49 protein-coding genes and 1 tRNA gene (2 of these 50 only partly in view) are annotated in these 57671 nt (G+C 64.6%); 25 read left to right on the top strand and 25 right to left on the bottom strand.

What is annotated here, in order from left to right:
* The 3 genes from LC062_RS01510 to LC062_RS01500 all read right to left on the bottom strand — a co-directional run.
* On the bottom strand, positions 1-252 hold the 5' end (the start) of the coding sequence (locus LC062_RS01510) for a PleD family two-component system response regulator (RefSeq protein WP_224909258.1). 975 nt of this gene lie to the left of the window's left edge; only the first 252 of its 1227 coding nucleotides appear in the window; its start codon is at positions 250-252; the stop codon falls past the left edge of the window.
* A 65-nt stretch (positions 253-317) separates the two neighbouring features.
* Positions 318-1961 carry an AMP-binding protein gene (locus LC062_RS01505; protein ID WP_224909257.1) on the bottom strand — a complete coding sequence of 548 codons (1644 nt, stop codon included), beginning with the start codon at positions 1959-1961 and terminating at the stop codon, positions 318-320.
* Between the two features lie 17 nt (positions 1962-1978).
* Positions 1979-3835 (bottom strand): extracellular solute-binding protein, encoded by a 1857-nt coding sequence (locus LC062_RS01500; RefSeq protein WP_224909256.1) that lies wholly within the window; start codon positions 3833-3835, stop codon positions 1979-1981.
* 410 nt (positions 3836-4245) lie between these two features.
* Between LC062_RS01500 and LC062_RS01495 the strand changes: the two genes are divergently transcribed.
* Positions 4246-4863, top strand: a complete 618-nt coding sequence (locus LC062_RS01495) for an invasion associated locus B family protein (RefSeq protein ID WP_224909255.1) — start codon at positions 4246-4248, stop codon at positions 4861-4863.
* Positions 4864-4964: 101 nt separating this feature from the next.
* Here the strand turns inward: LC062_RS01495 and LC062_RS01490 are convergent, their stop codons facing one another.
* On the bottom strand, positions 4965-6425 hold the full coding sequence (locus tag LC062_RS01490) for an FAD-binding oxidoreductase (protein WP_224909772.1): 1461 nt from the start codon (positions 6423-6425) through the stop codon (positions 4965-4967).
* A 189-nt stretch (positions 6426-6614) separates the two neighbouring features.
* On the opposite strand from LC062_RS01490, the gene LC062_RS01485 reads away from it, so the two are divergent.
* Both LC062_RS01485 and LC062_RS01480 read left to right on the top strand, forming a co-directional pair.
* On the top strand, positions 6615-7307 hold the full coding sequence (locus tag LC062_RS01485; RefSeq protein WP_224909254.1) for a winged helix-turn-helix transcriptional regulator: 693 nt from the start codon (positions 6615-6617) through the stop codon (positions 7305-7307).
* Positions 7308-7562: 255 nt separating this feature from the next.
* A complete protein-coding gene (locus tag LC062_RS01480; protein WP_224909253.1) occupies positions 7563-8036 on the top strand; it encodes a hypothetical protein in 474 nt (157 codons plus the stop codon).
* 126 nt (positions 8037-8162) lie between these two features.
* Here LC062_RS01480 and hspQ read toward each other — a convergent pair whose 3' ends face one another.
* The 3 genes from hspQ to LC062_RS01465 form a co-directional block, all read right to left on the bottom strand.
* Positions 8163-8486: a heat shock protein HspQ gene (gene hspQ, locus LC062_RS01475; protein WP_224909252.1), complete on the bottom strand. Its 324-nt coding sequence runs from the start codon at positions 8484-8486 to the stop codon at positions 8163-8165.
* A 130-nt stretch (positions 8487-8616) separates the two neighbouring features.
* The gene (locus tag LC062_RS01470) at positions 8617-9663 is read right to left on the bottom strand and encodes an HpcH/HpaI aldolase/citrate lyase family protein (RefSeq protein ID WP_224909251.1); all 1047 of its coding nucleotides are present in this window, start codon (positions 9661-9663) and stop codon (positions 8617-8619) included.
* Positions 9664-9831: 168 nt separating this feature from the next.
* On the bottom strand, positions 9832-10743 hold the full coding sequence (locus LC062_RS01465; protein WP_224909250.1) for a lysophospholipid acyltransferase family protein: 912 nt from the start codon (positions 10741-10743) through the stop codon (positions 9832-9834).
* 166 nt (positions 10744-10909) lie between these two features.
* Here LC062_RS01465 and LC062_RS01460 point away from each other — a divergent pair, with 166 nt between their 5' ends.
* Positions 10910-11863 carry an AEC family transporter gene (locus LC062_RS01460; RefSeq protein ID WP_224909249.1) on the top strand — a complete coding sequence of 318 codons (954 nt, stop codon included), beginning with the start codon at positions 10910-10912 and terminating at the stop codon, positions 11861-11863.
* 21 nt (positions 11864-11884) lie between these two features.
* Positions 11885-13030: a CaiB/BaiF CoA transferase family protein gene (locus tag LC062_RS01455; RefSeq protein WP_224909248.1), complete on the top strand. Its 1146-nt coding sequence runs from the start codon at positions 11885-11887 to the stop codon at positions 13028-13030.
* 34 nt (positions 13031-13064) lie between these two features.
* Here LC062_RS01455 and LC062_RS01450 read toward each other — a convergent pair whose 3' ends face one another.
* The gene (locus LC062_RS01450) at positions 13065-14309 is read right to left on the bottom strand and encodes a UbiH/UbiF family hydroxylase (RefSeq protein ID WP_224909247.1); all 1245 of its coding nucleotides are present in this window, start codon (positions 14307-14309) and stop codon (positions 13065-13067) included.
* 226 nt (positions 14310-14535) lie between these two features.
* On the opposite strand from LC062_RS01450, the gene LC062_RS01445 reads away from it, so the two are divergent.
* The 17 genes from LC062_RS01445 to LC062_RS01365 all read left to right on the top strand — a co-directional run bounded on the left by LC062_RS01445 (position 14536) and on the right by LC062_RS01365 (position 33754).
* A complete protein-coding gene (locus LC062_RS01445; protein ID WP_224909246.1) occupies positions 14536-15474 on the top strand; it encodes a DUF2182 domain-containing protein in 939 nt (312 codons plus the stop codon).
* A gap of 165 nt (positions 15475-15639) precedes the next feature.
* The gene (locus LC062_RS01440; RefSeq protein WP_224909245.1) at positions 15640-16368 is read left to right on the top strand and encodes a CDP-alcohol phosphatidyltransferase family protein; all 729 of its coding nucleotides are present in this window, start codon (positions 15640-15642) and stop codon (positions 16366-16368) included.
* A gap of 54 nt (positions 16369-16422) precedes the next feature.
* Entirely contained in the window at positions 16423-17139 is a 717-nt protein-coding gene (locus tag LC062_RS01435) for a TerC family protein (protein ID WP_224909244.1), read from the top strand.
* A gap of 76 nt (positions 17140-17215) precedes the next feature.
* Complete coding sequence (locus LC062_RS01430) at positions 17216-18193, top strand: quinone oxidoreductase family protein (protein WP_224909243.1); 978 nt, start codon at positions 17216-17218, stop codon at positions 18191-18193.
* A gap of 80 nt (positions 18194-18273) precedes the next feature.
* The gene (locus LC062_RS01425; RefSeq protein ID WP_224909242.1) at positions 18274-19215 is read left to right on the top strand and encodes a LysR family transcriptional regulator; all 942 of its coding nucleotides are present in this window, start codon (positions 18274-18276) and stop codon (positions 19213-19215) included.
* A 309-nt stretch (positions 19216-19524) separates the two neighbouring features.
* Positions 19525-19899: a hydroxyisourate hydrolase gene (gene uraH, locus LC062_RS01420; protein ID WP_224909241.1), complete on the top strand. Its 375-nt coding sequence runs from the start codon at positions 19525-19527 to the stop codon at positions 19897-19899.
* A 5-nt stretch (positions 19900-19904) separates the two neighbouring features.
* Positions 19905-21386 carry a xanthine dehydrogenase small subunit gene (xdhA, locus tag LC062_RS01415; protein ID WP_224909240.1) on the top strand — a complete coding sequence of 494 codons (1482 nt, stop codon included), beginning with the start codon at positions 19905-19907 and terminating at the stop codon, positions 21384-21386.
* Complete coding sequence (xdhB, locus tag LC062_RS01410) at positions 21376-23703, top strand: xanthine dehydrogenase molybdopterin binding subunit (protein ID WP_224909239.1); 2328 nt, start codon at positions 21376-21378, stop codon at positions 23701-23703. Before xdhA ends, xdhB begins: the two co-directional genes overlap by 11 nt.
* The gene (xdhC, locus tag LC062_RS01405) at positions 23700-24704 is read left to right on the top strand and encodes a xanthine dehydrogenase accessory protein XdhC (RefSeq protein ID WP_224909238.1); all 1005 of its coding nucleotides are present in this window, start codon (positions 23700-23702) and stop codon (positions 24702-24704) included. The genes xdhB and xdhC overlap by 4 nt, the downstream gene beginning before the upstream one ends.
* Positions 24705-24726: 22 nt before the next feature.
* Positions 24727-26310 (top strand): ABC transporter ATP-binding protein, encoded by a 1584-nt coding sequence (locus LC062_RS01400; RefSeq protein ID WP_224909771.1) that lies wholly within the window; start codon positions 24727-24729, stop codon positions 26308-26310.
* Positions 26300-27382, top strand: a complete 1083-nt coding sequence (locus LC062_RS01395) for an ABC transporter permease (RefSeq protein WP_224909237.1) — start codon at positions 26300-26302, stop codon at positions 27380-27382. Before LC062_RS01400 ends, LC062_RS01395 begins: the two co-directional genes overlap by 11 nt.
* A 1-nt stretch (position 27383) precedes the next feature.
* Complete coding sequence (locus tag LC062_RS01390) at positions 27384-28304, top strand: ABC transporter permease (protein WP_224909236.1); 921 nt, start codon at positions 27384-27386, stop codon at positions 28302-28304.
* Between the two features lie 97 nt (positions 28305-28401).
* Positions 28402-29469, top strand: coding sequence for a BMP family ABC transporter substrate-binding protein (locus tag LC062_RS01385; RefSeq protein ID WP_224909235.1), 1068 nt, complete (start codon positions 28402-28404; stop codon positions 29467-29469).
* Positions 29470-29852: 383 nt separating this feature from the next.
* Complete coding sequence (locus LC062_RS01380) at positions 29853-31190, top strand: M20/M25/M40 family metallo-hydrolase (RefSeq protein ID WP_224909234.1); 1338 nt, start codon at positions 29853-29855, stop codon at positions 31188-31190.
* 205 nt (positions 31191-31395) lie between these two features.
* On the top strand, positions 31396-32610 hold the full coding sequence (locus LC062_RS01375) for a GGDEF domain-containing protein (RefSeq protein ID WP_224909233.1): 1215 nt from the start codon (positions 31396-31398) through the stop codon (positions 32608-32610).
* Positions 32611-32666: 56 nt separating this feature from the next.
* Entirely contained in the window at positions 32667-33083 is a 417-nt protein-coding gene (locus tag LC062_RS01370; protein ID WP_224909232.1) for a VOC family protein, read from the top strand.
* 56 nt (positions 33084-33139) lie between these two features.
* Positions 33140-33754, top strand: a complete 615-nt coding sequence (locus LC062_RS01365; RefSeq protein WP_224909231.1) for a hypothetical protein — start codon at positions 33140-33142, stop codon at positions 33752-33754.
* A gap of 251 nt (positions 33755-34005) precedes the next feature.
* On the opposite strand, the gene LC062_RS01360 is transcribed toward LC062_RS01365, so the two are convergent.
* The 8 genes from LC062_RS01360 to LC062_RS01325 form a co-directional block, all read right to left on the bottom strand.
* On the bottom strand, positions 34006-34617 hold the full coding sequence (locus LC062_RS01360) for a regulatory protein RecX (protein ID WP_224909230.1): 612 nt from the start codon (positions 34615-34617) through the stop codon (positions 34006-34008).
* Complete coding sequence (locus tag LC062_RS01355) at positions 34617-35462, bottom strand: MBL fold metallo-hydrolase (protein WP_224909229.1); 846 nt, start codon at positions 35460-35462, stop codon at positions 34617-34619. Before LC062_RS01355 ends, LC062_RS01360 begins: the two co-directional genes overlap by 1 nt.
* On the bottom strand, positions 35459-36247 hold the full coding sequence (locus LC062_RS01350; protein ID WP_224909228.1) for a TatD family hydrolase: 789 nt from the start codon (positions 36245-36247) through the stop codon (positions 35459-35461). Before LC062_RS01350 ends, LC062_RS01355 begins: the two co-directional genes overlap by 4 nt.
* Positions 36247-37815 carry a methionine--tRNA ligase gene (gene metG, locus LC062_RS01345; protein ID WP_224909227.1) on the bottom strand — a complete coding sequence of 523 codons (1569 nt, stop codon included), beginning with the start codon at positions 37813-37815 and terminating at the stop codon, positions 36247-36249. The genes LC062_RS01350 and metG overlap by 1 nt, the downstream gene beginning before the upstream one ends.
* 196 nt (positions 37816-38011) lie before the next feature.
* Entirely contained in the window at positions 38012-39085 is a 1074-nt protein-coding gene (locus tag LC062_RS01340) for a DNA polymerase III subunit delta' (protein ID WP_224909226.1), read from the bottom strand.
* A gap of 4 nt (positions 39086-39089) precedes the next feature.
* The gene (gene tmk, locus LC062_RS01335; RefSeq protein ID WP_224909225.1) at positions 39090-39806 is read right to left on the bottom strand and encodes a dTMP kinase; all 717 of its coding nucleotides are present in this window, start codon (positions 39804-39806) and stop codon (positions 39090-39092) included.
* A gap of 4 nt (positions 39807-39810) precedes the next feature.
* A complete protein-coding gene (locus LC062_RS01330) occupies positions 39811-40995 on the bottom strand; it encodes a D-alanyl-D-alanine carboxypeptidase family protein (RefSeq protein WP_224909224.1) in 1185 nt (394 codons plus the stop codon).
* Positions 40996-41213: 218 nt separating this feature from the next.
* The gene (locus LC062_RS01325; protein ID WP_318246087.1) at positions 41214-42296 is read right to left on the bottom strand and encodes a septal ring lytic transglycosylase RlpA family protein; all 1083 of its coding nucleotides are present in this window, start codon (positions 42294-42296) and stop codon (positions 41214-41216) included.
* A 610-nt stretch (positions 42297-42906) separates the two neighbouring features.
* On the opposite strand from LC062_RS01325, the gene LC062_RS01320 reads away from it, so the two are divergent.
* A tRNA-Ser gene (locus tag LC062_RS01320) sits at positions 42907-42996 on the top strand.
* Between the two features lie 159 nt (positions 42997-43155).
* The gene (locus tag LC062_RS01315; RefSeq protein WP_224909223.1) at positions 43156-45039 is read left to right on the top strand and encodes a carbamoyltransferase C-terminal domain-containing protein; all 1884 of its coding nucleotides are present in this window, start codon (positions 43156-43158) and stop codon (positions 45037-45039) included.
* On the opposite strand, the gene LC062_RS01310 is transcribed toward LC062_RS01315, so the two are convergent.
* The 3 genes from LC062_RS01310 to LC062_RS01300 form a co-directional block, all read right to left on the bottom strand.
* Complete coding sequence (locus LC062_RS01310; protein WP_224909222.1) at positions 45029-46183, bottom strand: cytochrome P450; 1155 nt, start codon at positions 46181-46183, stop codon at positions 45029-45031. The two genes, LC062_RS01315 and LC062_RS01310, sit on opposite strands and share 11 nt — an antisense overlap.
* A gap of 149 nt (positions 46184-46332) precedes the next feature.
* Positions 46333-47211 (bottom strand): hypothetical protein, encoded by an 879-nt coding sequence (locus tag LC062_RS01305; protein WP_224909221.1) that lies wholly within the window; start codon positions 47209-47211, stop codon positions 46333-46335.
* Between the two features lie 544 nt (positions 47212-47755).
* Positions 47756-50755 carry a tetratricopeptide repeat protein gene (locus LC062_RS01300; RefSeq protein WP_224909220.1) on the bottom strand — a complete coding sequence of 1000 codons (3000 nt, stop codon included), beginning with the start codon at positions 50753-50755 and terminating at the stop codon, positions 47756-47758.
* Between the two features lie 196 nt (positions 50756-50951).
* Between LC062_RS01300 and LC062_RS01295 the strand changes: the two genes are divergently transcribed.
* Positions 50952-51404, top strand: coding sequence for a hypothetical protein (locus LC062_RS01295; protein ID WP_224909219.1), 453 nt, complete (start codon positions 50952-50954; stop codon positions 51402-51404).
* Positions 51405-51515: 111 nt separating this feature from the next.
* Here LC062_RS01295 and LC062_RS01290 read toward each other — a convergent pair whose 3' ends face one another.
* From LC062_RS01290 to LC062_RS01265, 6 genes are all read right to left on the bottom strand, one after another.
* The gene (locus LC062_RS01290) at positions 51516-51989 is read right to left on the bottom strand and encodes a DUF411 domain-containing protein (protein ID WP_224909218.1); all 474 of its coding nucleotides are present in this window, start codon (positions 51987-51989) and stop codon (positions 51516-51518) included.
* A 183-nt stretch (positions 51990-52172) separates the two neighbouring features.
* Positions 52173-52532 (bottom strand): hypothetical protein, encoded by a 360-nt coding sequence (locus LC062_RS01285; protein WP_224909217.1) that lies wholly within the window; start codon positions 52530-52532, stop codon positions 52173-52175.
* A 31-nt stretch (positions 52533-52563) separates the two neighbouring features.
* Positions 52564-53964 (bottom strand): multicopper oxidase family protein, encoded by a 1401-nt coding sequence (locus tag LC062_RS01280; RefSeq protein WP_224909216.1) that lies wholly within the window; start codon positions 53962-53964, stop codon positions 52564-52566.
* A 116-nt stretch (positions 53965-54080) separates the two neighbouring features.
* Positions 54081-54260, bottom strand: a complete 180-nt coding sequence (locus tag LC062_RS01275; RefSeq protein WP_224909215.1) for an SHOCT domain-containing protein — start codon at positions 54258-54260, stop codon at positions 54081-54083.
* A gap of 187 nt (positions 54261-54447) precedes the next feature.
* Entirely contained in the window at positions 54448-56793 is a 2346-nt protein-coding gene (locus LC062_RS01270) for a heavy metal translocating P-type ATPase (RefSeq protein ID WP_224909214.1), read from the bottom strand.
* A 544-nt stretch (positions 56794-57337) separates the two neighbouring features.
* Positions 57338-57671, bottom strand: the 3' portion of a protein-coding gene (locus tag LC062_RS01265) for a hypothetical protein (RefSeq protein ID WP_224909213.1). Its footprint extends 296 nt past the window's final position; 334 of the gene's 630 nt are visible here — the last part of the coding sequence; its start codon lies off the right edge, out of view — the gene reads right to left on this strand; its stop codon occupies positions 57338-57340.

The following is a 57671-nucleotide window of genomic DNA, read 5'->3' as shown; positions in this document are numbered from 1 at the left end:
CAGCTCCGTGAGTGCGGAATCCTCGGTGGACGGGCGGTGCTGTCCGCGAAAGTGGGCGATAGCATCGGGAAACCGGTTGTGGGTCTTTGCCAGCTGCAGGGCGTCTTTCGTGGTGACCTCGAACCAGCCGACGAGCCCGTCGGTCAACCACGGGCCGGCCCGGGGCATTTCCGCATCGACGTCGATTTCGATGGCAACCGATGGCGCAACGCCGGCGCCGCTGCGCGGCAACGGCCCCAGTTTAGCGGGCACTGCATCGCCTCCCGCAGCGCTGGGGAGAGGCTTCAGTCCGCTCGGCCACCGCAGTCACCCTCGCTTCACGCAACCGCGGCATGGCGCAAGCTCACCCGCTCCGACAGGGCCGCCCGGTCGACCGCACCGTTCTCCTTGCGCGGCAGCGCCGTCAGCGACAGGATCCGATGCGGAATTTCCGCCAGACCGGCCCGCTCCGCATCGAGATAGGCGAAGAACCCCTCGATATCGAGATGAAAGCCTTGTTGCGGCACCAGCGCGGCATAGACCCGGGCGCCGAGAATGCCGTCATCAACGAGAAAGGCCGCTGCTTCCCTCATGCCGGGGAAGGCCCCATAGAGTGCATCCAGTGCGGGCAGGGAGAACACGCCCGGCGCGGAGGTGCCGGGAATACCAACGCCCGAAACCCCATGTTCGGACATTCTGACGGGCAAAAGCGTATCGACGAACCCCGCCTTGTCGGTGGGGATGCGCACCCGCGAGGATGGCCAGGCCGAGTCCGCGACCATGGCACCGCGCACTTTCAAGGTGTTCGGTCCACCGGAGCCTTCCATCTCGGTATCGACCTCGATTTCCAGGAGCGCGGGGCCATTGGCGGCACTTGATGGCGAACCGATCCGGCCGCTGCGGAACGGGCGGGGCAGGGCGCTGCCCTCCCGGCGGCGGGCGATCATGGCGAATTCGTCGAGCACATGCAGATCGACGAGATCCCGATTGGTGGCGCGCGGAACGGGAGCCGCCGAATGCGCACTCCACACCGCGACAACCCTGCATTCCATGTTGTCCAGACGCTTCTCCAGACTGCCGACGAGGCTGCCGGGGCAAAGGACGCAATCGGCACCGACGGAATCCACATGCGCGGCCAGCCGGCGCAGGGACCGGGGCTGATGCAGATGCAAGGTGCCGCCGGAAAGCAGCCAGGGCATCAGCCCGGCGCCGATCCCGGCCATTCCGGTCACCGCATAGGGCAGCACGAATTTCGGCGCACTCGGCAGGGAAAGCTCCAGATAGGGCATCAAGCCGGCGGCAATCCACTGATTGTGGCTGCGGGCGATCGGCAGCGGCTCGCCGCTGGTGCTCTGGGTCCAGGTCAGCGTCGCCACATGATCGGCGGCATCGGTGCCCCGGCGCGGCAGGTTGCCCGACAGATCGCCCATGCTTTCCGCCCCGGCGCCGAGCACTTCGCCAAGCTCCATCACCCCATCGGGAACATCCCGGCCCAGGCCGAAAACGAACCGCAGGGAGAACATTTCCGCCGCCGCGTCCCGCGCTTCCAGCCCGAGGCTGCGCCCGCCGAAGCTCTCGCCGGCGATCAGCGCCTTGGCTCCGGCGCGTGACAGGGCTTCCAGCACGTTCTTCTGGCGCCAGTAGAGCGGCAACGGGGCCACCACCAGTCCGGCGCGCAAGGCGGCGAGCAGGGCGATGACGCCATCCACCGTGTTCGGCGTCTGCAGGCCAATCACGTGATCCGGCTGAAGCCCCACCGCGCCGAAGAAGCTGGCAAGCTGGGTGATTTCCTCATCCGCCTGACCATAGGTCAGCTGGCGTGCGGTGCCGGGAATCCAGCCTGCGCGATCCGCCGGGTCGCACAGAGCCAGCCGGTCCGGATGGGCCATCGCGGTCTTGCGGAACAGCGCGTCGAGGGTGACGCGGCCCCAGATGCCGCTCTTCTGATGCGCTTCAATGGTCTTCAGCGGTGTCAGGATCATCGCAGGTCTTCCAGCGCCTATTGCCCGGCCTCAGTGGCCCACCAGGTTTCGAAACGAGGCCCGGAAACGGCATGTTTCCCGGGCCGGCTGATCTTGTCCCAACGGGCCACCCACTTTTCCGGCAGGTGGAACAGCGGAACCACATAGTGTCCCGAAATCAGCGCCCGGTCGAACGCCCGCACCGCCGAAACGAAATCGCCGGCGCTGCGCGCGGCCAGCATCGCGGTGATCATGGCATCCACGGCGGCGCTCTGCACCCCGGCATAGTTGAAGGAGCCCTGCTGCCCGGCGGCGGCACTGCCCCAGCGGTAGCGCTGTTCGTTGCCGGGCGACAGCGACGAAAGCCAGGTGTTCAGCACCATGTCGTAATCGAAGCTCTGACGGCGACGCTGATACTGGGCGCTGTCGGCGCTGCGCACCGTTGCCTGGATCCCGACCAGCGCCAGCACCCGCTGATAGGCGAGCGCAAGCCGTTCCTGATCCTTCGCCGCAACCAGCATCTCGAAGGTGAGGGGGACACCGTCCGGCCCCTTCATCTCACGCCCATTGATGGTGTAGCCGGCCTCTCGCAGCAGGCCGACCGCCGCGCGCAGAACCTTGCGATCGCGCCCGGAGCCATCGGCCTCGGTCGGCGTCCAACGTCCCTCCAGCACATCCGGCGCGATCTCCTCCATGTAGGGCGCGAGCAGCGCCCGCTCGCGCGCATCGGCCGGACGGCCGCGCGAGGACAGGATGGAGTTGTCGAAATAGCCGCCGGTACGCTGATAAAGCCCGTGATAGAGGTTGCGATTGACCCATTCAAAGTCGAACAGCATGGCCAGCGCCTGACGCACCCGGGGATCGGCGAACACCGGCCGGCGGGTGTTGAAGACAAAGCCGTACATGCCCGCCGGGGTGCCCAGCGAGAAACTGTCCTTGATGACCTTGCCCTCGGTGACCGCCGGGAAGTCGAAGCCGGTCATCCAGCGCGCCGGGTCGGCAACGGGCAGGAGCGAGACGAGCCCCTTCTTGAAGGATTCCAGCAGGGTGTTCTCGTCGCGGTAATACTCGATGCGCACCGTGTCGTAATTGTAGAGCCCGCGCCGGATCGGCAGATCCTTCGCCCAGTAGTCCGGATTGCGCCGGTAGGTGATGTGATTGCCTGGCTCGACCTCGTCGATGATGTACGGTCCGGAGCCGAGCGGCGGCACCAGCGTGCTCTTGTCGAAGGTCTGCGGATCGATCACATGGCGGGCGAAGATCGGCGACAAGCCGACCAGCAGCGGCAATTCCCGGTCGGACCCGTCCTCGAAGGTGAAGCGCACACTGCGCGGGCCGGTCTTTTCCATCGCCGTGATGCGGTTATAGCGGGCGCGGAAATGCGGACGTCCCTTGTCCCGCAGGATCTCGAAGGAGAAGATCACATCCTCGACGGTGACGGGCGTACCATCGGAAAACCGCGCCTTTTCGTTCAGCGTGAACTCGATCCAGTCGCGCGCTTCCGGCATCCGCACCGCCTCGGCGAGCAGACCATAGAGCGAGAAGGGTTCATCCATGTTGCGGTCAAGCAGGCTTTCGATCACCAGCGCGCCGTAGTCGGAATCGCGGATGCCGCGCGCGGTGGTCGTGCCCCCTTGCACGATGAACTGATTGAGACTGTCGAAGCTTCCCTGCACCCCATAGGTGACCGCGCCCCCCTTGGGAGCATCCGGATTCGCATAAGGAAGATGCGAAAAATCTGCTGGCAGGGCGGGCGTCCCATGCATGGCGATGCCATGGGCCGGTGCCGGCATCTCGTCGGCGGCAAGTACGGCGCTCGATACGCACACACCCAGCGCACCGGCCACCAGGACCCGCGCCGAGGACAGAATCAGAGAGCGAAAGCATGTCATCATGGTCAGACCGTAGCGGCTCAATCACTTTGTTATGGTTAACACAATGTCAAAATCCCAATCCGGTGTGGAGCCCTTGTGCCAGGCAAGGGATTGAGGCCCCGCCACGGACAGTCGATCCGGGGCGCAGGTGATGCAAATTCGCACGGGTGCCGAGTTTTTTATCGTCGCGCGGGACGTGGTGCGGCAGATTTCGCCGGTCATTCTGGATATTTGAGTAGCAAGGCTGTAAAGATGCGCGCGGAGCAGACAGGTCAATGTCTCGCCGCAATCGCCACGCACATGAAGGGCGAGCGCGAGTTTTCACGGCGCGACGGATCTAGAAGCCACTTCGGTTTCAGTGCGAGGCAACGGCGCGTCGCATCCAACCGCGCCGCAGCGACACCACGGACGTAGGGACGCATTTGATGGTTATGAGTTTCAAGACGCAACTGGCGGGGCTGTCGATTGCCGCTGCCGTTTTCGCCGCGGCGCCGGGCGCCCTTGCCCAGACCGTTGAGCCGGCCGCGGACTCGCCGTGGGTCAAGGTCTGCAACACCGACCCGCAGTCCAAGAAGGAAGTCTGCGTCGTCACGCAGGAACTGCGCACCGACACCGGTCAGTTCCTCGCCTCCGTCGCCGTGCGCGAAATTGGCGGCGAGGCCCGCAAGACGCTGCTGATCGCCGTGCCGCCGGGAATGCTGATCCAGCCGGGCCTGCGCGTTCAGGTCGACGCCGGCAAGCAGAACGAAGCCAAATACGGCATCTGCTATCCGAACGCCTGCTATTCCGAGCTGGTCATCAACGACGAGTTCATCGGCTCGATGAAGAAGGGCAACGCGCTGATCCTGACCACGCTGAACCAGCAGGCCAAGCAGGTTCCGTTCCAGCTCACGCTCTCCGGCTTCACCAAGGTCTATGACGGCGCGCCGATCGACGCCGCCGCACTTCAGCAGAAGCAGCAGCAGCTGCAGTCGGAGCTGCAGAAGCGGGCCGAGGAAGCCCGTCAGAAGCTGATCGACAAGCAGAACGAGGCTTCCGGCGCCAACTGACCGGCCAGCCAGGTTGAAGATCCGAAAGCGCCGCAGGTTCGACTGCGGCGCTTTTTTTGTTGGCTGTTCCACGACAACAACCGGCAAGGAGACCGGATGCGTCAGAGGGCCGGGCGGCCCTGCCGCGATGCCGACACAGCTTCCGCTGCGGCCTGAATGTTGTGGTTCAGGCGGAAGAAGTTGCCCGGATCGTATTTCGCTTTCGCTTTCCGCAGCCGCTCCATGTTCGAGCCATAGGCCTGCGGCATCCGCGCCTCGTCATCCGCCGGCATGAAATTCACATAGACACTGCCCGCCGCATGGGGTGCCGTCCGGTCGAACAGATCCCGCGCCCAGGCAATGCAGCCCTGATCCTGAGCCGGATCCACCCAGCGCGTGTGAACGTTCAGGACGAAATGCGCGCTGCGCTGCGGGAATGGCGTTTCGGCCAGCTCCACACACGCCATCTGGCCACCCAGATGGGCAACAAAGACTTCGCATTGTGGGTCGGGAAGCGCGGCGACGGAGGAGATGACCGTGTCGATAACCTCATCCGACAACGTCAGGAAGTCATTGCTCTTCCAATAGTTTCGCACGCCCGGCGTAAGCAATGGATCAAATGCCTTCTGCCAGCCTGTGAAGGGATGCGGACCAATGACATCGACGATTGGCTTGCCAAGGCTGCGAAGCTCCTGGAGGGCCTTCTCGCCCTCGTCCATGCCGCCCGTGTAGCAGACCGCGAAGATCAGAACCTCACGGCCGTGCCATTCCTCGGGCAAGAAGGGCAGTGGCGGCGCCTTGCGGAGCACCGCCCAGGCCGTCAACTCGTCCGGGGCGCGCGCGCAGATCTCGCGGTAGCGCCGCAGGAGGTCACGCGCCTCGGCCAGCGGATGCACGACAAGACCCGAAAGCACCTCTGGCCCCACCGAATGCAGCGCGAACTTGAACGAGGAGACGACGCCGAAATTGCCGCCGCCGCCGCGGATCGCCCAGAACAGGTCCGCATTCCGATCCGGGCTCGCCAGGCGGACGTTCCCATCGACACAGACCACCTCGGCGGAAAGCAGATTGTCGATGGTCAAACCGTGCTTGCCGGTGATCCAGCCAAATCCGCCACCCAATGTCAGCCCGGCCACGCCGGTTGTCGAGTTGATTCCCAGCGGAACGGCAAGGCCGTAGAGCTGCGTTTCCTGATCGACGTCGGACAGAATACAGCCGGGCTCGACCCGTACGGTCCGCGACGCGGGATCCACATGGACCGAGCGCATCAGCGAAAGGTCCAGGAGTAACGCCCCGTCCGCGACCGCATATCCCGCGATCTGGTGACCACCCCCCTTGATCGCCAGCAACAGCCCGTTATCGCGCGCGAAATTGACGGTCGCGCAGATGTCGCTCGTCCCGCGCGCACGCACCACGAGGGCCGGCCGCCGGTCGATCATTCCATTCCAGAGGGCGCGGGCGTCATCGTAGCCCGGCTCATTTTCAACGATGGCAACGCCGCGCAATACGCCGCGCAGGTCTTCCAACACCGCGTCCTCAATCGGCGCGCTACCACCCGCCAATGTCTTCAGGGAGAGGGTCATGGCTCGTCCTCCAACCGGTTGCGTGATCGGTTGACGCTGGGGAATTTCGTGCCGTTCCGCTAGTCTTGGAACTGGACCAGCTCGTTCCGCTGGAAGGGCCGCCGTCAACCGCACTTGACTCACTGTCTTCCGCAAGAGGGGCTCTTTCGCCGCGCTCTGCGGGAGATGGGGGCAACAAGGGACAATACCATGACACACGGCAGCTACGGACAATTCTGCCCCGTCGCGATGGCGGCCGAGACGCTGTGCACCCGCTGGACGATGGTTCTGGTCCGGGAACTGGTCGCCGGCTCCACCCGGTTTGGCGATCTGCGGCGCGGTGTGCCGCGCATGTCGCCAAGCCTTTTGTCCCAGCGCCTGAAGGAGCTGGAGGCCGCGGGCGTGCTCACACGCACCCCCGCGCCAGGCGAACCCGGCGTTTACGACTACCGCCTGACGGAAGCGGGTAGGGATCTGCAATCCGTCATCGAGGCTTTTGGTCTGTGGGGACAGAAATGGGTCGAAACCCAGGCGACATTGAAGAACCTCGACCCCTCGCTCTTGATGTGGGACATGCGCCGCAATCTCGATCCGACGCCCTTGCCGAAGAACCGCACGGTGGTGCAATTCAGCTATCCCGAACTGCCCCTTGCCAAGCGCGATTGGTGGCTGGTGGTCGTGCCGACAGCGGAAGTGGACCTGTGCTCCACCGATCCCGGCTATGACGTGGATCTTTGGGTGACGACCGATCTGCGCACAATGACCGCGATCTGGATGGGACTGGCACGGGTCGAGGACGCAGGGGACAAGATCCAGCTGGATGGCGATCCCGCCATCGCACGAACAATGCAGACCTGGTTAGGGCTCAGTCCTTTTGCCGCGCAGGCAAAAATGGTAGGTTAGTCCCGTCACAGAGGGGAAGGAGGTCCAGTTTCTGGACTATCCACGAAGAAGAGGCTGCGGAACTCTGGGGAAGGTCCGCAGAAAAAAATCTGAAATGCGGCCGTCCTATTTCCAAGGAGCCACCCCATGCGTGCACGTCAAACCTCACCCCAGCCCGTGACAGCCTCCGGCATTCGCCCAACCATATGCGCGCTCGGCGCCTGTCTTCTTCTGGCTGCTCCTGCCTTTGCGCAGGAAGCTCCCGATGCGAAAGCGATGATCGCCGACGCCTTGCGCGCCGCACCGCCGAGCATCGCCAAAACCGCCACGGTTTCGGATCTGGAAGGCAATATCCTGCGTGAAGGGAACAGCGAGTACACTTGCTATCCCGCCCCGCCCACCGTCGCAGGTCCCATGTGCATGGACGCCGAATGGCGCCGCTGGATGAAGGCCTGGATGGGAAAGGAGCCGTTCACGGCCGAACGGGTGGCCGTCGCCTACATGCTGGCCGGCGACATGCCCGGCGGCGGCGCGAGCAACATAGATCCGGCGGCCGACACGCCCACCGCCGACAATCAGTGGGTGGTCGAGGGACCGCATATCATGATCATCTCGCCCGATCCGGCAGCCTATGCCGGGCTGCCGACCACGCCGGACACTGACGGCCCCTATGTGATGTGGAAGGACACGCCCTATGTCCACATCATGGTGCCGGTCGCGGAGAGGCCGGAACAGCGCAGTATTCAGTAAAAAAGCGCTCAATTCACGCGGCCCGGAGGCGCCTTGCCATTCGGGTCGTTCGCCGCACCGACAGGCTACCTGAACGGAAATGTGTAGGCTTTCGTCGAGACGCCGGCAGCGGGTTCGAAGCTGCCGCTAATGCAGCTCCACGTCCCGGGGCAGGTAAGAGCCGTCGGCCTGCTGCTCGAAAATCTCGTCCACCTGCGGATGGCGCACCGGTTCGCCGCTGTCGTCCGGGACGAGGTTCTGCTCCGAAACATAGGCGACGTATTCGGTTTCGGCGTTTTCCGCGAGCAGATGATAGAAGGGCTGATCACGGTCCGGACGCACATCGTCGGGGATCGCCTCCCACCACTCCTCCGTGTTGCCGAAGGTCGGATCGACGTCAAAGATGATGCCGCGGAAGGGATAGACCCTGTGGCGGACAACCTGACCGATCATGTATTTCGCAATGCGCATATTACTCTTCGACCCTTTCCGCGCCCAAAGGCGCGGAGGTTCAACGGGCGCCCTACAAGTCACGCCCGCTTGCCATTGTCAAGCCCGGGGGGAGGAGGCGTCAGGCCACCTCCCGCGAGGGTATTTTACCTCATCCGGCGGCGTAGACCCGAGCAAAATCCGGGTCTTTTTCCGTCACCAGCCGCGCCAGATCGTCGATCACCTTGGCCTGCTTCCAGGTGGCGTCGTCCTGCATCTTGCCGTCGATCATCACCGCGCCAGTGCCATCGGGCATGGCCTCGATGATCTTGCGGGCAAAGGCGACCTCGCCCGGCTCCGGGCTGAACACCTTCTTGGCGATGTCGATCTGGCTCGGATGCAGCGACCAGGCGCCGACGCATCCCATCAGGAAGGCATTGCGGAACTGTGCCTCGCAGGCGGCAGAGTCCGAGAAGTCGCCGAACGGGCCGTAAAACGCCTTGATGCCGGCGGCCATGCAGGCATCCACCATCTTGGCGACCGTGTAGTGCCACAGATCCTGCTGGAACCCGGCGCGCGGCGCGCCCTCGGCCGTGCCATCGGCCAGCACCATGTAGTCCGGATGTCCGCCGCCGACCCGCGTCGTCTTCATGCCGCGCGAGGCGGCGAGATCGGCCGGGCCAAGGCTCATGCCATGCATGCGCGGGCTGGCCGTCGCGATGCTCTCCACGTTCTTCACGCCTTCCGCCGTCTCCAGGATGGCGTGGATCATGATCGGGCGGGAGATCCCGGCGCGGGCTTCGAGCTGCGCCAGCAACTGGTCGAGATAGTGAATGTCCCAGGCGCCCTCGACCTTGGGCAGCATGATCACATCCAGCTTGTCGCCGACCTCGGTGACGATCTCCATCAGATCGTCGAGCACCCAGGGGCTGTTGAGGCAGTTGATCCGGGTCCACAGGCCGGTGGAGCCGAAATCGTTTTCCCGTGCCATCTCAATGAAGCCGCGCCGCGCCGCCGTCTTCTGATCGGCGGGAATCGCGTCCTCCAGATTGCCCAGCACCACATCGACCCGGGAAATCAGATCGGGCACCTTCGCCCGCATCTTCTCCACATGCGGCGGCACGAAATGGATCATGCGTTCCAGTTGCACGGGCAGGTCGCGAAGCGGCGCGGGCGCACCGATCGCCAGCGGTTGGTAAAATGCGCGGGGTGTCTTCAAAGGGTCCTCCCAACAATAGCCAACCTCCCGCCACCACCTCGTGAGACAATGACCGGAGGGATCACATCGCAGATGCTCCCTGTCTATACCGCTTTTGCTGCGGTGCAAACAAACTCATGCCGGATGGGTAGGCGACATCGGCGGAATGGGTCGGGAAAGCGGAACCGCTCAGCGGGACGGACCGTCGATCCATTTGCGCATGATCCACATCCACTGTTCCGGATATTCGCGAATCCATGTCTCGAACCGGGCGTGGTAGCGGCGGGTCGCCTCCAGCGCATCGGCCTTGCGGTCGCCGCTCTGCGGCATGGGCACCACCTCGGCCTCGATGCGGAAGCGGCTGCCGGGCAGGCGGATCACCCGGCAGGCGATCAGCGGTACCTTGGCAGCAAGCGCGATGGTGGCCGGATAGGGGGTGGCATAGGCATCCCGGCCGAAGAACGGTACGACCACACCGCGCAGATCGCGCAGATCCGCCAGCATCGCCACCCGGCCGCCAGAGCGGGCAAGGCCGAGCAGGCGCCGAGCGGTGTCATGCCCCTTGGCGAAAAGGCCGGCGGGATAGACCGGCGCCCGCAGGTCATGCAGCAAGGTTTCCGTGAGCGGGTTCTTCAGCGCCTGATAGACCCCGGCCGTTTGCCATCCGGCGGCGTGCCCGCCAAGCGCGGTCACCTCCCAGTTGCCCGCGTGCATGGAGACGATCACCGCGCCGCCGTCGCCAACCGCCTCGCGCACGCCATCCACGTCGAACTCGAAACGGGACGGATCGGCGACAAGTCGGTCCAGTTGCAGGGTTTCGGCCATCACCTGGCCAAGATTTTCCCAGGCATCGCGGGCCAGCGCCTCGCGCTGTTCGGGAGGCATGTCGGGGAAGGCATGGCGGATGTTCTCCAGCGCCCGCTGATGCCGCCGGTTGAACGGCGCCACCCAGCGCCAGCCCTTGCCGATGACCCGGGCGGCCATGGTCGGCGGCATCAGCCGCACCAGGGCAACGCCCGAGCGCAGCAAAGCCCACTCCAGCCAATAGCGGAGCCGCCGCGACACCCCATGCCGGGGGGCGGAGCCACGTGCGCGATCCATCGCTGTCATCCTGTGCGCCCGGTCCCTTTGCGTCCCATTGCGGTGCGGTATCGTGCGGCGTTGACCGCCACCCGCGAACCCGATAGGCCTCGTGGTGCTTACCCAAGCACCGGAAGGAAGGCAACCTGCCGCGCCGGCTTCGGGGCGATCCGGTTCGGAGATTTCAATGAACAGTGTGATTTCCTTGGCGCTTCCGTTCTTTGGACTGATTTTCCTTGGCATCGCCGCCGGCAAGTTCCGCAAGATTCCCGCCGAGGGTCTTGCCTGGATGCAGTTCTTCGTCATCTACCTCGCCCTACCGGCGCTGTTCTTCCGCTTGCTGGCGCAGACGCCGATCGAGGAACTCACCAACATTGCCTATGTGGCGGCAACGACCTTTGCCACCTATTGCGCCTTTGCCCTGGCCTTCTGCGTCGGCGTCTTCGCTTCGCGCGGCAACATCTCCGAGGCGACGATCCAGGCGCTGGCCGGGTCCTACTCCAACATCGGCTACATGGGACCGGGGCTGACGCTGGCGGTGCTCGGGCCCGCCGCCGCCGTGCCGACGGCGCTGGTGTTCTGCTTCGACAACATCCTGCTGTTCACTCTGGCACCGCTGATGATGGCGCTCGGAGGAACGGAGAACCATCCGCCGCTGGTCACGGTTCTGACCGTGCTGCGGCGCATCTTCACCCATCCGTTCATCCTCGCCACCATCGCCGGGGTGCTGGCCGCCGCCGTGGGATTCCAGCCGCCGCAAGCCATCGACACGCTCCTGACCTATCTCAGCAATGCCGCCGCCCCTTGCGCTCTGTTCGCCATGGGCGTGACGGTGGCCCTGCAGCCGCTCGGCCGGGTGCCGCTGGAAATGCCGGTGGTGCTGGCGGTCAAGCTGGTGGTGCATCCGCTGATCGTGCTCGCCCTCTTGAACTGGGTCGGCGGGTTCGACCCGGCCTGGGTGGCAACGGCGGTGCTGATGGCCTGCCTGCCGCCGGCGGCGAATGTCTTCGTCATTGCCCAGCAATACAACGTCTATGTCCAGCGGGCGTCGAGCGCGATCCTGATTGGCACGGTTGCCTCGACCGTGACCGTGTCGGCATTCATTTATGCCATTACCGAGGGAATCCTGCCCTTGCGCTGAGCCGCCCGACCGGGAAGGATCATGCCCAGACCACAAAGTGACGGGATGGATTTCATGCATGACCAGCCGCTGTCCGGGATCCGGGTGCTTGACTTTACGACGCTGCTGCCCGGGCCGCTCGCCAGCCTGATGCTGGCCGAGGCCGGCGCCGAGGTCATCAAGATCGAGCCGCCGGGCGGGGAGGCGATGCGCGGCTTTCCGCCGAAACACGGCCCGGCAAGCGCGCTTTACGCCATGCTCAACCGGGGCAAGACTGCACTGGAAATCGACCTGAAGGCGAAGGATGCCACGAAGCGCATCCATGCGCTTCTGCCGTCCGTCGATATCGTCATCGAGCAGTTCCGCCCCGGGGTGATGGACCGCCTCGGCCTTGGTGCCGAGACGCTGAGGCGCCGCTACCCCCGGTTGATCTATTGTTCGATCACCGGTTTTGGCCAGTCGGGACCGCGCGCGCCGCAGGCCGGCCATGACATCAACTACCTGGCGCTCAGCGGCCTTCTTGCGCTCTCTTACGGCCCTGCGGACGCCGCCGTCCTTCCGCCGGCCCAGATCGCCGATATCGGCGGCGGCAGCTTTCCGGCGGTGATGAACATCCTGCTGGCGCTTCTCCAGCGCGAGCGCGGCGGCAGCGGTTGCCACCTCGACATCGCCATGACCGACGCCATGTTTACCTTCGCCCTGTTCGCGCAGGCCCGGCTCGCGATCTCGGGCCGCGCACCGGACAATGGCGCCGACCTTCTGACCGGCGCGTCGCCGCGTTACCGCATCTATGCCGCCGGAGACGGGTCGCCGATTGCCGTCGGCGCGCTGGAACAGAAGTTCTGGGACGCGCTCTGTGACGTCATCGGCCTGCCTGAGGCCTTGCGCAATGATCGCAAGGACCCGGCGGCGACGATCCGGGGCGTTGCCGCGTGTTTCGCCGCCCGTTCCGGCGCCGACTGGGCCGAGCCGCTGACCCAAGCCGACTGCTGCGCCACGCCGCTGGCGAGCCTTGCCGAGGCCTTCTCCGATCCGCATTTCCGCGAGCGCGGCCTGTTCGATTTTCAGGTGGAAACCGGGGAGGGGGAGATCCCCGCCATTCCGCTGCCGATCGCCCCAAGGTTTCGCGGCGCGCATCGGGCGGCGTCCCCCATCGCCAAGGCGATGGAACCGCTGGACGAGCGGTAGCTGGCGTTTTCCAGCAACGCGGCTGCGAGCGGGATCAGCCCGCGTTGCCGCCGATGGACAGGCCGCGCATCAGCCGGGGGCGCCCCAGCGATGGGGCGATGCCCTCGCGCATCATCATCCGGCGCAAGGGGCCGATCCGGCCAATGGCGTAAAGCCCGAGACCGCGCAGCGCCTGAACCGGCAAAAGGTCCGACAGAAGCGAGCGATTGAGCAGATCGACGGCGGCAACGCGCGAGGCGATATCCGGCCGCCGCGCCCGCTCATAGCGCTCCAGCGTGGCCGCACCGCCGATATCCTCGCCGCGCGCCTGGGCGGCAACCAGGATCTCGCCAAGCGCCGCCACATCGCGCAGGCCCAGATTGAGCCCTTGCGCACCGATGGGCGGGAACACATGGGCCGCTTCGCCGATCAAGGCGCAGCGCGCCGCGCCGAGCCGGTTGGCGCTGAGGCCTCCGAGCGGGTAGATCTGCCGCGCTCCGGCGATCCGCATGGCGCCGAGAACCGAATGCGCGCGCCGTTCCAGCTCCGCCGCCAGCGCATCGTCCGGCAGCGCCTTGAGCCGTTCGGCCTCTTCCGGTTCGACCACACAGACCAGTGAGGAGCGGTTGCCCTTCAGCGGCACCAGCGTGAACGGCCCGGTCGGCGTGTGGAATTCGGTCGAATGATCGTGATGGGGAACGTCGTGCTCCAGATTGACGATCAGCGCCGCCTGCGGATAGCGCCAGTCGCGGGTGTCGATGCCGGCGGTCTCACGCACCATCGAGCGGCGCCCGTCGGCGCCGACGACCAGCGCCGCCGTCACCGTTTCGCCGCTGTCGACGGTCACCGAGGCGCCTGTGGCATCGGAGTGGATCGCCTCGACCCGGCCGAAAACCCGCACCAGGCCCGGCGTTTCCGCCGCAGCGGCGCCCAGCGCCCCGTTGAGATCGCGGTTGCGAATGTTGTAGCCGAAGGCGGGCAGATCGAGTTCGGCGGCGTCGAACACCGTCTCGGGCGCGCGAATCAACCGTCCGGTATCATCGACGATGCGCATATGCGCCAGCGGCGCGGTATGGGGTTCGATCGCCGACCACAGATCGAGGGCGCGCAAGAGCGCCACCGAGGACTCCAGCAGCGCGGTGGTGCGGTCATCCTCGGCCGGGTCGGCCGGGGCGACCAGCGCGGTGGTGAACCCGTGGCGCGCCAGAAGGATCGCCATGGTCAGGCCGGACGGCCCTGCGCCGATGACGGCGACATCCACCCGGACCGCCGCCGTGTCCTGTTGCGTCGCGCTTCCCATGTGCCGGCTCCGTCAGTCGATGTGATAGAATCTGCCGGAGAATGGCGCGCGGCGACGGATTTGCAAGTCCCCCCCTTGGGCATATGGTCGCATTGGGAGGGTTACGGCTCAAAAAAGCCGGGCACAATGGCCTAAAAGCGGTACGACGCCGGAATACGGATTGCGCATCCGCGCTGAGATGGCGACGAACCGGTTTTACAGAGTTGCGAAGGATTTTCTGCCCACCATGACCCAGACCTACGGAGAGACCGGCAAGGACGGAACATCCCCGGGCCTTTTGTCCCGCAGCCCCAGGATCGTGGTTTTTGCCGCCGTCGCGCTCGCCGCGCTGGCCGGCTGGGCCTATCTCGCGGCGATGGTCGCGGCCATGGTGCCGATGATGGACATGGGCGAGCTCGGCCCCGGCATGGCCATGTTCAACGCCTTCAACATCTTCGCCGGCCTGCCGGCGGAGGCGCGCGCCGCCCTTGCCGCCATCTGCCTGCCGGAAGGGGCAAGCACCTTCGGCATGCCGGCCTCGCAGATCTGGAGTATCGCCGACGCGGGACTTGTGTTCCTGATGTGGGTGATGATGGCGCTGGCGATGATGCTTCCCAGCGCCGCGCCGATGATCGCCCGCTTCGCCGAACTGCCGCAGCCGATGGTGGACCGGCCGGGCCGCGTCGTCCCGGTCATGATGCTGGCCGCCGGGTACCTCTCCATCTGGGTCGGCTACGGCCTCGTTGCCACGGTCGCGCAAGGGGTGCTGACGGCGGCGCGAATGATGTCGCCGATGATGTCCCCGGCCACCATGGTCTTGGCGGGAACGACATTGCTGGCCGCCGGCATCTACCAGTTCACCCCAGCGAAAATGGCCTGCCTCATCCGCTGCCAGCGGCCGATCCCGTTCTTCATGGAACGCCGGCCGACATCGCTTTTCGGTGTCTACCGGCTCGGCCTCATTCAGGGACTTTTGTGTCTCGGCTGCTGCTGGGCGCTGATGACCGTGATGTTCGCCGTCGGGGTGATGAACGTCTTGTGGATCGCCGTTCTCGGCCTGTTGATGACCGTCGAGAAGACCGTGTTCCGGTTCTGGATCCCCCGCGCCATCGGTGTGTTCCTGATCGTCTGGGGCCTGTTCGTTCTCGCCCTTTCCGATGCCGGACAGAAGATCCTGTTCGGGTGACCGGCACCGTTTCGGACCATTTCCCTTGCAATTGGTGTGTTGTTGCAGTTGCGGAAACGCCCTTGTGCGGGCATACGGAAGATTGAACAGATGCGCCGCTGTCTTTTTTCGCGCGCGCTCGGCAACGATTTTTAGTACGAGGCAGAGCCCGTGGGAAAAGGCAAGATGGCAAATGTTGACCAGACGGGCGCGGTGGCACGGGTTCCCAGCGCCCACCCCTTGTTCCTGATCCATGTGCTGACCGCACTGGGCGCGCCGATCGCCCTGCTGGCGCTGCTGGCCGGCGCCCAGGGCAACTGGCCCATGCTGTTCATCTGGCTTGGCATCGCCCTGGTGGTGGACGGGATCGACGGCCCGCTGGCCCGCCGTTTCGACATCGCCCGGCGCATGCCGCAATGGTCCGGCGCCTCGCTCGACTTCGTCATCGACTATGCCACCTATGTGTTTCTGCCCGCCTTCGCCCTTGCCGGCAGCGGCATGCTGGACGGGCCGTGGAACTGGATCTGCGGCGGTCTGGTGGTATTCACCGGCGCGCTCTACTTCGCCGACAACGCGATGAAACAGCCGGACGGCTCGTTCAAGGGCTTTCCCGCCGGCTGGAACATGGTGGTGTTCGGGCTGATGGTGCTGTCCTCCTCGCAGGTCTTCACCGTGCTGTTTGTGCTGGCCCTGTGCGTTTTGACCTTCGCGCCGATCCGCTTTGTTCATCCGGTGCGTGTCACCCGCTGGCGCGGCCTCACCCTCACGGTCACCCTTGTCTGGTTCATCGCCGCCGGCTTCGCCGTCGCCAACGGCATGTCGGCGGAGGGCCTGGTGAAATGGGCGCTGTCCCTGTCGAGCCTCTATCTGCTGCTGGTCTCGGCCGTCCAGCAGCTCCTGGAGCGGCTGCGCTGACGCTCCGCGCATGCAAGAAGCCCCCGGCGACCTGACGGATAAAGAGGCACGGCAATGATGGACCTTCTCGGCAACCCGGCGGTCTGGGCGAGCCTCTTCACCCTGACGGTGATGGAAATCGTTCTTGGCATCGACAACATCATCTTCATCTCCGTCATCGTCAGTCGGCTGGAAGAAAAGGCCGCCAAGCGCGCCCGGCAAATCGGCCTGGCGCTGGCGCTGATCTTCCGGATTGCCCTGTTGTCGATCCTGACCGTGCTGATCGGCCTGACCGAGCCGGTGTTTTCCCTGTTCGGCGAAGCCTTCTCCTGGCGCGATCTGATCCTGCTTGCCGGCGGGTTGTTCCTGATCGTCAAGGGAACCCACGAGATCCACCAGGGCATCGAGGGCGGCCATATGGAGCAGTCCGGCGCGGCGGCGGTGGGCTTTGGCGCGGTGATTGCCCAGATCATCGTCATCGACATGGTGTTTTCGGTCGATTCCATCGTCACCGCCATCGGCATGGCCCAGCACATCGAGGTGATGGTGGCCGCCGTGGTGATCGCCATGATCGCCATGTACATCGCCTCCGGACCGATTTCCGCCTTCGTGCAGCGGCACCCCACCACCAAGATGCTGGCACTGGCCTTCCTGCTGCTGATCGGCGTCGCCCTGGTGGCGGACGGTCTCGGCTTCCACATTCCGCGCGGCTACATCTACTTCGCCATGGCGTTTTCCGCCGGTGTCGAGCTCATCAACATTCTCGCCTCGGCCCGCCGCAAGGCGGGATAGGCGAGGGGCTTGCCGCCAGCGGCGCGCGGCTCCATGATCCGGATACGAACACGAGTTCAATCATCTGGAGCAAGTCATGGTTCACGCGATTACGGTGCATGAGACGGGCGGTCCCGACGTTCTTCGCTGGGAAGAGGTGTCCGTCGGCGCACCGGGGCCGGGCGAGGTGCGCCTGCGCCATACGGCCGTCGGCCTCAATTACATCGACACCTATTTCCGCTCCGGGCTCTACCCCGCACCGGCGGGCCTGCCGTTCATCCCGGGCAACGAGGGCGCCGGCGTGGTCGAGGCGGTCGGCGAGGGGGTAACCCACCTTTCCGCCGACGACCGGGTGGCCTATGCCGGCCCGCTCGGCGCCTATTCGGAGGAACGGCTGATCGCCGCCGACCGGCTGGTGCGCATTCCCGAAGGCATCGACGACCGCACCGCCGCGGCAATGATGCTGAAGGGCATGACCGCCCGCTATCTGCTGCGCCAGACCTACAAGGTCACCAGCGACACCGTCCTGCTGTTCCATGCCGCCGCCGGCGGCGTCGGCCTCATCGCCGGCCAATGGGCGGCAACGCTCGGCGCCACCGCCATTGGTACCGTCGGGTCGGATGAGAAGGCCGAGCTGGCGCGCGCCAACGGCTACACCCATGTGATCAACTACCGCACCGAGAATTTCGTCGAGCGGGTGAAGGAGATCACCGGCGGCAAGCTTTGCGACGTGGTCTACGATTCCGTTGGCAAGGACACCTATCCCGGCTCGCTCGACTGCCTCAAGCCGCGCGGCCTGTGGGTGTCCTTCGGCCAGTCCTCCGGACCGATCGAGGATTTCAACCTCGCGATGCTGTCTGCCAAGGGATCGCTGTTCGCCACCCGGCCGACGCTGTTCAGCTACATCGCGGAACGCGCCGATCTGGAGGAAACCGCAAATGACCTGTTCGATGTGGTCGGGTCCGGCGCGGTGACCATCGCCGTCAACCAGGACTATCCGCTGAAGGACGCCAAACGCGCCCATGAGGATCTTCAGGGGCGCAAGACCACTGGCGCCAGCGTCTTGCTGCCCTGACAACGGTAGGGAGACGGGCGTGGCCAAGAGCTGGTTACGCCCGCGACCTCCCACCCGTCACCGGAGGCCTGTTGTCGCCCATGGATCGCGTCCGCCATCTGCATGGCCCGGCCCTGCGCTACTTCGCCGCCGTGGCCGAAGCCGGCTCGATCCGCGCCGCCGCGCGGGAGCTGCATGTCGCGTCCTCGGCGGTGAACCGGCAGATCCTCTGGCTGGAACGCACCCTCGGCCATGATCTGTTCGACCGGCTCGGCCGGGGCGTGCGGCTGACCGAGGCCGGCGAGGTGTTGCGCGCTCATGTGCTGCGCACCCTGTCCGACTTCGAGGCAACGGCAGGGGAGCTCGACGCGCTGACCGGCATGCGCCGGGGAACAGTCGAGATCGCAACGGTTGAAAGTGTGGCCGAAAGCCTGCTGCCGGGGGTCATCGCCGCCTTTCGCGACAAGTTTCCGGGCGTCCATGTTTCCGTGCGGCTGGCCAGTTCCGACAAGGTTGCCGCCGCCATCATTGCCGGCGAGGCCGATGTCGGCTTCACCTTCGAGCCGCCGGAGGACACTCGCCTCGCCATCGCCTTTTATCAGGACCTGGCCATCGGCGCGGTGATGCATCCGTGCCATCCGCTGGCCGCCGAGGCCCCTCTGTCCTTCGGCCAGTGCCTTGCCTATCCGGTGTGCCTGCCCGCCAGGGGGCTTTCCTTGCGCAAGCGCATCGACGTGGTGCTGGCCGAAACGCCGATCCGGGAGCGCGCCCATGTGGAAGCCAACTCCCTGAAACTGATGAAGGCAATCGCCCGCAGCAGTGATACCATTGCCTTCCAGACCATCCTGGGGCTGGAGCGGGAGATCGCCGAGGGCTCGCTGCTGTTTCGCGCGCTCACCGATGCGCCCTTGCAGCGGGACCGGTTCACCATTCTCGCCACCGCCCATCGGGCGCTCAGCCGGGCGGCGCAGGCCTTTTTCGATCATTCCGCGGCCGCATTGCGTGATCGGCTTTCCCTAATCGATGCCGATCCGGCATCATAGGGTACGCGAATCTGTTCTGGTGCCGATCTGCGTCCTGTTGCACTCTTCAGGTTTACGGGGCACCGGGTCGCAACCGGAAGTCCGGCGCGGGGGAGGGCTGCCCCCGGCTTTGGACAGAGGACTGCAATGGGCAGGTGCGACGGGTGGGGGACAGATCTTCACCCGGCCGGGTTTGTCATTCACACTAAGGCATGGTCCCGAACCGAATTTCCGGTTCTCGAACAGGAGCATGCTCGACACTCAAGAGGCAGGATCTCTTTCCGGGGCCAGGGGGGCACCGAGGGAGTTTCAGGAGGCGCGGAGCCGATCATGGGACGACTGACCACCCACGTTCTCGATACGGCGCTTGGACGTCCGGCCGAGGGCCTCGCTCTCACGCTCTGGCGGGCGAGGGGACAGGCGGGAGCCGGGGACTTCGAGCAGATCGGCAGCGCTGTGACCAACGCCGACGGGCGGGTCGATGCGCCGCTGCTGGAGGACGATGCCTTCGAGGCAGGGATCTACGAGCTGCGCTTTGAAGCCGGCGCCTATCTGCGTGCCCACCATGGCGCGGGAGGAGCCCTGCCGGATCCGTTGTTCCTCGATGTCATCCCGCTGCGCTTCGGCATCGCCGAGCCGCACGCGCATTACCATGTGCCGTTGCTGCTGTCGCCCTACGGCTATTCCACCTATCGGGGGAGCTGACCGTCATGCGCCATTCCATTCGCTTCCTGCATCGTGGCAAGGTCGTCGACCTGTCGGAGGTCGGACCGACCGAGACGGTGCTTGACTATCTGCGTCTGCGCGCCGGCTTGCCCGGCACCAAGGAAGGATGCGGCGAGGGCGATTGCGGCGCCTGCACCGTGGCCGTCGGCCGGCTGGTGGAAGGCCGGCTGGTCTATCAGCCGATCAACGCCTGCATCCAGTTCCTGGCCATGCTCGACGGCGCCGAACTGGTCACCGTGGAGGACCTTGCCGAGGACGGAAGGCTGCATCCGGTGCAACAGGCGCTGGTGGCCTGTCACGGTTCGCAATGCGGCTTCTGCACCCCGGGCTTCGTGATGAGCCTGTTTACCCTCTATCACGCCGACGATGTGCCGCCGACGCGCAAGACCGTCACCGACTGGCTGGCCGGAAATCTCTGCCGCTGCACCGGCTACCGGCCAATTGTCGAGGCGGCGTTGCGCAGTTGTTTCAACGAGATCGACGATGCGTTTTCCCGCCGCGCCGCCGAGACGGAGAGCGCCTTGCGCGCACTTGCCGATGGCGAGGATGTGTGGATTGGCGACGCGGAGCGGTTCGTCGCCGCTCCGCGCACCCTCGACGCGCTGGCCGAGCTTTACGCCCGCCATCCGGACGCGACCCTGGTGGCCGGCGCCACCGATGTCGGCCTCTGGGTGACCAAGCAACTGCGCGACCTGCCGAAGGTGATCTGGATCGGCCGCGTAGAGGATTTCGACCGGGCGGAGGAGACCGCCGGCGGCGTCTTGATGGGGGCGGGCGCCACCTTCGCCGATGCCGAACCGCTGATGGAGCGGATCGACCCGGATCTTGGCGCGCTGTGGCGGCGGATCGGCTCCAAGCAGGTGCGCGCCTCCGGCACGGTCTGCGGCAACATCGCCAATGGCTCGCCCATCGGCGACAGCCCCCCGGCGCTGATCGCCCTCGGCGCCACCCTTGAGCTGCGCAAGGGAGAGATCGCCCGCACCCTGCCGCTGGAGGAGTTCTTCATCGACTATGGCAAGCAGGACCGGGAACCGGGCGAGATCGTTACCGGGCTCTACGTGCCCCGGCTCGATCCCAATCAGGTGTTCCGCTGCTACAAGATCTCCAAGCGCTTCGATCAGGATATTTCCTCGGTGCTGTGCGCCCTGCGCCTGACCCTTGCCAATGGCACCATCACCGAGGCGCGCATCGCCTTCGGCGGCATGGCCGCGACCCCGGCCCGCGCCGAGCTGACCGAAACCGCCCTGATCGGCGCCCGGCCAGCCGAACCGGCAAGCTGGGGCGCGGCCCTGCGCGCCCTTGCCGATGACTTCTCGCCGATCAGCGACATGCGCGCCAGCGAAGGCTACCGCCGGGAAGTGGCACGCGCCTTGCTCGCCAAGGCCCTGGTGGAAATCGGCGGCACACCGGTGAACAAGACCCGGGTGACAGAGCCAAGAGCTTCGGAGGCGCCCCATGCGGCATGAGGAGATGCAGCCGGATTTCGCGGAAATCCGCCAGCCGCGCCCCCATGACAGTGCCGTCCGGCATGTCACGGGCGAGGCCGTCTATGTGGACGACATCCGCGAGCCGGCGGGCACCTTGCACGTGGTGCCTGGATGGGCAGATGACGCGGTTCGCGGCACCATCGCCGAGATCGACCTGACGGCAGTCCGCACCGCACCCGGTGTCGTCACTGTGCTGACCGCCGCCGATGTCTCCGGCGCCAATGATGTGTCGCCCGCGCTTGGCGATGAGCCGATGTTCGCCACTGACGAAATCTCCTTCTGGGGCCAGCCGGTGTTTGCCGTCGTCGCCGAGAGCCGCGAGGCTGCCCGCCATGCCGCACGGCTGGCGCGGATCGTCACCGATGCGCTGCCGCCGCTGCTGACCATCGAGGACGCGCTTGAGGCGAACGAGACGGTGCTGCCTGACTACCAGTTCCGCAAGGGCTCGCCGGAGACCGGACTGGCGACGGCCGACCGCACCCTGACCGGCTCCCTGCGAATTGGCGGGCAGGAGCATTTCTATCTGGAAGGTCAGGTGTCGCTGGCCGTGCCGGGCGAAGAGGGGGACATGTTCGTCCACACCTCCTCCCAGCATCCGAGCGAGACCCAGCATGTGGTCGCCCGCGTGCTCGGCGTGCCCGACGCCGCCGTCACCGTCGAGGTTCGACGCATGGGCGGCGGCTTCGGCGGCAAGGAAACCCAGGCCAATCACTGGGCGGCCATCGCCGCCACCGCCGCCCGGGTCAGCGGCCGCCCCTGCAAGCTGCGGCTCGACCGCGATGACGACATGATCATGACCGGGAAGCGCCACGACATGCGTGTCGACTGGACCGTCGGTCATGATGCGCAAGGGCGGATCCGTGTGGTGGACCAGCGCATCCATGCCCGTTGCGGCTATTCGGCGGATCTGTCGCTGGGCGTGGTCGACCGGTCGATGTTTCACGCCGATTCCTCCTATTTCTACCCCGACGCGCTGATCCGCTCCCGCCGGCTGAAGACCCACACCTGTTCCAACACCGCCTTTCGCGGTTTTGGCGGGCCGCAAGGGATGCTGGCGGCGGAACGGATGATGGACGCGCTGGCGATCACCCTGGGGCGCGATCCGCTCGATCTGCGCAAGGAGAATTTCTACGGCGCGGGCCGCGACACCACCCCATACGGGATGCATGTCGAGGAACATGACACGCTGCATGCACTGGTCGCGCAGCTTGAGGAAAGCGCCGATTACCGTGCCCGCCGCGCCGAGATCGCCGAGGCCAATGCCACCAGCCATATCCTCAAGCGCGGGCTGGCGCTGACCCCGGTGAAGTTCGGCATCGCCTTCACCCTGAAGCATCTCAACCAGGCCGGCGCGCTGGTGCACCTTTACACCGACGGTTCGATCCACCTCAATCACGGCGGCACCGAGATGGGGCAGGGGCTGTTCCAGAAGGTGGCGCAGGTGGTGGCCGAGGTGTTCGGCGTCTCTCTCGACCGCATCCGCATCACCGCCACCCACACGGGCAAGGTGCCCAACACCGGACCGACGGCGGCCTCCTCCGGCACCGACCTCAACGCCATGGCCGCGAAGATCGCCGCCGAGACCATCCGCGACCGGCTCATTGCCTTCGCCGTGGAGCATTTCGACGCGAACGCGGACACCATCTCGTTCCGGGACAATCAGGTTCTGATCGGCAACCGCTCGCTCTCGCTCGGCGCGCTGGCGAAGGAGGCGCATCTGGCACGGGTACAGCTGTCCTCCACCGGCTTTTACAAGACGCCGGACATCACCTGGGACCGGCAGAGCGCCAGCGGGCGCCCCTTCCACTATTTCGCCTTTGGCGCGGCCTGTTCGGAAGTGACCATCGACACCATGACCGGCGAAATGCGGGTGGACCGGGTCGATATCCTGCATGACGTCGGTCATTCCCTCAATCCGGCCATCGACCTTGGCCAGATCGAGGGTGGTTTCGTGCAAGGCATGGGCTGGCTCACCACCGAGGAACTGGTCTGGGACGACAGCGGACGCCTGCGCACCCATGCGCCCTCCACCTACAAGATCCCCACCGCCTCGGATGTGCCGGAGGATTTCCGGGTCGCGCTCTATGCCTCGTCCGGCAACCCGTCTCCGACCATCCATCGCTCCAAGGCGGTGGGCGAACCGCCGCTGATGCTCGCCATCTCGGTGTTCAGCGCGATTACCGACGCTATATCCAGTATCAATCCGGGCGTCGTGCCTGAGCTCGACGCCCCGGCGACGCCAGAGGAAATCCTCAAGGCGGTCGCCCGGATCAAGCGGACAAAGGCAACGAGATGACCCCCTGGCCCGCCATCGTCACGGCCCTTCGGACCCATGGCGCCTGCGCCATGGTGACGGTGCTTGACGTGGCCGGGTCCGCACCGCGCGAACCGGGCGCGCGCATGGTGGTCGCGCCGGATCTGACGTTTTCCGGAACGATCGGCGGCGGCACGCTGGAATATCAGGTGATCCACAAGGCCGCCGAGGCGGCCGCTACCGGTGAGGACCGGTTCGCGGTTCAGCGCATCTCGCTCGGTCCGGACCTCGGCCAGTGCTGCGGCGGTCGGGTGAGCATCGCGACCGAGACCTTCACCCGGAAGCGACTGGCGGAAGCAACCCGGATGGCGGAACTCGGGGAGGGGCCGTTTGCCTCCGTCCTTTCGGTCGATCCGGCGGGGAACGTCGGCGAACGGCGGCTCCTTGAGGAACCTGCGGAGCGCAGCCCTGGCCTTCATGCGGGAGAGCTTGTGGAGCGCTTCGGGAGGAGCCCGACACCCGTGATGCTGTTCGGCGCCGGCCACGTGGGCAAGGCGCTGGTGCTTGCGCTGGCCATGCTGCCGTTCCAGGTGGAGTGGATCGACAGCCGCGCCGATGTCTTTCCGGCCGCGGTGCCGCGCAATGTGACCTGCCGAACGGCAGAGCGACCGGAAGAGCTTGTCGGCATGGCTGCCCCCGGCACTCTGGTGCTGATCATGACCCATAGCCACGCACAGGATCTGGCCATCGCCGATGCTGCGCTGCACCAGCCGGCCATCCGCCATGTGGGGATGATCGGCAGCGCGACAAAGGCGGCCCGGATGCGCTCGCGGCTGCGCGCGGCGGGGCATGGGGAGGCGGCGCTTGCCCGCTTCGTCTGCCCCATCGGCATTGCCGGCATTTCCTCGAAGGAGCCGGCGGTGATCGCCGCGTCGGTCACCGCCGACCTCTTGATACGGCGCGAGGCGCTGACGTCGGTCGTTGACACCACTGTCCACAATTATGACGGCAAGACGCTTGCCCACAGGATGCGAGCCGGATGATAAGGGGGTGGGGGACGCTATGATGCAAGACCATGAGACGAATCCGCCGCCCGGCGCAGAAACACGCCGCAGTGGCGAGGTTCTTCTGGAGGCGCGCGGCATCACAAAGCAGTTCGGCGACGTGCGCGCCAATGACGACGTGTCGTTGGTCCTGCGCGCCGGAGAAATCCATGCCTTGCTCGGCGAAAACGGCGCCGGCAAGTCGACCCTGGTCAAGATTCTGTATGGCGCGCTGGAACCCAATGCGGGCACGCTCCACTGGCGCGGTGCGCCGGTGCGCATCTCCAGCCCGGCGGAGGCACGCGCCCTCGGCATCGGCATGGTGTTCCAGCATTTCTCGCTATTCGAGGCGCTGACCGTCGCGGAAAACATCGCCCTTGCCCTGCCGGGCGGCACGCCCTTGCGCGACCTTGCCAAGCGGATCCGCAGTGTCTCGCAGGACTATGGCCTGGCCCTCGACCCGGACGCCATCGTTGCCGATCTGCCGGTTGGCATCCGCCAGCGCATCGAGATCGTGCGCTGCCTGCTGCAGGAACCGAAGCTGATCATCATGGATGAGCCGACCTCGGTGCTGACGCCGCAGGAGGCCGACCAGCTGTTCCTGACCCTGGAACGGCTGACGGCGGAAGGTTGCGCCATCCTCTATATTTCCCACCGTCTGGAAGAGGTGAAGCGGATCTGCCATCACGCGACCATCATGCGGCACGGCAAGGTGGTGATGGAATGCGATCCCGCCCAGGAAACCGCCGGCTCGCTCGCCCGTCTGATGGTCGGCTCCGCCGTTCACGATCTGAAACGCGGTGCGCAGGTCGCCGAGAGCGCCCCCCGTCTTGAGCTTCGGGGTCTGTCCGCCCCGCCGGACGGGCCGTTTTCCGTGGCCCTGCAGGACATCGACCTGTCGGTGAAGGGCGGCGAGGTCGTGGCCATCGCCGGCATCGCCGGCAACGGGCAGGGGGAGCTGTTCGATCTTCTCTCCGGCGAGCGGCGCGCGCAAGACAGCGGTGCCATTGTCATCGACGGCACCGCCAGCGGTCATCTCGGCATCACCCACCGGCGGCGGCAGGGCTGCGGATTCGTGCCCGAGGAACGGCTCGGCCATGGGGCGGTGCCCGGCCTCAGATTGTCGGAGAACATCGTTCTGACCCGGCACGGCACCGGCGATGGGCTGGTGCGCGGCGGCATGCTCGACATGGGGCTGGCGCGACGGATGGAACAGCGGATCAAATCCAATTTCGATGTGCGCATGTCGCACGACGATCCTGAGGCGCGGGCGCTTTCGGGCGGCAACTTGCAGAAATTCGTCATTGGCCGTGAGCTGGACCGGACCCCCGGCGTGCTGGTGGTCAATCAGCCGACCTGGGGCGTCGATGCCGGCGCCGCCGCGCTGATCCGCCAGGAACTGATCGATTTGTCGCGGCAAGGATCGGCCGTCCTGGTCATCAGTCAGGACCTCGATGAAATCTTCGAGGTCGCCGACCGGATTGCCGTGATTTCCCGCGGGCACCTGTCGCCGGCGGAACCCGCCGTGCAGCTGACGCGAGAGCGGATCGGCCTGCTGATGGGCGGGCTGGAAGAGGGGCAGGGGAAGGCACATCATGCGGCTTGAGCTGGAAAAGCGCGCCGAGCATTCACGGACCATGGCGGTGCTCTCGCCGCTGCTCGCCCTCCTTCTGACGCTGGTCAGCGGCGCGATCATGTTCGCCCTGCTCGGTCAGGACCCTGTGCGCGCCCTCTACACCTTCTTCATCGAGCCTCTGACCGCCTCCTGGTCGCTGCAGGAGCTGGTGGTCAAGGCGGCGCCGCTGATCCTGATCGCCGTCGGTTTGGCGGTCTGCTACCTGTCGAACACCTGGAACATCGGTGCGGAAGGGCAGTTCACCTTCGGTGCCATCGCCGGCTCGCTGCTGCCGATCATGGTGCCCGGGTTTGAGACGCCGCTTACCCTGCCGTTGATGCTGCTCATGGGTATCGCCGGCGGCATGCTCTGGGGCGCCATTCCCGCCTTTCTGAAGATCCGCTTTGGCGCGAACGAAATTCTGACCAGCCTGATGCTGGTCTATGTGGCCCAGCTCTTCCTCGACTGGCTGGTGCGCGGCCCCTGGCGCGATCCGGAAGGCTTCAATTTCCCCGAAAGCCGCCTGTTCTCCGACGCCGCGATCCTGCAGCCGCTCGCCGATGGGCGGATGCATGTGGGCGCGCTGTTCGCGCTGCTTGCCGTCATCGCCATGAGCGTGATCCTGATGAAGACCCTCAAGGGCTTCGAGGTGCGCGTGCTCGGGCAGGCGCCGCGTGCCGGACAGTTCGCCGGCTTTTCCCGCAACAAGATGGTGCTGTTTGCCTTTTTGCTGTCGGGTGGGCTGGCCGGGCTTGCCGGCATCAGCGAGGTGTCCGGCTCGATCAACCAGCTCACACCGGTGATTTCACCGGGCTACGGTTTCACCGCGATCATCGTCGCCTTCCTCGGCCGGCTCAACCCGATCGGCATCTTCATTGCCGGCTTCCTGCTGGCCCTGTCCTATCTGGGCGGGGAGGCGGCACAGGTCTCGCTCGGCCTGTCCGACAAGACCACCCGCGTGTTCCAGGGAATGCTGCTGTTTTATGTGCTCGCCTGCGACACACTGATCCTCTACCGCATTCGCCTGACCAGAACTTTTGCGCCGTCGGGAAAGGAAGCCTGAGATGGGCGGGTATGAATCCATCCTCCTGACAGTCATCACAGCGGCCACGCCGCTGCTGCTGGCCGCCATCGGCGAACTCGTCGTGGAGCGCTCCGGCGTCCTCAACCTCGGTGTCGAAGGCATGATGATCGTCGGCGCCGTGCTCGGCTTTGCCGGCGCCCAGGCCACCGGTTCGGCCTATATCGGCGCGCTCTGCGCCCTTGGCGCGGGCATGGGGCTGGCACTGCTGTTCGGGTTCCTGACCTTGCACCTGGTGGCCAATCAGGTGGCAACGGGCCTTGCCCTGACCCTGCTCGGCCTCGGCCTGGCCGGCATGATCGGCGAGGCCTTCGTCGGCCAGCCGGGCATCCGGCTTGAGCGGCTGCACATTCCCGGCCTCAGCACGCTGCCGTTCATCGGCCCGGTGCTGTTCGGCCAGGATCTGCTGGTCTACCTCTCCCTGGCGCTTGTCGCCGGCGTGTCCTTCGTGCTGTTCCGCACCCGCGCCGGGCTGATCATCCGCGCCGTTGGCGACAATCACGGCTCCGCCCATGCCCTTGGCGTCTCGGTGATCCGGGTGCGTTACCTCGCGGTGCTGTTCGGCGGCGCCTGCGCCGGTCTTGCCGGCGGCTACCTGTCGCTGGCCTACACGCCGCAATGGGTCGAGGGCATGACCGCCGGGCGGGGTTGGATCGCGCTGGCGCTGGTGGTGTTCTCCACCTGGCGGCCGCTGCGGCTTCTCGCCGGGGCCTATCTGTTCGGTGCCGTCGGCATTCTCCAGTTTCACGCCCAGGCGCACGGGGTTGCGATCCCCTCGCAATTCCTGACCGCCTTGCCGTATCTTGCAACCATTATCGTTCTTGTCATGATTTCCCGGAATCGTGTGCTCACCCGGATCAACACGCCGGCCTGTCTCGGCCAGCCCTTCGTTCCCGACCGGTAGACCCGCACGACACCACAAGATGAAGCGGGACATGCCATCCGCCGCTTCTTTTTGCTTGAAAACAAACGGATGCTCAACGGGGATGTGGAGTTCACATATGCGTAAACTTCTCAGCATGGCCGCCGCGGCGGTTCTGAGCTTCGGCGTTGTCGGCGCCGAAGCCGCCGACAAGCTCAAGGTCGGTTTCATCTATGTCGGCCCGATCGGCGATTACGGCTGGTCCTACCAGCACAACCAGGGCCGGCTGGCCATTGAAGCCGCTTTCGGTGACAAGGTCGAAACGGTCTACATCGAAAGCGTATCCGAGGGCCCGGATGCGGAACGCGCCATCGAGCGTCTTGCCCGTGACGGCGCCGGCCTGATCTACAGCACCTCCTTCGGCTTCATGAACCCGACCCTGAAGGTCGCCAAGAAGTTCCCGGACGTGAAGTTCGAGCATTCCACCGGCTACAAGCGGGCGGCCAATGTTTCGACCTATTCCGCCCGCTTCTACGAGGGCCGCTACGTGATCGGTCAGATCGCCGCGCGCATGTCGAAGACCGGCACCGCCGGCTACATCGGCTCCTTCCCGATCCCGGAAGTGATCCGCGGCATCAATGCCTTCATGCTCGGTGCGCAGTCGGTCGACCCGGACTTCAAGGTCAAGATCGTCTGGGCCAACAGCTGGTACGATCCGGGCAAGGAAGCTGACGCAGCGAAGGCACTGCTCGACCAGGGCGTCGACGTCCTTGCGCAGCACACCGACAGCCCGGCGCCGCTGCAGGTGGCCGAGGAACGGGGCGCGATCGGCTTCGGTCAGGCGTCCGACATGATCAAGTTCGCGCCGAAGGGCCAGTTGACCGCCATTGTCGACGACTGGAGCGTCTACTACGTCAACCGGACCAAGGCCGTGCTGGACGGCACCTGGGAAAGCACCGACACCTGGGGCGGGCTCGATGCCGAGATGGTGCTGATGGCGCCGTTCACCAACATGCCGGAAGATGTCGCGAACGCCGCCAAGGAGACGGTGGAGAAGATCCGTTCCGGCAAGCTGCATCCCTTCACCGGCCCGATCTACAAGCAGGACGGCGAACTCGCCGTGGCCGATGGCATTCTGCTTGACGATCAGGCGATGCTGGGCATGAACTGGTACGTCAAGGGCATCGATGACCAGCTGCCGCAGTAAGCGACGGTATCTGTGATCGAAGTGCGGCATCGGGAAACCATTCCGATGCCGCGAAGCCTGGCGCCTCGGAATGAGCGCCATTGAAAATGGCCACCTCCCGTTCTGCGAGATTGCCAGAGGCCGCGGACAGGACGCACGGCCAACAGCAGGGACGGGGGACATGCAACGTCACCATCAGGACCGGTCACGACAGGACCGGGAAGGGGATATGCTCCGAACTCCCCCCAATCATGACCTTGCTGGATCATTGCTTTCATTCCTGATTTCAGATAGTTGCTCAGATCTCTCCACACGTTTCGCTTTCTCGGCAGGACCGCACTGCCGGGAGGGTGCGCAGCCAGGCCAACAGGCGCGCGGCATCACGCGGATGGGTCCCTGATCCGATGTCTTCCGAAAACCACTCAGACGACCAGACAGCCGATCAATCCGGCAGCACCCCGGACCGACAGCCGAACGCCGCCTCCGCATTGCAGCTCTTGTCCAGGCTCGGCTCGGCCATCGATGCCAGATGGGCGGAACAACGGGCGTTTCTGAAGACCCTGGTCCGGATGCCGAGTGAGATCCCGCCTGGGGACATGGACCCATTTGCCAGCGACATTGCAGATGCGCTGCAGGCTCTGGGCCTTGAGGTCGAGCGCCACCCGGTGCCCGAACCCTTTGTTCGCCAGACCGGCATGCGCAGCGTCACCAATCTGATTGTCCGACGGGTGTTCGCAGATGGCCGCGGCCCGGTGATCGCCCTGTGCAGCCACGCCGACGTGGTTCCGCCGGGGGAGGGATGGCATCACGCGCCCTATGGAGCCACCGAGGAAAACGGACTGCTGTTCGGGCGTGGCACCGCCTTCGGAAAATCGGACATCGCCGCCTATACCTTTGCATTGCTGGCTCTTGAGGAAGAGGCGCGCGCCGAAGGTGCGGCGAAACTCTCCGGCACGGTCGAGCTGCATATCACCTTCGATGAGGAAGCCGGTGGCTATGTCGGCCCAAGCTGGATCCTCGGACAGGAACTGAGCAAGCCGGATTTCGCCATCGCTTCCGGCTTCAGCCGCTTCGTCACCACAGCCCACAGCGGCTGCCTGCATCAGGAAATCATCGTCCGCGGCCGAGCCGCCCATGCCGCCGAGCCGGGCGCCGGTGTCGATGCACTGGAGGCGGCCACCCGCATTCTGCATGCCCTCTACCGCGAGCGCGACCGGCTCTCCTCCTGCCGCAGTGCCCTGGATCCGGATATCGCAGCTTCGCTCACCATCGGCCTGATCCAGGGCGGGGTGAACACCAATGTGGTGCCGGATCGGGTGCTGATCCGTCTGGATCGCCGGCTGTTGCCGGAGGAGGATGGGGAGACCGTCGAACAGGCCCTGTCCACCCTGATCCAGAATGCCGCCGGCGAGGAGGAGGAGGGGCTTGAGGTCGAGTGCCGACGCATCCTTCTGGCCGAGCCGTTGCGTCCGGTCACCGGAGTTGGCACATTGGCCAGCGCCGCGCATCGGCATATTCGCGAGATCTTTCCCGACGCGGACACCCGCACCAGCGGATCGCCGATCTTTTCCGATGCCCGCCACTACGCCGCCGCCGGCATTCCGACGATCCTCTATGGCAGCGGCCCGACCTCACTGACGGCAGCCAACGCCCATGGCGCCGACGAGCATGTGCTGCTTTCCGACCTCAGAGCCGCCACCGTCGTCGTTGCGGCGACCTTGGGCGATCTTCTGCGCACCTGACGCCGTGTGCCTCGCCCGTCCGCGCGCGGCGGAGGCGAGGGGCCCACAAGAAACACCTCCACAACTTTTTTAATATATGGCATTTTACGGATTGGCGAAGATCGACCTTAAGGCCGCCCTTCCATAGTCGCCCCCGTCTTCAAAACCTGCACCATTCGCCCGCTTGTAACAGCGGGCTAACGGCGCTTGCGGTACGTCCTGGATCATGCACCTCGATTTTCAGACCCTTTATGTTGTCATCATCCTGAATTCGCTGAGCCTGATCGTCATCTGGGCAGCGATTGTCTGGGTCAACAAGCCGTTTCTGGCCGCGCGCTACTGGCTGGCATCGCTGGTGATGACGAGTATGGGCGGTGCGTTTCTGGCGCTGGACGATGCGCCGACTGCAACCGGACTCACCGGCTTTGGCATTTGTCTGATCGGTGCCGGCTTTGGTGTGATGTGGCAGGGAGTTCGTGTCTTTTATGGTCAAAGGCCGCGATGGGGCTTGCTCGCGCTGATAGTTCTGGGCAGCGCTCTGGCCCTCGCGCTAGTCCTGGCCAGCCAGCACCGCGCTCAGCAAAATGTGGTATTCGCCGGCGTCCAGATGGTGCCGATATTCCTCGTGGTGATGGCGCTTGTGACCTTGCGCCCCAGGAAGCTCGGCGCCCTGGTCGCCGCCGGCGCCGCTATCATTGCCTTCGCCGGACACGCAGGCGAGGCGGGGAGCAACATCGCCCGGCTCATCGGTTTCATGCAGGACGATAGCTATTATGATTTCGCAGCCTGGTTCCTTGTCGCCGTCGTGATCGGATGCAGCCTCTGGAACCTCGGTTTTCTGCTCATGGCGATCGATCGTCTCAAAGCCGATCTGGCCCATCTCGCAACCCGGGACGACCTGACCGGACTTCCAAACCGTCGCGGCTTCCGCGAGATGGTGCGCCTGTGCGAACAGGTGGGGCGGCGGCGCCGCCAGGGGGCCGCCGTGATGATGATCGACCTCGACAACTTCAAGTCCGTCAACGACCGCTATGGCCATGCCGCCGGCGATGCCTGTCTCGTGCATGTGGCACGGCTGGCGCAAAGTGTCGAACGTCCGGGCGATCTGCTCGCCCGATTGAGCGGCGATGAATTTTGCCTGCTGCTGCCGGACACGGACATCGCCAAGGCCGCCCGGATTGCGGATCGGCTGCGGGAGGCGGTCGCCTCCAGCCCCTTCGCCTGGCACGGCCACCTGATCCCGCTGTCGCTCAGCCTCGGCCTCAGCACCTGGTGGCCCGAGACCGGCGATGACATTCGCGACGCGCTGCATCGCGCCGACCTCGCCCTCTATCAAACCAAGCATGGCGGCCGCAACGGCGTGACCGTTCACCAACCCAAGGCGTCACCATTCCCGCTGACCGGCGCGGAGATCTTGTCCCGGCCGGCGGCGGTCTCATGATGGATCGGCGGACGCAGGAAAACCCATGCGCGCATGTCGATGACTTGGCGCGGGCCATGCCGAATGGGCTGTGGCTGAACCTTTTGGTGAAGGATCTCGATCTGGCGATTGGCTTTCAGACCGAGATCCTGGGCTGCGAAACGCTTTACCGGGACCGGTCTTTCGCCCTCATGCGTCATGCCGGATCGACCTGGATGATCCATGAGGACGCCACCTACGCACCCCATCCCATGGGAGCGCTGACCCGCGAGGCCAGCTCACGCGGGGCCGGGTGCGAGATCCGCGTTCAGGGCTGCGACCCGGATGAGGCGCAAGAACGCGCCCGCGCGCATGGCTTTTCCGTGATCGACGAGGCCAGGGACAAACCGCACGGTCTGCGCGAGGCCTATCTCATGGACGCCGACGGCTATGTCTGGGTTCCGTCCATCCCTCTGTCGCAAGTCTGCACCGATGTTCCCGGTACTCAAGACTGAAACCGCGTTCCGGGAGTATAGGGAAATCCAAAGAACATCGATAAAGGGGCAGGGCAGTGTCATCTTCCTTTCAGCGTGAATGGCTCACGGACCTTCTCGAAAGCGCACCTTCTCTTGTGTTCTTCGCACTATTGAGGTCTGGAAACGATCTGGAATTGGCCGGCTGGATCGGGACCGGGCTTGCGGCCATGGTTTTATTTGGTTTTCTAGCGTGTCGCATCCGCTACAACCCGATCTTACTCGGCATCAACGTTCATCTCTTTATCATTACGCCACTCATCGTGTCAGTGTACCAATTCGGATTTCCTGAGGTGGGAGCGACGCTGACCCGCTATTCGCAAGGCGCAGTCCTTGTCACCATCTTTCTTGTCGGTATCGCGCTGACTCTGGTGTCTCGCGACGGCTTCATTGGAGTTGGCGGGCTTTCACCCTCGGCAACGCAAAGCCATTCAGCAAAATTACTCATCGCGACATTGGCCGCAACAGCCTGGGCACTCACTCACAACGAGAGTGTCATCGTCGGGGTTGCCTTGCCCATCATCGCATTGTTCGGCCTCCGCCGCTTCCTGATTGCGCGCTGGCTAGATCGCAACAATCAGATCACTGGCATTAGCGCAATTGGGACTGGCGCAATGTTGGCAAACGGAACCGAGAGCGACGCTGTCGAGTAAGTCGCTTTCAGCTCGCTCCCAAACACACGGTAGTCAGTCCGGAAACCTCGAAAGGCGAGGCTCGAACCGACCCATTCCCCATATCCCTCCACCACAAATCCAATTCGCATAAGATATATTATGGAATATTTTTAGATCGACCGAAAAACGGCGAATGCTCAGTGGTATCAGGCGGTTGCCCGCCGGCAGTTTGAAATGGTAGCCCGTCAGAGACTTCAGATGGTTGCCAGTCGGTGATGTCGGATGGCCGCTCAGGTCTCATCGCCGAAGTGATCGTCGCCGGCCGCCATCCACCCGCCAAAGCCGGTGCCGACGTCGCTGGCGTCCTCCACGTCTTCCATCAGCGATGCAATGCTCGGCGCCTCGATGACCCGGCGCGACAGGCCTACGGAAAATCCGGCACGGCACAGCGCGGCGATTTCCTTTTGGCGAATGGCGAAATCCGCATCGCTCCGGCGCCACGGTCCGATGCGCTTCTTGCGCGCGGCGATACAGGCCGCCGAGAGATCATCACCGGAGCGCTCGTCGTGCATCAGCCGCTCGATCAGATCCGCATCGACGCCCTTGGCCGCAAGCCCCATGCCGATCCGCCGCGCGGACCGGCCCTTGCGGCGCTCGCTGGCGATCCGCGCCTCGGCATAGGCCTTGTCGTCGATCAACCCGGCGCGAACGCAACGCGCCACCACCGGATCGATCAACGGCATATAATCGGACGGATCGGTTCCAAGCTGCATGGCCAGACGGCGCAGCTTGCGCACCAGCACCTGGCGCAGATTGGCTTCGCTGGAGCCGTAGCGATCCAGATACGCCAGCGCCGAACGCATCAGCCGATCCTCGCTCGGCGGGACCGGTTTGCGCGCCATCAGCCAGCGGTCGCCCGCGCCATCGCCGGGACTTCGAACCGCATCCCGTCATAGCCGGGCTCCACACCTGGCGGCAGTTCACGCTCCAGCGTGCGGTAGTCCAGATCCACATGCATGTTGGTGAGAATGGCCCGCTTCGGTCCCATCCGAGCAATCCACCCCAGCGCATCGTCGAGCGAGAAATGGCTCGGATGCGGGCTGCGCCGCAAGGCATCGATGATCCAGACATCGAGCCCGGAAACCCCGTCCATCGCGGCAGTCGGAATGTCTTTTACATCAGGCAGATAAGCGACGTTCTCAAAGCGAAACCCGAGCGCGGGGATATCGCCGTGTTCCACCTCGAACGGGGTGAAGCGGATCGGACCGCCCGCCCCGTCGATGACCTGTTCGCGCCCGGCGACAATCCGGTGCTCGCTCAGGATCGGCGGATAGCTGGAGCCTTCCGGCGTGCGAAACCCGTAGCCGAAAAGCGCGTTCGCCCTCTCGGAGGTCAACGCATCCATATAGACCGGAATGCGCTTGCGATGGGTGATCGCCAGCGGCCGCACATCATCGACGCCATGCAGATGATCCGCATGGGCATGGGTCAACAGCACCGCATCGAGATCGGTCACCGCCGCATCGAGAAGCTGCTGACGCAGGTCCGGCCCGGCATCGACCAGGACGGTGGTTTCTCCTTCCGGACCGATGCGCCGCACCAGCAGCGCGCAGCGCTTGCGCCGATTGCGCGGCTCGTTCGGGTCGCAGGCGCCCCAGATATTGCCGACACGCGGCACGCCCGCCGACGAGCCGCAGCCCAGAATGGTGAAATGCAGGGTCTCGCCGGAGGAATTGCCTGTCGTCATGCCTGCTCCACCTTCGGCACCTTGGAAAACAGCCGGAAGAAATTCTCGGTGGTCTGACGGGCCATCTCCGCCTCGTCGACACCGCGGGCCTCCGCCAGCACCTTGTTGGTATGCGCCACATAGGCCGGCTCGTTGCGCTTTCCGCGCCAGGGCTGCGGCGCAAGATACGGCGCGTCCGTTTCCACCAGCAAGCGATCCGCCGGAAGTTCCGCGGCGATTGCCCGCAAGTCTTCCGAGCGCTTGAACGTCAGGATCCCGGAGAAGGAGACGTAAAGCCCCAGCTCGATCCCCGTCAGCGCCAGCTCCCGCCCGGAGGAGAAGCAATGCAGCAGGGCCGGGAAGGCCCCCTTCCCCATTTCCTCGCGCAGGATTGCCGCCATGTCCTCGTCCGCATCGCGCGAATGGATCACCAGCGGCAGGCCGGTTTCCCGGGCGGCGGCGATGTGACGGCGCAAGCTGGTCGCCTGCGCTTCGCGCGGCGCCTTGTCGTAGAAATAGTCGAGCCCGGCTTCGCCGATGGCCACCACCTTGTCATCGGCGGCAAGGCGGACGAGATCGGCCGTGGTCACGTCCATCTCCTCGCCGGCGCTGTGCGGATGGGTGCCCACCGAACAATAGACGCAAGGGTAACGGTCGGCGATGGCCTTCACCTGATCGAACTTGGCGACCCGGGTGGAAATCGTCACCATGACGCCAACCCCGGCGGCATTTGCCCGGGCGACGATCTCGTCACGCTCCGCGTCGAAATCGGCGAAGTCGAGATGGCAATGACTGTCGACCAGCATCACGCTTTCCCACCATCCGTTTCCGCTTCCGCCTCCACATAGCGGGGGAAGACGCCCGCCGGCTTGGGCAGCTCGGTCCCACCAGCCAGCCGCCCCGCCGGGCCGAGCCGGTCAAACGTCCGCGCATCCACCGGCACGCTCAGGAGATCCAGCAGACGGCCGGCGCTTTCCGGCATCACCGGCTGGGCGAGGATCGCCACCTGGCGGATGACTTCCGCCGTCACATAAAGCACCGTCCCCATCCGCTCCGGATCGGTCTTTTTCAGCGCCCAGGGCTCCTGTCCGGCGAAATAGCGGTTGGCGTCGGCCACAACCGCCCAGACGGTCGACAGGGCCTGATGGATCGCCTGACGGTCCATCGCCGTGCGGCAGGCCTCCAGCATCGCATCGGCCTGGGCAAGGATCTCCGTATCCGCCTCGCTGAAGGCACCTGGCGTCGGCAGCGCGCCCTGACAGTTCTTGCCGATCATCGACAGCGAGCGCTGCGCCAGATTGCCAAGGTCGTTGGCCAGATCCGCGTTGATCCGGTTGACGATCGCCTCATGGCTGTAGTTGCCATCCTGGCCGAACGGCACCTCGCGCAGGAAGAAATAGCGCACCTGATCAAGGCCATAGTGCGACACCAGCGCGAACGGATCGATCACGTTGCCGACCGACTTCGACATCTTCTCGCCGCGGTTGAACAGGAAGCCATGAGCGAACACCCGCTTCGGCAATTCGATGCCAGCGGACATCAGGAACGCGGGCCAGTAGACCGCATGGAAGCGGACGATGTCCTTGCCGATCACATGCAGGTTGGCCGGCCAGTAGCGCCAGTTCTCGGCGTTCTCATCCGGGAAGCCGAGCGCCGTGATGTAGTTGGTCAGCGCATCGACCCACACATACATCACATGCCGCTCATCGCCCGGCACCCGCACGCCCCAGTCGAAGGTGGTGCGCGACACCGACAGATCCTTGAGCCCGCCCTTGACGAAGCTCATCACCTCGTTGCGCCGCTCATCCGGACCGATGAATTCCGGGCTATTCTCGTAGAGCTCCAGGAGCCGGTCCTGGTAGGCGGACAGGCGGAAGAAATAGCTTTCCTCCTCGACCCACTCGACCGGGCTGCCTTGCGGGCCGTAGCGCACCCCGTCGGCGCGCAGCTCCGTTTCGCTTTCCTGGTAATAGGCCTCGTCCCGCACCGAGTACCAGCCGGAGTAGCTGTCCTTGTAGATGTCGCCATTGGCGTCCATCCGCCGCCAGATCTCCTGACAGGCGGCATGATGGCGCGGTTCGCTGGTGCGAATGAAATCGTTGTTGGAACAGCCCAGAGCCGCGACCATGTCGCGGAAACGCCCGGCGTTGCGCTCCGCCAGTTCCTCAACTGGCATATCCGCCGCCCGTGCGGTCTGAAGCATCTTCTGGCCGTGCTCGTCCGTTCCGGTCAGGAAGAACACATCACGCCCATCGAGCCGGTGAAACCGGGCGATGGTATCGGTCGCGATAGCCTCATAGGCATGGCCGATATGCGGCACGCCATTGGGGTAGGAAATCGCGGTCGTGATGAAGAAGGGCGGGCGGTCGGTCATGGCCAAGGTTCGGATCCGGCGGTTCGCTGTCATTGGGTGGCGCGAACGGTTGTGCTCGTTCGCGCTTCGGAAGGGAAAGGCCGGATGGCAAGCGATCCGGCGGGAAATCATCTGTCATGTCCTGTCGGCAACGGCAATCGTCGCCGAAACGTTTGTCTCCACATGGCCTTGCGGCAAAACCGGTTCCGGTCGCGACCTAATGGATTTCCGCCAGATCGCGAAAAACATTCAAGACAACCTGCTTACGGTCGAGATTGAAGGCATCGGCTTCGCGCGCGGCGCGGGAGGCTTTTTCCCATACCTCGCTCACCCTGACAAGGCGGTCCAGCGGCACGCCTGCTCCACCCTGCATCGACTGGTGCAGATACTCATCGACGAGCGAGCGGAACAACTGCCAGGCATCCTCAGCGCCGTTGGCAGCAACCGCGTCGGCGAAACTGTGCAACCGGGCGATCTCTGGCCGAGGCAAGGCCTGCGCCAGTTGGCGGAACCGGTCGGCCAGATCCAGCGCGCCGCTGCCGGCAAGCTGGATCGCCTTGCGCAGGCTCCCTTCCGCCAGCGCCGCCGCGCGCCGGGTCTCGTCCTCATCGGTCCCGCTCACGCCGAGCCGCTGCAACCCTTCGGCGATCTGCGGTTCGCTCAGCGGGCGCAGATGCAGGCTCCGGCAGCGGGAGCGGATGGTCGGAAGCAGCCGCCCCGGCGCATGCGCCAGCACCAGGAACAGAGATTGACGCGGCGGCTCCTCCAGCACCTTCAGCAGAGCGTTCGCCGCATTGGCGTTCATGTCATCGGCCGCATCGACAATGCAGATGCGCCAGACACCGCCAGACGCGGTACCGCCAAAGAACGGCACCGTTCGGCGAATCTCGTCGACGGTCAGATCCTGCTTGAACTTGTCCTTGGACTTGCGCTTGGCATCGTAAGGGCGGCGCAGATGCAACAGCCCCGGATGCGCCCCGGCGACCACCTTGCGCGCGTCCGGATGATCGGGCGACAGCGCAAGATCCGTGGCGCCCAAGGCCGTCGCCGCATGCCGGTCGGGATTGGCGAAGACGAATTTGGCGAAACGAAACGCCAGTGTCGCCTTGCCGATTCCCTTCGGGCCAGCCAGAATCCAGGCATGGTGCATCCGCTCGGAGCGATAAGCCTCCAGCAACTCCGCCTCCGCGTGGCCATGCCCCACCAGAAACGAGGCCTCGCGCGGCAGCGGAACGCCGTCGATTGCGTCCGGCTCCGTCTCATGCGCATCAAGAATGGGGGCCAAAGCCATGGAATCAATCCTGTTTTTGTGCCGGCGCCCCGGTCGCAGCATCATGCGCCCGCCGCCGGAGATCATCGGCGAAGCGATGCTCGACCCCCTCGCGAATTTCGCGCGCCACGGCCTCGGCGGGTAGCGCCCCATCGACGACGATAAATCGGTCGTGTTGCGCCTTGGCTAGATCGAGAAACAGCGCCCGGCGCCGGGCATGAACGGCGGTTTCCTCGGCCTCGAACCGATCCGGGTCGCCGGTCTGTTCCGCCGTCTTGCGCGAGCGCACCCGCGCCAGCCCCACCTCCGGCGGCACATCGATCAGCACCGTCAGATCCGGACGGCGCCCCATGATCGCCAGCGCTTCCAACTGATCGAGGAACGCCAGGTCCACGCCCGCCTCCCCCTGGTAGACCCGGGTTGAATCGGAAAAACGGTCGCACAACACCCAATGTCCGGCCGCAAGCGCAGGCAATATCCGTTCGTCCATGTGGTCGGCGCGGGCGGCGGCGAACATCGCCGCTTCCATCTGCGGCCCGAGCGCGCGGACCTTGCCGGTGAGCAAGAGACGGCGGATGGTCTCCGCGGCCGGCGAGCCGCCGGGCTCCCGCGTCACCTCGACCGGGATACCAGCCGCCTGTAGAAAGCCGGCCAGACGCGCGATCTGGGTGGATTTTCCCGCGCCCTCCCCCCCTTCGAAGGTGATGAAACGGCCTTCGGCCGGCACGTTTCCCGCAGTCATTGCATCATCCCTTGTCGAGCCACCAGCCAAAGAGGGTTTCCCGGATCGCGTCCATGGCCCGGTCGCTGACGCTACCCTGCGCCACATTGCCGGCGGTGACGAGCGGTGCCCGAAAGCGCACCTCTCCTTCATGCAGAAGGCGCAGCTCGCCAATGCTTTGCCCCTCACGGACTGGGGCCTTCAGCGGCCCTTTATAGACCACTCGCAGCCGAAAGGCGCGCCGGTCGCCCCGCGGCAGCAGCACGCGAACGGGCTCGACCGTTTTCAGCGCCACCGCTGGAGCCACGCCGCCGAACACCCGCGCCTCGGTGACGGTATCGCCGGCCGCGTAGAGATCCACTGTTTCGAAGTCCTTGTCCACGCTCTCGAAAAGCCGGGCAAGCGCATTCGTGCGCGCCTCGGCCGAAGCATGGCCTGCCACCACCCCGATGAACCGCCCCTCGCCGCGCAGCGCCGATCCGACCCCATTGTATCCCGAACGCTCGGAATAGCCGGCCGTAAACCCGTCCAGCCCTCGAATCTCACCGATCAACGGATTGCGATTGCGCTGATAAATCCCGTTCCAGGTGAACTCTTCCGCTCCATAGAGCGGATACCAATCCCCGTGCCGGGTAAGGATGTACCCGGCCAGAAGGGCAAGGTCGCGACTGGTGGTCACCGCCTCCCGCGCATCGAACCCCGCCGGATTGGCAAAGCGTGTGCGCGTCATGCCGATCTCCTTGGCAAGCGCATTCATGCGGGCGGCGAATCGTGCCTCGTCTCCGGCCAGTCCCTCGGCCAAGGCGATGGCTGCGTCATTGGCATTCTGAATGATGAGGCCGCGCAAGAGATCGGCGACGGGCACCTCGCTGCCCAGCCTGGCAAACATGGTCGGTCCGCGCGCCGGCGCACCGCCGTCGCGCCAGGCATGTTCGCTGATCGGAAGGGGGGTCTCCGGCGTCACCTCGCCGCGAGAAAGCGCCTCGAAAACGACGGCTGCGGTCATCAGCTTGGCACTGTCGCCAGGCGCAAAGGGCACCTCCGCAGCCTCACTGGAAAGCAGAGTGCCGGTGCTGGCATCGACCAGATAGGAAGACGTCACCTTATCGGCCGCGAATGCCGCGCCGGACGAAGCGAGCCCGCTTGGATCAAGCATAAGAGAAATGGCAAGCGATAACGCCATCGCGGTCTTCAAGATGCGCGGCAGCATTCAACCTCTCCTACCGGATCGCTCGCTCGCAAGGGACACGAATGCAGGATTCGCGGGCAAGCCTTGTCCGGCGACAATAGCCGGGCCCTCGCTCGGGCACCACCGGCGATCTCTGACATGATCCGAGTTCGAGAAAGCGGACCGCGAATGGCCGAATGCGAAAACCGTAATGATTTTCGCATCCGCAACCGTCCGAGTTCACCGAGGCAATGAGGCGCTCAGCGATCCTGAAGCGCAACCAGCTTCAGCGGTGCGCCGCCACCGACACTCATGACCGCCTCATAGGCACCAGCGATGCGCGGCGCGGCCCGGAAGGACGACACTGCCGAGCCCGGCACGAATGTGCGCGGTGCAACCTCCGGCAGGGCCTGCCCTGCCCCGGCCGGCATCAACGTACCGGCACTGGGAATGGCCAGATCGCCAGCGGACGCGACCGTCACACTCTGGCTCGTCGTCTCGTAGGCCACCGCCGGATCGAAGGCGGCGGTAACGGTGCGACCAAAGGCAACCCTCGCGGCAAGCACCGCTTCATAGGGCCGCACAGGTGGTACCGGAGCCGGACCGGCAAGCGCCGCCGGCAAGGCCGGTGCGGTCTTGGGCTCGGCCATCGCCAACATGGTCCCCGGCATCGTGCCACCCGGCTGGCTGGCACCCGGCCCCTGATAGGAGGCCATCAGATACTTGTGGTCGCGGCCATCCATCCGGGCCTTGCCCAGATATTCGATCTTGACCTTGGCAACGCCATTCGACTTGTAGTCAAGCATGGTCGCCGCCCGCTCGGACAAATCGATCTTGCGATTGCCGTGAAACGGACCACGATCGTTGACGCGAACGATCAGCGAGCGCCCGTTCTTCAGATTGGTCACCCGGGCATAGGACGGCAAGGGCATGGTGGTGTGCGCGGCGGTCAGCGCATTGCGGTCGAAGATTTCGCCGTTGGCGGTCATCCGGCCATGAAAGGTCGGCCCGTACCAAGACGCCAGACCGACGGCCTTGTAGTCCGGATTGGCCTTCGGCTTGTACCATTTGCCGGCCACCTTGTAGGGCTTGCCGACCATGTAGCGGCCACCGCCCTTAGGCACGGCCTTACCCTCGGCCACCACCTTGGGACTGGCCGGAACTCCGTATTTCTTCTCGCTGAACTTGACTTTTTTGTCGCCCGAGGACGTCGTACCGCAGCCTGCCAGCGCCAGACACAGCGCCGAGACCGCCAGCACCGCGACGGTGCTCTGGCGATTTTGGGGAAAGGTGACGCCGCTGGTGTTGCCAACGGGCATCCGGGTCTTGCCGCTCTTGATCATGCTGCCCTACTCGATACCTGAACCGGCCGCGCACCTTTTCGGCGCATCTCTCGTTTGCCGGCGCAACACACACATTCAGGCGCGCGAAACCGCCGGGAAACCAACCGGTTGGACTCCTGCATTCGATCGACCGATGCCGCCCCCCAACGGCGCATCGCAAGATAAAATACGGGTACAGGTCTTACTTTAGGGTGAAGCCGGCGTCGAGGTGCCGCGCACGTCTGGATTGCCGTTTTTCCACAGGGTGATGCAAAATTGCCTCAGTTTCCACACCCTCGCGGGCCGAGCGCCGTGGGCAACGCCTTGCCCCGTCTCCTCCAACAGATCGTCACACTGTGATGCGGATCACATCCGAAGACCACCGCACCCTCTACAACAAAAGACGTGGCGCAAGCCCCTGCGCCCCAACGCCGGACCAACCGGCGCAAACCGCCGATCCGGTCGTCCCTGCCTCGACCTTCCGGATCGGCGGTTTTTCTGTTCGCAATTCGAACACCGCCTCTCCAGGGAAAGCGTCACCTTCGGTGAATGATAGCGCCAGAAACCTGCGACTTTCCCGCGCAAGCGCCTTGACAAAAAGACCCATTCCGCCGAAACGAGAGGCCGTTGCGGAAGAGTGGCCGAGTGGTTGAAGGCACCGGTCTTGAAAACCGGCAGGCGGGTAACCGTCTCGTGGGTTCGAATCCCACCTCTTCCGCCATCCCCCCGTTGTCCGCCTGCGGTTCTGGCGGCTTGGCTCGCACCTCCCGCGTTGTCGCTCATATTGACAACGCCTGCGATCGAACACACAAAAGCGCAACCCTCGCCCGTTCCCTCCCTCAGCCCGGTCGACGCCGACCGGACCAGGAGCAAGGCTGTCATGGATTGCGAAGACGGCCTCTACCTTTCCGTTTATGCGCATATCGACCGGCTCTGCCTGACCCGCAGCATTCCTGTCCGCCACGATCAGAACATGGCCCTCTGGCGAAAACAGGGGGCACATGTCGAGCTCCTCAGATACTGGGAGTTCGAACGCTACTCGGGGCGCAAGCACCATTCCGCCTCTTTCGCCGACCGGGCGCAGGCGCTTGCCCTCATTGACGTCCTGCTGCTTGAGGCCGGCATTCAGCGGGATCAGCTCTCGGCCATCATCGGCACCCCTGGCCTGTCCACGCAAGACGACCGCCTGTTGTGCCAGGATGGCTTCAATCCCCATACGGCGGCGCATCTCTTCGGAGCGCTGCTATTTGACACAGACCGCTATTTCGGCGGCGACATGATCGGCCTGGCGATGGACGGCGGCCCGGATGCGGTCCTGACCAGGCCCGGGCTGGAAGACCCGATCTATGCCGGCGCGGTGGTCCGCCAAGGCAAGACAAGGCTGTTTCCGATCTCCTCGCCCGGCCCGTTCTGGTCGGCGATGCGAGCGCTGACCGGTTTGGAAGAAGGGTCGTTGATGGCGCTGGGCAGTGCCACGACCGTGGATCTTGTCGCCCCTCCCTCGCCGCCGCCTTCCGTCCTGACGATGAGAGACTTCAAGACCGCGTTCGACTGGGTGCGCCAGCTCCACGACGAGGTTTTCGCCCTGACCGCAGAGGATCGCGGGACCTGCCATACAGGCTTCGATCCGCGCTTCAGCGAAGCGGAAAATCGGATTTCCATTCTGGCCAAGACCGTCCAGGCATTGTCCATCCGGCAAGTCTGCGACACGCTGCAGGCGATCATCCGCGCCGAAGGGCTGGATCCCGCCGCCACCACCCTTGCCATGAGCGGCGGATTTGCCCTCAATTGCCGCGCCAATTCCCATGTCATGCAGCACTTCGGTTTTGCCCACTTCCAGGCGCCTCCAGCGGTCAACGACAGCGGGATCTCGCTGGGCTACGGATTGCTCTATTTTCTCAAGACGATGCAGCAGTTCCACTTCAAGGGCGGACCGGCAGGCATGGGCGCACGTGCCGCCGCTCTCCCCCGGACCGAGCCGGCCGACCTCGATTCGGTCCTGGATGACTTGATGGTCGGCCCCATTGTCTGGATCGAGGGCGGCGCCGAGATGGGACCTCGCGCCCTTGGCCACAGGAGCCTTCTGGCAGATCCGCGAAATCCGGCAGCAAAGGACCGGCTGAACGAGATCAAGCGGCGACAGTGGTGGCGACCGGTCGCACCCGTCATTCTCGACGAGCATGTCGATGCATGGTTCGAGAAGGCCGATCACTCACCCTACATGCTGCGGACTTTCACCCTTCGCCCCGAACGAGCCGCGCAGGTCCCCGCAGTTGCGCATCTCGACCGGTCCGCGCGCATCCAGACACTATCGCGCGACGAGGCGCCGCAGCTCTGCGGCGTGCTCACCGCGTTTTATCGGCGGACCGGCGTGCCGATGCTCTGCAACACGTCACTCAACGACAAGGGCGAGCCCATCATCAACACGCTGGACGAGGCTCTTGCCTTTGCCCGGCGTCGCGGCGTGGGCGTGGTCTATGTCGATGGCTGGCGCCATGAGGTGCCAGCGGATGCGACGGAGGATGCAAGCCCCCTCCCCGAACGACGGCATGCGGCGCTGTTCCGCCACGATGCCTCGCGAGACGAGTGCCTGGACCGGGAAGAGAACCCGCATGACCTCGACCGAATGGCGCTGGCCATGCACCGATTTCTCCCGGCCTTCCAGACGCTCGACATCCGCGACAAGGCTGACGCGGAACGTCTGCGCCGCCATGCGCGGCACATGGCGAAGAAACAGGTTCTGCCGTGGGAGCTTATCCTGTAGCGCCCGCCACCTGGCTGAAGCGGGGTGTCAACGCGCTCAACTCGACCTTCATGTCCGCCGTGGGCGAGAGCACCAGCTTGCTGGTCAGTCCCATACGGTCGGCCTCCGAGGTTGTCCAGGCGAACCGGTCGAGCAACACCGCCAGCACCGTCGCCATCTCGTACATGACACTGCGCGCCGCGACGCAGGTATGCCGCCCCGCAGCAAAGGGCAGGAAGGCCATGGGATGCTTCAAGGGCCGGAGGAATCGCTCGGCGTCGAAGTTGTCCGGATCGTCCCACAAGCTCCTGTGGCGATGGACCGCGTAGATCGGAATGACAATCACGCTGTCTCGCGGCACCTGCTGGCCGCATAGTTCCGTCTCCTGCGCTGCCGTACGAACGGTGGCCGCAGACGGCGACAACAGCCGCATCGTCTCTCGGAACACCGCAAACAACATCTTCATTTTCGTGATGGCATCCGTCGAAAGGCCTCCCGCCTCGGTCACCGCCTCGCGGACTTCATGCCGAAGACGGGATTGCAACTCAGGATCCTGCCCCAGGATCCAGAAACACCAACTCATGGTCAGCGCCGTGGTTTCCTGTCCGGCATAAAGCAGCGCAAGCCGGTTGTCGTGCAGGTAAGGCTCCTCCAGCGGCCGCGGTCGCGCCGGAGCCTTACCGGCCAGATCCACCCCAGCGATAGCCTCCGGTCCCGGGCCGCGGGCTTCACAGGCGACCGCCAGATCATGGATGTGCCGCATCGCTCCGCGCAGGTCGCCGGCGTGCTGCATCCGCACCAACCCCTCCGCCATCCCCGGCAGATCGTACGCAGCTGTCCCCTCCGCGCCATCGCCGACAAGGGTCCGGTAGACCACATCGACCGAAATCGCCGTGAAGAAACGCTCGATATCGTCGACCGGGAGGCTGGCGCTGGCCTGCGAAGTCACATGCCGTGCGACCTCGACCAGCAGCGCCCAACGGCTGCTATGGAACAGGGGATTGATCGCCCGGCGGATCGGCAGCCAGTCCTCATCATTGGCGGCGAAGATCGTTCCCGTACCCGTTTCCCGGGCGGCGGAATGGCGGTAGATCGGCAGCCACTTGGGAAACTCCGCTTCCCTTTCGACGATCACCCGCTTGATTTCCTCTGGCGCCGCCAACAACACCACGGTCCTGCCCGCCTTCTCGCCGACGCAAATCGGCTCATCCAGGATTTCCGCGGGCCAGTTCGTCTCTGGGGACCGACATGCCCTGATCGGCGAACCAAGGCTGGCCCTGGTTCCGTTCAGCGCGAGCTTCGGCACATGGATCATCAACCGGCCTCAAATGGGTAGGGAAAGAGGAAGATCCGGCCAACGGTCTCGATCATGCGCAACCACCCCTCAAAGGAGGACGCGCCGGCCAGATGTTTTTCCGTCGGCCGAAAGAGCGTCGACCAGCCGCCGCTGTAAAGGCGGCAATGGGTACAGTCCACATCTGGGGTGCAGCATTTCACCTGCTTGGCCGTGCCGGAGGCATCGAAATACCGCAAAGGCTCGCGAATGCGCGAGCCGCAGTTTTCGGCAAGACCGCTCTCCGGATTCATCTCATAGAGCGGGCCCGGCTTGGTGATCAGGTCGCAATACTCTTCCGAGAACAGCACGGTGTCGGGAAAGCGCTGCATCGCCCGGCGGATCGACTCCGAGGTCTTCTTCAGGTCGTCATCGGAAAATACCGGCCGCGCCCGGGTCGGCCCGAGACGGAAATAACTCGAATCCGCCGGAGCGCCCTGGTCAAGCTTCTCCAGATAGGTTTTCGTCGGCGAGAACATCGAGAAGGTGAGCTTCAGGTCATGGTCCTCGCTCGCCTGAACGACTTCGTCCATGTCTTGCAGATTCCACGGAGACAGGGTGAACAGCATGATGGCACGCGGATCGCCTGCATAGTTCCGCATTGCCTTGCGCAACACCGATCCACCGCGCAGCACCGCATCGTCGGTTTCGTTACCCCAGACGGAAACGCCAATGCGAAACCGGACCTCATCCGGGATACGGATCGTTCCGTTCGTGCCGATCTTTCCGTAGCGGATGTTGCGTGAGGCGGCTTTCAGCCGCTCCGGATAAAGCGCCGGCTCCGCTCCGACCAGATAGGCCATCGACACGCCGCGTTCGCGTTCGCCTGCGAAGAACGCGCTCCACGCCGTCTCGGTCATCTCCGCGCTGGCGGATTTGCGAGCGGCATCCTCAAAATAATAGCAACCCTCGCACCAGAGATTGCATCTCTGGCTGACCTCGTAAAAACTCGGACGGCGGAATGCGCGGATAATGCGCCGGGCTCCCCCATAGCGCTGCTCCAACCCCGGAAAATCGTGGAGAATCTCCCGGATTCGTCCCTGGATATATCGCGCCTGAGCCGCCGTCGTATCCACGCTCGCGGCGCGGCGGGTGCGGTCCGCAGCCCTGCGCGGCGTCCCGAGAGCATCACGCTCGCGGCGTGTGTCGTCTGGCTGTTCGTGGGTCACTTATGGACGCCCCAAGGGTGGTGTGTCGTCGGCCCATGTGCCTCGGCACATCAGCGTTTTCACAGATCAGTTTCGCAGCACACATTGAAGGGTGCAATTGCACAATAAATCATCCGTAGATTGTGCATGACGTTTCGGCACTCTCAGTCCCGCGCCTCTCTGATACCATTAAAACGCTGAGGAGGAAGCGCGCCGCCCCCCGCCCCGGAAATTTCGCTCATCTTGGCAATGACAATCATCTCGCTGCCAGACGCCTGGTTCCGCAGGTTCGAGCGATTTCCCTGATAAGCCCTGCCTCAATGCAGAGATTTTCCGGAGTGGATCGCAACACCGCTTCCACCTGCTTTCCATACGCTGCGACCCACTGGCCGATCCAGGCTTCCCGATCGATCGCATAGTCAGCGTCCGGCAGCCGGACCAGTTCGATCCGGACCCGCCCCCTGTCGAGATAGGATTGCACCCAATAGCTTGGCAGATTCATTTTCCAGGCAAGCTTGGGAAGCAAGTTGGGGACCCGCAGCGGCGGGAAATCAAAAAGCTGAAGCTCGACGGTATTGACCAGGTGCGCGTTCTCACCCGTGCTCCAACCGCTTAGAAAAACTTGGTCCAGGGCGGCGGCAACCGGAGCTCCCGCGCGCAGAGCGTTGATCAACGCGCGCGTCGACGCCGGATCGGGGCCCAACGGCAAGGCGGCTCTTGCGGTGGGATGATCGCGCCGCAACTGCTTGTGGACTGCGACCACGCGCAGGTTCGGAAACGATTGCAGAAGGCGCCATACGACGGCATTCGCGCCCTGATGCGTGCCCGTCACCAGAAATGGCTCGGATCGGCCTGCATATCGCTCCAGAACCGCACTGTCAGGAAAATCAACCAGCCCCTCAAGGTCATCGAGTTTTTCCGGACGTTCCGCGTAGCAGTGGGCAACCGTATGCCGGACGGTAGCTCCCTTCAACGCCCGCTTCAGCCAGTCTTCATACAAGCCGTCGGATGGAGCCGAGATTTGTCGTGCAATGGCGAGGGCCTCCGGCTTGATCGACATCGCCCGATAGCCCTTCCCCTGCACGAGCGCTTTCAACGAGAGCCCGCTTGGGACCAAGGACACCGTCTCGGGTACGCCGTCGCCATCGTTGCGACCGAGAAGCCCATGCTTGATGCAGGTGAAGTAATGCCTGTTCGCTCCCCCCAGGTTCTTGAGGGACAACGCCGTCTCCACGGCTTTGTTGAGCGCGGGACCATCATTGCGCAGGATCTGCAGGGCGCACATCCGCCGCAGAAGCTGAACCCTTTCGTGAGCTGCAGACGCCGCTTCGACGGCGTCTTCGAGCCTTGGCAATAGGGCATCGGCCTCAACGCGCCGGCCTTCCATGAGAAGCTTGTTCGCCAGGTCAAAAACATGGGGCGCCCGTAGTTCGGGGAAGCCGCGCAGCAGATCAAGGCAGCTATCAAGCTTGTCGATCCCGAGAAGAAACTGAAAAAGATAGCTCAACACGTCGACGGCGCTCCGGTTCTCCCGCAAGAACCCCACAAGCACCGCCGTCACGCCTCCGAAATCGAGTTCGTATTGCCGCCTCAGGGCACGGGCGATTGCCAGCGCGCTTGATCCCTTGCATCGGCGGAGCAACTCCCCCTCCAGCGTCGAAAGATCGACCGGAGCCTTGGGGAGTTCGCAGCAAACCGTAAAAAAAGAAAGTTTGGCATCAAAGCTGTCCGGATAAGCGTCCATCCACCTTCTGGAAAGGTCGAGCGCTCTGGACAGTTCTCCATACTGCAGGCACAGAAGGATCTGTTGCTGACGGCCGTTGTTGTCGAGAACCGGTGTGTCGACAAAGCGCCTGAAAACCTCCATGGCGTCGTCGTAGCGCCAGTCCCGAACCAACCTATCAATCAGCCCTCGAGCAACAACGGCGGATTGGGGCGCCTGACGAAACAATATCTGCAATTGCTCGACCACATCTTCCTGGTCGCTCATCCGGGCGAGTATCCCCACCCTCTGTTGCGCCAGTTGGATATCCCCGGGGAAACGCCCTGCTGCCAGGGTGTTCGTTGCCAGCGCCTTTTCCGGCTCGTTGTCGGACAGGTGAAGGTTTGCCAAGTGTACCAAGGCCGTTCGATGTCCGGGCATCGCCGCGAGCATGGCATTCAACATCGCCAGGCTTTCATCATGCGCCCCTGCGAGAGACAGGGAGATCGCAAGCTGCAAGGAGGCGTCGACATGCTTTGGATGCAGCGCAACAAACGCTCGCAAATGCGCCACGCTTTCATCCAACCGCTGCGCTTGACGCAGCAAGTTGCCTTGCTTGACCTTCAGGTCGAGATGATCGGGGAAAAGCGCCTGTACCGCGCCCAATGCGTCCAGCGCCTCGGCAAACTGCTGCCGGTGCGCAAGCGTATCGACCTTGCCGATCAGCGCCCCCCGGTGTCGGGGCTCCATCTCAAGTACGGCGTCGAACAGCGCCAGGCTTTCCTCATGCGCACCGACAAAACGCAAGGATGTTGCGAGCTGCAACCGAGCGTCGACATGCTCGGGATGTTGCGCCGCCAGCCTCCGCAAATGCGCCACACTTGCATCGAGCTGCTGAGCCTGTCGAAACAGCACGCCCTGCCTGACCTCCAGATCGAGACCGCCCGGATGACGAACCTGTGCTTCGTGCAGGTTCTCCAGCGCCTCGGTGACCTGCTGTCGGTGTGCCAGCGTGTCGATCCTGGCAACCAGCGCCGCTCGATTGCGCGGGTCCGCCGCAAGGACCGCATCGACCAACGCCAAGCTTTCATCATAAGCGCCGACGAGACGCAGAGATAATGCGAGCTGCAACCGAGCATCGACATGCTCGGGATGCTGCGCGACGAGATCCCGGAAATACGCCACGCTGTCTTCCAGCCGCTGCGCCAGCCGCAGTACAACGCCCTGCTTGAGACGCAGGTCAAGCTCATCCGGATAAAGGACCTGTGCTGTGTCCAGCACAGTCAGCGCCTCGGCAAACTGCTGCCGGTGCGCCAGAGTGTCGACCTTACCGACCAGCGCCGCCCGGTTGGCAGGGTCTCCCTCGAGCACGGCATCGAGCAGCGCCAGGCTTTCCTCATAGGCCCCGATGAGACGCAGTGAGCTGGAAAGGTGCAATCGGGCGCTGACATTCTCCGGATGTCGCGCCACCAGCGCACGGAAATGCGCCACGCTTGCCCCAAGTAGCTGCGCCTGCCGCAGCGAGACGCCTTCTTCTATTTCCTGTTTGTTCACGTTCTCGCCGGGGCTGTTATCTCAGGCTCCCACTCTTCCCAGAGCCGGCATCCACTGTCAAGTTGCTATAAATTATGGAGAAATCGCTGAGGTTACGCTAGAAAACCTGCAAGAAGCGACAATGGCCGGAAACGCGCGTCTTGATTATCGGCGCGTGGATGTGGTCGATTGCCGTGCCTTTTCCGGAGATCCCTCAATGCGTTCCATCTACCCGATTGCCTTGGCGTTGCTTCTCAGCGCCTGCCAGACCACCTCCGGTCCCGTGGACATGGTCCACAAGACAGGCTCGACACGCGAGCAGCGTCAGGATGCGGTCGACCAGTGCCGCATCGCGAGCATCAACAAGATCCCCCAGGTGATCGGAACGGAGACGGTTGGCGGCGACTACATCCCCGGCACGACCAATTGTTATGACACAGGGTTCGGAGTGAGCTGCAACACCATCGGCGGTGGATACACGCCCCCTCAAAGCTACAGCTTCGACATCAACGAAGATCTCCGGGAGCGTGACGTCAAACGCTGCCTGCGGCGCCAGGGCTACGAGATCTACCAGCGGCCCTTGTGCACCTCGGATGACTTTCCCTATGACGTCAACGCGCCGCAGCCCCCGGCAGAGCAGATCAGCTGCGTCACCTCCTCGCTGCTGTAACGCACCGCTCAGGACTTGAGGTGCGCCGGGGCACAGGGCTTCCGGCGCGCCTCTTTGCAGTGTCGACAGACGGGAACCGCACACCGGCTCCCGCCTGTCCGACCTCGCGCGCTACTCGCCAGCCTGATAGAAGGCGACCGGTTTGTCTTCCGCGCCGCCGAAGGCATAGACCGTGTAGCGGGCGGAGGGGTCCTGCCCCATACCGAGCGAGCCCGCCGGCATTCCCGGCACAGCGATACCCCTCACTTGAGGCTTCTCCGCACGGAGCTTGTCGATCGCCTCGAGCGGCACGTGCCCCTCAAGCACATAAGATCCCATCACCGCAGTGTGGCAGCCTTCCAGGTCGGAGGAGACACCGGCCTGTTTCTTGATCGGCGTCAGGTCCTCCATATCCTTGACGGTAACCTGGTAGCCGGCAGCGCGCATGGCGTCGGTCCAGACCTCGCAGCAGCCGCACCAGGGGGTCTTGTAGACGGTCATCGCCGCCGCTTCATCGGCATCAGCGGCTGGCACGCCAAGCGCCACAAGCGGAGCGGAGACAAGAAGAGCCAGAAGCGGCCTGGAGAGGTGAATGGAAAGTTTCATGACAGATGACCTTTCGGGTCCTGGGAGTGTGGCAAGCGCCGCCCCTGACGCGATGCATCGTCAGATGCACCAGCGCGCAGCCGAAGGCGGGCAGTATCGAGAGAGACAGACGGAAGACGCATTGGGTCTCCAATCCTCAAGAACGAAACCTTCCACCTCTTTCGAAGCGGAAGCGGGTTCGATTCAGGAGATCGGAGGACGCAAGGTCAGTGGCGGCGCGAAGGCAGTGCCCTTGCGCAAGACCAAGGAGATGTCACGCGCCGGCCCATGCTCAAGGTTCAGCACAGACAGAGGCAGGATAAAGAGGCAATCGGCGAGGCAATGTCCCGCCGCCGTGTCACCGGCAAGATCCGCCAGCGCACAGCAGCCCATTGTCGCTGCGGTGTCCATGCCCTGATGTTCGCCGGACGTGCCTTGCTCCATGTTCGCCGCCTGCGCCAACAGGCCGGCCGCCACTTCTGACGCCGCCATGGGACCGGCCGCCGGCAGGGCATGACCCAGCAGCAGAACCGCACTCAGCAGCAGCACCAGAAAGGGTCTCATGGATCGGGTCCACCAGGGTTTGAAAAGAAGGTCAGGCAACGTCGAACCACGTGTTCATCCCCGCCGCCGCGTGTTCCAGCATATGACAATGCAGCAGCCATTTGCCCGGGTTGTCGCAGACAAAGGCAACCCGCGTCGTCTGTCCCGGGCCGATCAGGAAGGTGTCCCGCCACGGGCGCCCCTCGTCCACCGTGCTGCCAACCCGCTCGGTGATCCGGAAATGATGCCCGTGCACATGCATCGCGTGGACGAAGGCGGTGTTGTTGATCGTCTCCAGCAGGATGGTCTCGCCACGCCGTGCCCGGAACAGCGGCTCGTCCGCCAGATTGGCCACACCGTTGAGCGCCCACATCTGACCGGTGCGGCGAAGATCCTCCCCCTCCAGCTGTCGGCCGCGATAGACAATGTCGTCGAGCCGCCCCATCATCCCGCCGGTCATATCGAGGATGACGGTGCGGGCGGCGCCCATGTCCGGCTCCGGCAGATCGTTGGCTGCAAGCACGGGAGCCGGCGCGCTCTGGCCCGCGGTCCCGGTCACCCGGAAATCGGCGAGCGGATAGGGCTGCCCCTGCGACAGCTCGTCCAAGGAGAAGTCCTGACCGGCTTCGGGCGTGACCAGCAGATCGACGCGCTGGGCCGGTCCCAGAAGGAACGGCGCGTAGTCAAGCGTCGCCGGCTCTGGCAGGGCCTGCCCGTCATAGGCGAGCACCCTGGCGCCAAAGCTGGCCGGATCGAGTTGCAGCACCCGCGCGTTCGCGGCGTTGATCAGCCGCAAGCGATGCGGTCGGTTTGCCGCCAAGGACAGCGCTGGGCGAATGGCGCCGTTGACGGTGAGCAGATTGCCGAGCCGTCCGCCGTGGCTCCAATCCATCAACGCCCCAAAACTTGCCGTCTCAAGCGCGCCCGTGTCATCGACCCGCCAATCGTCCAGGAGCAGGACATGATTCTGCTCAGGGGGGAACGTCGGCCCTTGCTCGTCGACGATCAGCGCCCCGTAGAGCCCGCGCGCCACCTGGTTCCAGCTCCGGTTATGGGCGTGATACCAATAGGTTCCGGCATCGGGCACGATAAAGTCGTAATCGAAGGTGCCGCCCGGCAGCACCGCTTCCTGGGTCAATCCGGCCACGCCATCCATTGCATTGGCGATGCGGATGCCATGCCAGTGGATCGACGTTGGCTCTTCAAGCTCATTGATCAATCGGGCCCGCACCCGCTCGCCCTTGCGCAGCCGGATTTCCGGTCCCGGCGCGCGGCCATTGTACGTCCACAACGGGGAGACGGCACCGCGCTGCCCAAGAAGCTTCTGGCCGGCCCGGCGCGCCCGCAACTCCAGCACGCCATCGGCCGCGAAGGCGCCGTGCCAACTCGCAAGTGAGGTTGCGGCGACCATCGCCGCGCTACGGGAGAGGAACTGGCGCCTGCCAATCATCATACGTTCAAACCTGCCTTTGGCCGCCATGGGCGGCACCGCCACCGAGTCCCCCAGCGCCGGGGCAGAAAGGTGAGGCTTCCAGCAGGAGGAAGGTCAAGCCCCTTGGGTCATTCGGCCTATTTCTCCAGCGTCTTGCGCCGCTCTTCGTACTCGGCGACATCGATCTCGCCGCGCGCAAGCCGTTCGCGCAGGATCTCCTGCGCATCGCCGCGCGCACGCTCTCCGATCCCGCGCCGGGCGAGCCAGATCCCCCCGAGGATGGCGACCCCGATCAAAAGGATCCAAAACAACATCATGAGGCCCATTCCCCATCCTCCCATTCCCGGGCCATCGCCCCACATGTGCCCACCCGTCCCCCAAAGACTGCCAGCGCCCTGAGCCCGGGCCGAACCGACCGACGCCAGTAAAACGCCAATCCATCCAAAAATCGCTTTCATCGCGGCCTCCTCGCGCCCCCCATTTTCACCACGCACCGCCGCACGCTCACAACCGGATATTGCGCAGCCGCAACGCATTGGCGATCACCGAGACCGAGGAAAGGCTCATGGCCGCGGCGGCGATCATCGGCGACAACAGGGTGCCAAACACCGGATAGAGAACACCGGCAGCAACCGGAACGCCCAGTGCGTTGTAGACAAAGGCGAAAAAGAGGTTTTGCCTGATGTTGCGGAGCGTCGCGCGGGCCAGCTTGCGCGCGCGGACAATGCCATTGAGGTCACCCTTGACGAGGGTCAGTCCGGCGCTTTCCACCGCGACATCTGCGCCCGTACCCATCGCGATCCCGACATCGGCACTGGCCAATGCCGGGGCGTCATTCACCCCGTCCCCGGCCATGGCAACGGAGCGCCCGGCTGCCCGCAGTTCCTCCACCAGTGCCTGTTTGCCCTCTGGCAGAACGCCGGCACGCACATCGTCGATCTTAAGGCTGTTTGCAACCGCGCGGGCCGTGCGCTCGTTGTCGCCGGTCGCCATGATGATGGCAAGGCCAAGCGCATGCAGCTGCCGGATCGCCTCTACCGTCGTTTCCTTGATCGGATCGGCAACCGCCACGAGGCCAAGCAATTGCCCCTCGGCGGCCACGAACATCGCCGTCTTGCCATCGTCGCGCAAGCTATCGGCAAGCGTCTCCAGGCTTGCGGTGGACAGGCCGAGCTGCGTCATCAATGCCTGATTTCCGAGCGCGGCCATCCGGCCCTCCACCACACCGGTCACGCCCTTGCCGGTGACCGCGTCGAACTCAGTAACAGCCTGAAGCTGCAGGTCCCGTGCGCGCGCGCCTTCGACAATGGCATCGGCCAGGGGATGTTCCGAGCCTCGTTCGAGGCTGGCAGCGAGCGCAAGAAGGTCATTCTCGGCGCCGCGCCCGTCCCCGTCCGCGTCCCTGTCACCGGCGATGGCAACGACATCGGTCAGTCGAGGCTTGCCTTCCGTCAGGGTTCCGGTCTTGTCGACAATCAGCGTGTCCACCTGGGAGAAGCGCTCAAGCGCTTCCGCATCCTTGATCAGGACGCCAGCCTGCGCCCCACGTCCCGTCGCCGTCATGATCGACATGGGTGTTGCCAGCCCCAGCGCGCAAGGACAGGCGATGATCAGGACCGACACCGCCGACACGATGGCGAAGATCATCGCCGGATCCGGACCAACCAGCGCCCAAACGGCAAAGGCAATCGCCGCAACGAGCACCACGGCGGGCACGAACCACGCGGAGACCCGGTCGACCACCCCCTGAATGGGCGCGCGCGAGCGCTGGGCCTTTGCCACCATGTCTACGATCTGCGACAGCATGGTCTCCACCCCGACCCGCTCGGCCCGCATCACAAGGGTTCCGTTCTTGTTCAAGGTGCCGCCGGTCAGCCCGTCGCCCTCGATCTTTTCCACCGGAACAGGTTCGCCAGTCAGCATGGATTCGTCGACCGACGAGCGCCCTTCCTGCACCACGCCATCGACCGGGATTGCCTCCCCCGGTCGAACGCGCAACCGGTCGCCGACCACCACCAGCTCAAGGGGGATCTCCTCCTCCAGATCGTCCGGCCGGAGGCGGCGCGCGGTCTTCGGCGCCAGATCAAGCAGCGCGCGGATCGCCGAGCCGGTGCGCTCGCGAGCGCGCAGCTCCATCACCTGGCCGAGGAACACCAGCGCGACAATCACCGCCGCCGCCTCGAAATAGACCGGCACATGCCCCCCTTCGAGCCGGAAGGACGGCGGAAAGGCGAAGGGAAACAGCATCGCCACCACACTGTAGCCATAGGCAGCCCCGACCCCGAGGCCAATTAGCGTCCACATGTTCGGGCTGCGATTGACCACCGACTGCACCGCCCGGACGAAAAACGGCGCGGCCGCCCAGAGAACCACCGGGGTTGCCAGCGCGAACTCCACCCATAGGCTGACGCCCTCGCCGATCCACGCCCTGAGCGGCAGGCCGAACATCGGTGCCATCGCGAGCACCAGGAGGGGCAAGGCACAGGCCGCGCTGATCCAGAACCGCCGGGTGAAATCGATCAGCTCCGGGCTTGGCCCTTCCTCCGCTGCGGGAACGCCCATCGGCTCCAGCGCCATGCCGCAAATGGGGCAAGCGCCGGGCGCATCGCGTATGATCTGCGGATGCATCGGGCAGGTGTATTTGGTCCCCGCCGGCGCCGGCGCCTCCTGCCCGTCTCCACGCGTGTAGTCATCCGGAGCCGCCGCGAACCTGTCGCGGCAGGACGCACTGCAGAAGTAGTGGCGCTCGCCGCCGTGATCGAGACTCGGTGTCTCCGGCCCTGGCATGACCACCATGCCGCAGACCGGATCGCGCACCCCATCCCCGTTGCCCTGACCTTCATGCGCCATCGCCAGGCTCCGTTTTTCACGATGCGAGCAATGTAGGGCTTCCAGCCGCAGGAAGGTCAATGGTGGCCAAAAATGACTGTTTCAACAGGGGCATGGACGGTGCGTCAATTAGCTCCGGTGCGGACGATTGACAACCTGGCGGAGCACGCAAAAAAAATGAGCGCGACCCGCACAAAATGGTGACAAAAGCACGACGATGCGCTAATGTGCCGTCCCATAAGAGAGCAAGAAAGCCGCAAGGCTTTCCTTGCCAAAATAATCGGACATCGCGGTCTGAGTCTTGGGAGGAAGCGCCTTCAGGCGCGTCGTTACGACTGCAGCCCGTGCAACAGATCAAAATCTGCTCTGCACGTTTGAAGGTTTGATACGCGAAACCTGAAAAGCAAGGCCTCTGGCCTTGCTTTTTTTCTTTGCAAGACGGAAAATCAAAGAAATAGTCGACTGAAAACTTCGGACAACTTCACTTCGCTCCCTCATCCTCTTGTTTTCGGATGTGGCGGAAACGGTTCTCGCGGGAAACTTGCTCCGTCAAGGAAGCGCGAGGTCACCCCCGGGCCGCGAACCAGGCCTCCAGAGGCATGATCACCGGCGGCGCACCATTGGCCTTTGGCCAGGAATCCACCGCATAGGCAGCCCCGCCGGGACGCTCCGCCACGACGGCCGTGGCATGGGGATAGCGCCCATCGAGGAAGAAACCGCGCGCCACCGGCACGCGCACCTCATGATGGCGCAGATAGCCATTGCGGGCAGCCACGAGCAAGACGCTGGTGGTGTTGGTGGCCTCGTCGATACAGTCCATTTGCCCGGGCACGCCGGCGTTGTACAAATCATAGCCGCCGACATCCGCGCTTGACCCAACCTCCGGTCCGATGCGCTTT

It is taken from the genome of Stappia indica (assembly GCF_020177335.1).
In the GTDB taxonomy this organism is placed as follows: Bacteria; Pseudomonadota; Alphaproteobacteria; order Rhizobiales; family Stappiaceae; genus Stappia; species Stappia indica_B.
Note: the sequence above shows the minus strand (reverse complement) of the source record. Positions and strands in the feature narration are given on the sequence as shown.

What these genes read in the sequence shown, in the direction of transcription:
- LC062_RS01505 (WP_224909257.1), bottom strand. Translation starts at nt 1,961, where the DNA reads ATGATCCTGACACCGCTGAAGACCATTGAAGCGCATCAGAAGAGCGGC.
- LC062_RS01500 (WP_224909256.1), bottom strand. Translation starts at nt 3,835, where the DNA reads ATGATGACATGCTTTCGCTCTCTGATTCTGTCCTCGGCGCGGGTCCTG.
- LC062_RS01495 (WP_224909255.1), top strand. Translation starts at nt 4,246, where the DNA reads ATGAGTTTCAAGACGCAACTGGCGGGGCTGTCGATTGCCGCTGCCGTT.
- LC062_RS01490 (WP_224909772.1), bottom strand. Translation starts at nt 6,425, where the DNA reads ATGACCCTCTCCCTGAAGACATTGGCGGGTGGTAGCGCGCCGATTGAG.
- LC062_RS01485 (WP_224909254.1), top strand. Translation starts at nt 6,615, where the DNA reads ATGACACACGGCAGCTACGGACAATTCTGCCCCGTCGCGATGGCGGCC.
- LC062_RS01480 (WP_224909253.1), top strand. Translation starts at nt 7,563, where the DNA reads ATGATCGCCGACGCCTTGCGCGCCGCACCGCCGAGCATCGCCAAAACC.
- hspQ (WP_224909252.1), bottom strand. Translation starts at nt 8,486, where the DNA reads ATGCGCATTGCGAAATACATGATCGGTCAGGTTGTCCGCCACAGGGTC.
- LC062_RS01465 (WP_224909250.1), bottom strand. Translation starts at nt 10,743, where the DNA reads ATGGATCGCGCACGTGGCTCCGCCCCCCGGCATGGGGTGTCGCGGCGG.
- LC062_RS01460 (WP_224909249.1), top strand. Translation starts at nt 10,910, where the DNA reads ATGAACAGTGTGATTTCCTTGGCGCTTCCGTTCTTTGGACTGATTTTC.
- LC062_RS01455 (WP_224909248.1), top strand. Translation starts at nt 11,885, where the DNA reads ATGCCCAGACCACAAAGTGACGGGATGGATTTCATGCATGACCAGCCG.
- LC062_RS01450 (WP_224909247.1), bottom strand. Translation starts at nt 14,309, where the DNA reads ATGGGAAGCGCGACGCAACAGGACACGGCGGCGGTCCGGGTGGATGTC.
- LC062_RS01445 (WP_224909246.1), top strand. Translation starts at nt 14,536, where the DNA reads ATGACCCAGACCTACGGAGAGACCGGCAAGGACGGAACATCCCCGGGC.
- LC062_RS01440 (WP_224909245.1), top strand. Translation starts at nt 15,640, where the DNA reads ATGGCAAATGTTGACCAGACGGGCGCGGTGGCACGGGTTCCCAGCGCC.
- LC062_RS01435 (WP_224909244.1), top strand. Translation starts at nt 16,423, where the DNA reads ATGATGGACCTTCTCGGCAACCCGGCGGTCTGGGCGAGCCTCTTCACC.
- LC062_RS01430 (WP_224909243.1), top strand. Translation starts at nt 17,216, where the DNA reads ATGGTTCACGCGATTACGGTGCATGAGACGGGCGGTCCCGACGTTCTT.
- LC062_RS01425 (WP_224909242.1), top strand. Translation starts at nt 18,274, where the DNA reads ATGGATCGCGTCCGCCATCTGCATGGCCCGGCCCTGCGCTACTTCGCC.
- uraH (WP_224909241.1), top strand. Translation starts at nt 19,525, where the DNA reads ATGGGACGACTGACCACCCACGTTCTCGATACGGCGCTTGGACGTCCG.
- xdhA (WP_224909240.1), top strand. Translation starts at nt 19,905, where the DNA reads ATGCGCCATTCCATTCGCTTCCTGCATCGTGGCAAGGTCGTCGACCTG.
- xdhB (WP_224909239.1), top strand. Translation starts at nt 21,376, where the DNA reads ATGCGGCATGAGGAGATGCAGCCGGATTTCGCGGAAATCCGCCAGCCG.
- xdhC (WP_224909238.1), top strand. Translation starts at nt 23,700, where the DNA reads ATGACCCCCTGGCCCGCCATCGTCACGGCCCTTCGGACCCATGGCGCC.
- LC062_RS01400 (WP_224909771.1), top strand. Translation starts at nt 24,727, where the DNA reads ATGCAAGACCATGAGACGAATCCGCCGCCCGGCGCAGAAACACGCCGC.
- LC062_RS01395 (WP_224909237.1), top strand. Translation starts at nt 26,300, where the DNA reads ATGCGGCTTGAGCTGGAAAAGCGCGCCGAGCATTCACGGACCATGGCG.
- LC062_RS01390 (WP_224909236.1), top strand. Translation starts at nt 27,384, where the DNA reads ATGGGCGGGTATGAATCCATCCTCCTGACAGTCATCACAGCGGCCACG.
- LC062_RS01385 (WP_224909235.1), top strand. Translation starts at nt 28,402, where the DNA reads ATGCGTAAACTTCTCAGCATGGCCGCCGCGGCGGTTCTGAGCTTCGGC.
- LC062_RS01380 (WP_224909234.1), top strand. Translation starts at nt 29,853, where the DNA reads ATGTCTTCCGAAAACCACTCAGACGACCAGACAGCCGATCAATCCGGC.
- LC062_RS01375 (WP_224909233.1), top strand. Translation starts at nt 31,396, where the DNA reads ATGCACCTCGATTTTCAGACCCTTTATGTTGTCATCATCCTGAATTCG.
- LC062_RS01370 (WP_224909232.1), top strand. Translation starts at nt 32,667, where the DNA reads ATGCCGAATGGGCTGTGGCTGAACCTTTTGGTGAAGGATCTCGATCTG.
- LC062_RS01360 (WP_224909230.1), bottom strand. Translation starts at nt 34,617, where the DNA reads ATGGCGCGCAAACCGGTCCCGCCGAGCGAGGATCGGCTGATGCGTTCG.
- LC062_RS01355 (WP_224909229.1), bottom strand. Translation starts at nt 35,462, where the DNA reads ATGACGACAGGCAATTCCTCCGGCGAGACCCTGCATTTCACCATTCTG.
- LC062_RS01350 (WP_224909228.1), bottom strand. Translation starts at nt 36,247, where the DNA reads ATGCTGGTCGACAGTCATTGCCATCTCGACTTCGCCGATTTCGACGCG.
- metG (WP_224909227.1), bottom strand. Translation starts at nt 37,815, where the DNA reads ATGACCGACCGCCCGCCCTTCTTCATCACGACCGCGATTTCCTACCCC.
- LC062_RS01340 (WP_224909226.1), bottom strand. Translation starts at nt 39,085, where the DNA reads ATGGCTTTGGCCCCCATTCTTGATGCGCATGAGACGGAGCCGGACGCA.
- tmk (WP_224909225.1), bottom strand. Translation starts at nt 39,806, where the DNA reads ATGACTGCGGGAAACGTGCCGGCCGAAGGCCGTTTCATCACCTTCGAA.
- LC062_RS01330 (WP_224909224.1), bottom strand. Translation starts at nt 40,995, where the DNA reads ATGCTGCCGCGCATCTTGAAGACCGCGATGGCGTTATCGCTTGCCATT.
- LC062_RS01325 (WP_318246087.1), bottom strand. Translation starts at nt 42,296, where the DNA reads ATGATCAAGAGCGGCAAGACCCGGATGCCCGTTGGCAACACCAGCGGC.
- LC062_RS01315 (WP_224909223.1), top strand. Translation starts at nt 43,156, where the DNA reads ATGGATTGCGAAGACGGCCTCTACCTTTCCGTTTATGCGCATATCGAC.
- LC062_RS01305 (WP_224909221.1), bottom strand. Translation starts at nt 47,211, where the DNA reads ATGACCGAGACGGCGTGGAGCGCGTTCTTCGCAGGCGAACGCGAACGC.
- LC062_RS01295 (WP_224909219.1), top strand. Translation starts at nt 50,952, where the DNA reads ATGCGTTCCATCTACCCGATTGCCTTGGCGTTGCTTCTCAGCGCCTGC.
- LC062_RS01290 (WP_224909218.1), bottom strand. Translation starts at nt 51,989, where the DNA reads ATGAAACTTTCCATTCACCTCTCCAGGCCGCTTCTGGCTCTTCTTGTC.
- LC062_RS01285 (WP_224909217.1), bottom strand. Translation starts at nt 52,532, where the DNA reads ATGAGACCCTTTCTGGTGCTGCTGCTGAGTGCGGTTCTGCTGCTGGGT.
- LC062_RS01280 (WP_224909216.1), bottom strand. Translation starts at nt 53,964, where the DNA reads ATGATGATTGGCAGGCGCCAGTTCCTCTCCCGTAGCGCGGCGATGGTC.
- LC062_RS01275 (WP_224909215.1), bottom strand. Translation starts at nt 54,260, where the DNA reads ATGATGTTGTTTTGGATCCTTTTGATCGGGGTCGCCATCCTCGGGGGG.
- LC062_RS01270 (WP_224909214.1), bottom strand. Translation starts at nt 56,793, where the DNA reads ATGGCGCATGAAGGTCAGGGCAACGGGGATGGGGTGCGCGATCCGGTC.